Here is a 57,671-nt window from a genome sequence, read left to right on the forward strand (position 1 = left end):
GCCGGTCGCCGAAGGCGTCCAGGTCGAGATCGGCGAGCACCGCGGCGGCGTGATCCGCCTGCTCCGGAAGGGCTCCGAGGCGCAGCTCGGCGGTGACGCTGTCGGTGAAGAGCTGTCGCTCCACGTCCTGCATGACGATCACGGACTCGCGCTGCCGCTGTGAGCGGGACAGCGGTCGACCGTCGTGGAGCACCTGGCCGGCGTGGCGCTGCAGCCCGGCGAGGATGCGGGCCAGAGTGGTCTTGCCGGCGCCGTTCGCGCCGGTGACGGCGGTGATGGCTCCGCCGGGCAGATGGGCTTCCGCGATGTCCAGCACGGGTCGCCCGCGGAACGTGCACCGGATGCCGCGCAGGGTCACGCCGCTGCCCGGTTCGTAGGGTCCGGTCGCCGTCGCGTCGGCGTCGTGGTACCCGCCCGCGCGGTGCCGAGGGGCCACCGGCGTCGCGTCCCGCGGCCGGTTCTGCCCCGCCTCGACGCTCGGTCCGTGCGCGCAGGCCTGAGGCAGGCGGGACCTCGTGGGGGTGTCGAGGCTGCGCAGCCCCTCGTCGCGCAGCATCTCCTCGGTCAGTCCGGGGATTTCGGCTCTGGTCCATTCCCTCCGGACGCGCCCGTCACGGAGGACGACGATCCGGTCGGCGATGTCGCGGAGGTAGTGCAGCCGGTGCTCGGCGATGACGAGGGTCGTACCTCGTTCCCTGAGGTGCCCCAGAATCGTGGTGAGATCCGCGATGCCCTGCGGGGACAGGTTGGAGGTCGGTTCGTCGAGCAGCAGCACCGGCGGGCCGTGGGTGACGGCCGCCGCGCACGCCACCCGCTGCTGCTGACCGCCGGACAGCTCTCGCAGCCTGCCGTCGAGTTCGGCCAGTCCGAAGTCGGCGACGACCTCGGCGACCCGCTCGCCGATCCGTGGGGGCGGCGTGCCGAAGTTCTCCAGCGCGAAGGCCAGTTCGGTGTCGATGGCGTCGGTGAAGAACTGGCGTCGGGGCTGTTGCAGGATAGTGCCCGTCACCCGCCCCACCTGGGCGAGATCGGTGATCGGTTCGCCGTCGACCCGGATCTCGCCCTGAAGAGTGCCGTCGTGGAAGTGCGGGACGAGGCCGTTCATCACCCGCAGCGCCGAACTCTTGCCCGAGCCGCTGGGTCCGCACACCACCACCGTCTCACCGCGCCGGATGTGCAGGTCCAGCCCGTCCAGTACGGCGGTGTCGCCGCCCTTGTACGTCCACCGGACGTTCTTGAGCTCGATCACCGCCCGGACCTCCACCAGAGCGTGGCCGCCGTCAACAGCGCCACGGCGAGGACGGCGACCGCGTCGGCGCGGCCGAACCGCGGCGGGTGCATCGCTGTCGGCCAGGGCTGCGACCCCAGCCCGCGCAGCAGTGCCGACGCCGAGAGGTCCTCCGCCGAGCGCAGGCTCGACGCCATGAGCGGCACCGTGAAGTACTCGATGCTGAGCAGGGGGTGTCGCAGCATGGCCGTCATGCCGCCGAGCCCGCGCAGCCTCATGGCGTCGCGCACGGCGCGCGCCTCGGCGACGATGGTGGGCACGAAGCGCAGCATCACCGCCCCGGACACGGTGAAGGCCTCCGGCACCCGCATGGCCCGCAGAGCGGCGGTGAACCGGGTCGGCGGAATGGTCCGGATCAGGTGGGCGGCGATGCCGCCCACCGCGACCAGGCGCAGCGTGAACTCGCCCATGACGCCGATCAGTCCGAGCAGCGGCCACGGTGCGGCCAGGGGCAGCAGATAGGCCACCGCGGCGGCGGCCGCCGCGGCCGCCGGCAGTCCGAGCGCGCGTGTCCAGGCCCGCTCGGAGACCGCGAGCAGCACACCGGCGGCCAGTGACGCCGGAACGAACCACATGCCGCCGGGGGCCATGATGGTGATGCTCGCGGCCAGCAGGACCGCCACGGCCGTACGCGGGTCGAGCGACCGAGAGCGGGATCCGCTCATGCCAAACCGGCTTTGCGGAAGTGCTTGTCCAGGAGCCGCAGCCCCAGCACCCCGCCCATCAGGCCGAACACCAGCGTGGACACGTCGAAGGCGATCAGCACGGCCGGTGACAGCAGGTCGTCCAGCCGCGCGACGTAGTCGCTGTCCATCGCCTCCATGTACGGGCTGGACAGGAAGTCCTCGCGAGCGTAGAGCATCGGCAGGAACAGCCCGGCGAACCAGGTGCTGAACACGGCGTAGCCGAGCACTCCGAGATACCGCGAGCGGTACCGGCCCGCCCACAGCAGTACCTCGGCGACCAGCGCCGCCACCACGCCGACGAGGAGGGTGACGGGCGGGCTCCCGATCAGCAGCATGAAGCCGGTGACGATGACGGCGAGCACGGTCACCATCCCGGCGTGCCTCACCCGGGTGAGGAACAGCATGAACGGCACTCCGGCCGCGACGATGCTGGCCGCACTCGTGACCAGAGTCATCACCGGGCTGATGAACTCGAGCAGGTTGAACACGCCCACCGTCACGATGTAGAGGGCGCTGAAGACTCCGATGTTGATCAGGTCCTTGGGGCTCATCCGGACATCTATGCGGTGATGATCGGTGACGTCGGCGGTCACGGTGTCCTGTCCTCGTCTCGGTGGCAGAAACAAGAGGGTGAGCCGCCCTCCGGCCATGGGGAAGGCGAACGGCAGCTCAGGTATCAGCCGGTGCGGTCACGGCGCGGAGGGCCACGGGACCGCCGCTTCCTCGGACGCCGCACGTGCCTGCGCCGTCAGGAGTTCGACGACCGCGTCGCGGTGCTCCTCCAGATAGAAGTGGCCGCCTTCGAAGGTGCGCAGCGCACACCCGCCGTCGGTCACCTCGCGCCAGCCCTCGGCCTCCCAGTCGTGGATCTCGGGGTCGGCGTCGCCGTACAGCACCTCGACCGGGCAGCGCAGCGCGAGGCTCGGGACGGGCCGATAGGTCTCGCTCAGCCGGTAGTCGGCCCGGATGACGGGCAGGAACGCCTGGACGAGTTCGGCGTTGTCGAGGATGTCGCGGTGCGTCGCATCGGTGCGGCGCAGCTCCTCGACCAGTTCCTCGTCGGTGCCGAGATGGACCCGGCCACGCCGGGTCAGCGCCGGGGCGGGGTGACCCGACACGATCAGCCGGGTGGGAGGTTCGCCGGCCGCCGCGAGGCGCAGGGCGACCTCGTAGGCGACGACGGCGCCCATGCTGTGCCCGAACAGAACCGTCGGAAGCCGGGGGCCGTCGGCCGTCAGATCGGCCGCGAGGGCCTCGGCGACGCCGTGCAGATCCGCCGGTATCGGATCGGAGTACCGGTCCTCCCGGCCGGCGTACTGCGCGGCGAGGAACTCGACGTCCCAGGGCGCCGCCGCGGCCCACGCGCGGTAGTAGCTCGCGCTGCCGCCGCCGTGCGGGAACAGCAGCACGCGGGCTCGGGCGTACGGCCGCGGCGTGAGCCGGCGGAACGCGCCGAGGTGACGGTCGTGCGTCGCAGGATCGGGCATGTCGGCTCAGTCCCTCGCTACCGGTGCCATGGAGATGTTCCAGAAGTTCGCGTAGCGGCCGCCACGGCTCAGCAGCTCGTCGTGGGTCCCTTCCTCCACGACCTGGCCGCCGTCCAGGAAGACCACCCGGTCGGCTCGTTGGACGGTCCGCATCCGGTGCGCGACCATCACCACCGTTCGCCCCGCCATCAGCCGCTCGATGCCCGCGTGGACGGCGACCTCGTTCACCGGGTCCAGTGCGGAGGTGACCTCGTCGAGGAGGACGACGGGCGCGTTCTTCAGGAGCGCTCGCGCGATCGAGACACGCTGGCGTTCACCGCCGGACAGCAGTGCGCCGCCCTCGCCCACGTTGGCCGCCCAGCCGTCGGGCAGCCGCTCGATCACCTCGTCGAGGCGGGCCGCCGAAGCCGCCGCGCGTACCTCGGCGTCGGTGGCGTCCGGACGCCCGAGGCGTACGTTCTCCTCGATCGTGCCGTCGAAGAGGTACACGTTCTGGAAGACGATGGAGATCTGCGCCATCAGGACCTCGGGGTCGATGTCCCGTACGTCGACCCCACCCATGCGCACCACGCCCGCGTCCACGTCGTAGAACCGCGCGAGCAGCTGGAGCAGCGTGCTCTTGCCCGCTCCCGACGGTCCGACGACGGCGAGGCGTTGGCCCTGCGGGACGGACAGCGAGGCGTGGTCGACGACCGTGCGCTCGCCGCGGCGGAAGACGACGGAGTCGAACTCCAGGTCGTGGCGCTGCGGCAGGATCGGTTCGGCGGCCTCGGGCAGCGGCTCGGTGCGCAGGACGGTGTCGAGCCTGGCCAGGACCGAGCGGGCACCGCGCAGCTTGCCGCCGATGTCCGTCAGCGACAGCAGCGGGTCGGCGCAGCGCGCCGCCAGCACCAGGATCGTGAGGACCTCGGCCACGCCGATGTCGCCGTCGAGGGCGAGGTGGACACCGAGCACCAGGACGGCGGTGAACACGGCCTGGACCGTGAGGGTCAGACCCACCGCACCGGGCAGGGCCGAGAAGGTGGAGCGCCGGGACGCGCGCTCGACGTCCCGCAGCGCGTCGTCGAGCAGCCGGAAACGCTCGGTGGTGCGGCCGCCGGCGCGCAGCACCGGCTGGGCCTGGAGGAACTCGATGACCCGGCCGGTGGCCTCGTGGTCGCGCTCCTCGCGCTCGACGTCCTCGGCGGCCGAGGAACGCCCGGTCCAGATCTGGATCGCCGCCACGACCGGCACACCGACCAGTGCGGCAAGGCCCAGCTGCCAGCTGTGGGCGAGCATCACGGCCACGATCGTCAGCGGCGTCACGGAGGCGGAGATGAACGGTGCCAGCAGGTGGGCGATGACGCTCATCGCGTCCAGGACGCCTCGGCTGGCCAGGACGGAGACCTCGCCGAGACGGCTCCCGTTGTACCAGCCGATGGGCAGCCGGGCCAGATGGTCGCCGAGGCGGTGGTACATGCCGCGGAGCAGGGCGGTGCCGACGTGGAAGCCCGACAGGTCGCTGAGGTAGCGCAGCGCGGCGTAGACCGCGATCGTGACGCCGAAGGCGGTCAGCCAGGGCCAGGCGTCCTCGGGGGTGTCGCCGAAGAGTTCCCGCAGGACGGGGACGACCAGCGCGTAGGACAGGCCCTCGACCACCGCGGTCAGCGTCATCAGCGTCACGGTGCGCCGCAGGGGCTGGGCGTACTCGCGCCCCAGCACGCGCAACAGCATTCGGATCATCGGGACTCGTCTCCTCGCGGTGCGCGACCGTCGGCTTCGGTGTCATCGGCGACCGATGGGTGGGACTGCCAGAACGCGGCGAACTTTCCGCCGGCGGCGAGGAGTTCGGCGGGCCTGCCGCGCTCGACGATCCGCCCCTCCTCCAGCATCACCACCGTGTCGGCGTCGGCGATCGTCTCCAGGCGGTGGGCGATGACCAGGACGGTCCGCTCGCCCTCCAGCGACCCGAGGGCGCCGCGTACGGCCTGTTCGGTCTGCGGGTCGGCGAAGGCGGTCGCCTCGTCGAGCACCAGGACGGGGGTGTCGGCGAGCAGGGCGCGGGCCACGGCGATCCGCTGGCCCTCGCCGCCGGAGAGGCCGGCGTCCTCGCCGATCACCGAGTCGTATCCGCGCGGCAGTTCGAGGATGCGCTCGTGGATGTTGGCCAGCCGGGCGGCGCGCACGACGTCCTCACGGTCGGCGTGCGGGACGGCCAGCGCGATGTTGTCGGCGACCGACGCGCGCAGCAGCCGGACGTCCTGGAAGACGAAGGAGACCGTCTGGTAGAGCTCCCGGCTGCCGAGTTCGCGCAGGTCCACACCGCCGAGGACGACCGAGCCGTGGCTCGGGTCGAAGAACCGCGGCAGCAGCTGGACCAGCGTGGACTTTCCGCTTCCGGACGGTCCGACGACCGCGGTGACCGTCCCCGGTTCCAGTACGAGGTCGATCCCTCGGAGCACCTCGCGGTCCTCCTCGTATCCGAAGCGGACGTCGCGGAGCTCCACCCGGTGCCCCTGGGGCAGGACCGGGTGCGCCGGCTCCGGAAGCGCCTCCACCGTCAGTACGTCCTTGATGCGGCCGATGGCGCGTCCCGCGGCCTGCATCTCGTCGAAGCCGTGACCGAGGGCCGCGACCGGGGCGGTCAGGCCGAGGCCGAGCAGCAGGAAGGGCAGCAGGTCGGCGGGGGCCAGGTCACCGCCGGTGATGCGGATCGTTCCGCCGATCAGGACGACCAGCAGCACGAAGGGCGGCGACAGGACGAGCTGCATCCCGGCGGCGATCCTGGAGATGCCGTGCACCCAGCGGTTGAAGGTGTCGACGAAGGCGTCCGCGGAGGTGAGGAACGTGCGGTGGGCGCGCCGGGACCCGCCGAACGCCTTGACCACGGAGATGCCCTGGACGAACTCGACGACCGAGCTGGAGATGCGTGCCATGGCCCCGTCGAACTCCTCCTGTTCGCGCACCCTGGTCGGCGTCATCATCAGGGGGACCAGCGCGATCGCGAGGACGACGGGGATCAGCGTGATCAGCGTGAGCTGCCAGTCGATGGTGAACAGATAGACCAGTGAGGCCAGCGGGACGACGAAGGCGGACACCAGTTCGCCAGGGGTGTGGGCGATGAACGGGTGCACGGCACCGACGTCCTCCCCGACCACCTTGGCGAGTTCACCGGTCCGGCGCCTGGAGAACCAGCCGATCGGCACGCGTCCCAGCTGCGCGGCCAGCTCCCGGCGGAACGTCAACTGGACCTTGCCGTCGAGGATGTGTCCGATGCCGGACGACGCGGCCGTGAACACGAGCCGGACGAACAGGCCGACCGCCCCCAGGATCACGACCGTCCATACGTGGTCACGGTCGACCGGTCCGGGCGCCAGCAAGGTGCGCCCCAGCTCCACGACCGCGAGCAGCGGCGCCAGACCGGCGAGGGCGCCGACGACCTGCAGGACGACGACGGCCACGAAACTCCAGATATGGGGGCGTACGAGCCGTCCCATACTCTGCTGTGCCCCTGAATCGGTACCCGATAACGGCGCGGACCGCTCGCTCACCGCAGCAGAGTCAATCGCGTTCATTGGACTCCTCATTGTGTTTTGAAACGCGTTCCGATATCACTGTAGCGCGAGCGGACACGGCGAGCAGCAGGGCTGCGACCTAGAGATCGGCAGCCGTCAACGGGCCTCCGGATTCGGGCGTCGCCACCTCCGGATATCCCAGAACCTCCGTCAGTTCCTGCCAGGCCCGGGCGACGGCCAGATGCCGCTGGCCGCCCCGCAACGGGTCCGTGCCGGCGTCGACGCGCTCACGCAGCAGGTCCAGCGCGGTCAGTACGCCCTCGCCCCACACGTCGTGCATCGCCGCCCTCCACGTGGGCGTCTCCGCGGGTCCCACGTACTCCCCGGTGACGGCGAGACCGTCCGGCCACAGCTCCTCCGGGTCGTCCCGGCCGGGGAGCCGCTCCCCCGTCGAGCCGGAGAGCGTCCGCAGCACCGGACTCCAGATCACCGGGCCGTGGGTGTTGGCCAGCATCAGATTGCCCGCGTCGGTGCCGACGGTGATCCGGTGCAGCAGCAGACTGGTGCTGTCGTCCCCGGCCTGCATCCGGTTCTCCACGCGGAGCGTCAGCGGAACCCCGGCGATCTGTCCGTCCAGCGCGACCATCGGGCGCCCGGCGGCCGTTCCCACCGAGGAGATCGACCACGGGCGCGGTCCGTCGAAGATCTCGGCCAGGATGTCGAGCAGGTCGAAGGAGACCTGTACGGCGCACATGGCGTCGACGAACACCGGCCGGCGCAGCCGGACCAGCCGGCGCGCGGAGGCGATGAAGCGGCGGACCGGCTCCACATGGGGATAGAAGGTGTTCACCATGTACTGGACACCGGCCCGGCGCGCCGTTCGCAGACAGTCCGCCAACTCGTCGGGATGCAGCGGGTGTTCCTGGAGCACGTGCACTCCACGGCCGAGCAGGGCCCGGGACAGCTCGACGCCGCGCCCGCCGCCGACCGCGGTCGACACCACGACGCAGGCCGCGTCGATGTCGTCGGGGAGCTCCTCGACCGCCCCGTACAGCGGGACGCCGTACTCCTTGGCGAGGGCCACCGACCGCTCGCTGCCGCGGGCGACGATGCCGGCGAGCTGGAAACGTCCGGGCGCGGCGTGGGCGAGGGCCGAGAGGTACACCTGGCCGAAGCGCGTGCCGCACACCACGACGCGCATCGGCCCCGAGGTCGCGCGCGTCATCGGCGGTCCGCCCCTCGCGCCGCGATCACGTCCGCAGTGCTCGCGACGTGCGGTGGCTGAAGGCAGCCGTGGTGGTCGCCGGGGATGTCGACCACCGTCACATCGCCCAGGCACACCCCGCGCCAGAAGTCGGCCGTGTCGTCCTGAGTGCCGGGGAGGGAGTGCGCGGGCGCGGCCGGGCGGAGAAGGGTGAGGTCTCCGGCGTACAGCTCCGGTGCGTACCGCGCCGCGGCCTCGCGCAGCCGGTCCACCATGAGGTCGTCCTGGGGCAGGGACGGGACGCGGTGGCCGGACACGAGCGTCAGGCGCCGCACCGTCACGTCGGCCTCGCTCAGGGCGCGGGCCAGCTCCAGCGCGATCGGGCCGCCGAGACAGTGACCGATGATCTCGACGTCGTCGTGTCCGGCGTCCCGCACCTCGCGGGCGTAGCCGACGGCCAGCTCCTCGACGAGGTCCGAGGCGTCGACGTCCAGGGCGGGCTCACCGTCGGGCGACACAAGGCCCATCACCGGTCCGTCCGCGGCGAGTTCGGCGACCAGCGCCTCGTACGCGGTCAGTGTTCCCGTTCCGTCGTGCACGAGCAGCCTGACCGGCCCGTCCCCCGAGCCGCCCAGCGGAACCAGGGAGGACGGCGGAATCTCCGACGCCTCCGCCGCCGGCGCCGGCGCTCCGGCGGTCTCCAGCCACTGGGCGAGGCCCGCGACCGTCGGCGTGTCCAGAAGGACGCGCAGCAGTACGTCGAAGGGGGCAGGCGCCGCCTCACGGACGCGCTCGCGGACCCGGCCGACGAACTGCGCCGCCAGCAGCGAGTTGCCGCCCGCGTCGAAGAACCCCAGATCGCGGCCGGGCAGTTCGCCGCCGAGCACCTCCACCCACAGCTGGGCGATCCGGCTTTCGAGGCCCGGCCGCGGCGGCTCGGAGCGCTCGGCGCGCGGCGCGCCGGGCGTGGGCGCGGGCGCGGGCGCCGACTCGAGGAGTCGCCTGCGGTCGACCTTTCCGTTCGGGGTCAGCGGCAGCCCGTCGACCACGCGCACCCGCGCCGGGACCATGTGGCCCGGCAGCCGTTCGGCCACCCAGCCGACGAGCTCCGCGGGGTCCACGGGCCCGGGCCCCTGCCGGGGGATGACGAAGGCCACCAGCGCCCGCTCGAAGGCGTCGCTGCCCGCCGCGATCACCACGCAGGTGCCCACCCTCGGGTGCTCCCCGAGCACCGCCTCGATCTCACCCAGCTCGATCCGGTGACCGCGGATCTTGACCTGGTGGTCCGCGCGGCCGAGGAACTCGATCTCGCCGTTCGGCAGATAACGTCCCAGGTCACCGGTGCGATAGAGCTGCTCCCCCGTCTCCGGGTGCGGGAAGAAGCGCTCCGCGGACCGCTCCGGGTCGCCGAGATAGCCCTGCGCCAGACCGATGCCCGCGATGTACAGCTCGCCGGTGACCAGGTCGGGCCGGTCGCGCAGTGCGGCGTCGAGGACGTGGAAGCGCTGGTTCGCCAGCGGGGTTCCGTACGGAATGCTCCGCCAGTGCGGCTCGACGGTCGTGAGCCGGTGGTGGATCGACCAGATCGCCGCCTCCGTCGCGCCGCCCAGGCTGACCAGTTCGGTGGCGGGCAGATGCCGTCCTGCGTGGCCGGGCAGCGACAGCGGAATCCAGTCGCCGGACAGCAACGCCAGGCGCAGGGAGCCGAGTTCGGTGGGCTCGACATCCAGGTAGTGCATCAGCATCTGGAGCTGCGCGGGGACCGAGTTCCACAGCGTGACGCCGTGCTCGGCGACCGTCCGCGCCCAGTGCGAGGGGTCGCCGCGGCGGGCGGGGTCCGGCAGGACGAGGGTGGCGCCGAGGGCCGTCGGGCCGAACAGGTCGTACACCGAGAGGTCGAAGCTCAGGGCCGCGAGCCCCAGGACCCGGTCGGAGTCGTCGACGCCGAAGCGCCGGTTGATGTCGTGCACGGTGTTGGCGGCGGCGAGGTGACTGATCATCACCCCCTTGGGAAGGCCGGTCGAGCCCGAGGTGTGCATGACGTACGCGAGGTCCCCGGGCGCCACCGTGCGTTCGTCGGGGACGTCGGCCAGGGGGACCTCCCGTACGCCGGTCACGTCCACGCTCTCGACACCGGGCGGCAGCGCTCCGGCCGGGGCGCCCGCGACGACCGCGAACCGGGTACCGCTCGCGGTGATGATCCGGTCACGGCGGCTCGCGGGCTGCCCGAGGTCGACGGGGACGTACACACCGCCCGCGAGCAGCGCGCCGAGCACACCGACGGCCTGGTCCCGGCACTTGTCGATCAGTACGCCGACGAAGTCGCCGGGGCGGCACCCGGCGGCCCGCAGGCGCTCGGCCACTCCGGCGGCGCGCCCCAGCCACTGGCCGTAGGTGAGCGACCCGCCGCCGTCGACGACCGCGACCCGGTCGGGGTGGGCGCGGGCGTAGGCGACGAGCGGTTCGTGGAGCAGGCAGTCGGGTGCCGGTGCCTCCGTGGCGTTCACCGTGCGCCGCAGGGCGCGCTGCCGGTCGGGCAGCGGCTGCGGATCCACCGCCGACCACGGTTCGTCGTGCTCGGCCAGCCGGCGCAGGAGCCCCTCGAAGGCGGCGAACATGTCCTCCACGAGGCCGTCCGGGAAGACGCCTTCCCGCACGTCCCAGTTCATGTCCAGGCGGCCGCCGAAGGGGTCGCCGACCTGGCAGTCGATCCACACCTGCGGGGTCTGGCTGATGCCGTACACCGGGCGCGGGTCGCGGCCGGCCGGCGAGGCGGGCGGGCTCCCGACCCCGATGCTGCCGGTGAACACCACGGGGAGCACCGCCGCCTCACGGCCTCGGCGCCGGGCGAGTTCGCGCAGCACCTCCACACCGCTGTACAGCCGGTGGTCGAGGTCGTCGAAGACGCGCTCGCCCAGTGCGCGGGCCCGCTCGGTCAGGCTCGTCCGGCCCTCGTTCTCGACCGCGAGCAGGCTGAGGGAGGTGAAGTCGCCGAGCAGCCGGTCCACGTGCGGATGCAGCGGCATCCGGTTGAGGACCGGCAGTCCCAGGCAGAAGCGCTCGGTGCTGCTCCAGCGGCCGATGGTCTCGGCGTACGCCGCGAGCACCGCGTTCGCCGGGGTGATGCCGCGCTCGGTGGCGCGCGTCTTCAGGGCCTGCCACACCCGGCTTTCCAGCGTGGCCGTGAGACGGCGGAAGCGGGGCGGTGTCGTCGCCGGGTCGTGGTCGTCGCGCAGCGGCAGCACGGGGGCACCGGGCAGCTCGTCGATCCGCTTCGACCAGTAGGCGCGGTCGCGTGCGTACCGTTCGGTGTCGCGCAGGCGGCGCTCGGACAGTACGTAGTCCCGGAAGGTGGCGTCCACCGGCGGCAGTTCGCAGTCCGGCCGGTCGTACCTGCGGTCCAGCTCGGACAGCACCTGCTGCAGGCTGATCCAGTCCAGGGCCATGAAGTCCACCGACACGTGCAGCACACTGCGCTCGGCCGCCAGGGTCAGGCGCAGCTCGTACATGGGGCGGACGCCCGTGGGATGCACCTTGTGGGAGAGGTCGTCGCGTACTCCGGCGATCGCCTTGTCGACGGTGTCGTCGGGAGCTCCGCGCAGATCGGCGACCTCGACGGCGGTGTCGGGCAGCACGGGCAGGACACGCTGGGTGCCGTCCTCCTGGATGACCGTGCGCAGGGTGTCGTGGCGGCGGACCAGCCCGTCCCACGCCTGCTGGAACCGGTCGGGGTCCAGGCCGGCCGGGTAGGCGAACTCCAGGTAGATGTGGCAGGAGACGCCGCCGTAGTCGAAGGCGGCGCTGCGGCCGAAGAGGTACGCCGACTGGATGTCGGTCAGCGGGAAGGGCTCCCCCCGCTGTTCGGGCCGGGCCTCCCACACCGCGACGTCGGCGTGCCCCGCCCGCGGCGGCTCCGCGCTGTCGGCCACGAGCGCGAGCAGCTCCGCCTTGTGGCGGCGCAGCTCCGCGAGGCGCTGGTCGGTCATGGCGCCGCGGGGGGCGCGGAAGCGCAGCTGGTCCCCGTCCCGCCACAGCCGGATTCCGGCGCCGCGAAACGCGTCGAGCAGGTCGTTGGCGTTCACACCGCACCCTCTTCGCAGTCGTCACCGTCGTCCCAGCCGTCGGCCGGCCGCTCGCCGCCGGCGGGAGCCAGCCGGTCGATGAGCGCGCTCAGTCCCGCGACGGTCGGGGTGCGCATCACTTCGCGCATGGGCAGTTCGACGCCCCGTGCCTCCCGCACCTCGGCGACGAAGCGTGTCGCGAGCAGGCTGTCGCCTCCGAGCAGGAAGAAGTTCTCGTCCCGGCCCACCGAGTCCGCGCCGAGGAGCTTCGTCCACCGTTCGGCGACGAACACCTCGGTGTCGCCCCGCGGTGGGTCGCCCACGTCACGGGCCCGCTCGACGGAGTGCTCCAGGACGGTGTGGATACGGCGCCGGTCGACCTTTCCGTTGGCGCTGAGCGGCAGGTCGGGCAGGACGACGAGCTGGGCGGGCACCATGTGGTCGGGCAGCCGGTCCGCCGCCCAGGCGCGCACCTGCTGCACGTCGATCCCCCGGGCCGACGCGGGCCGGTCCGCGCACAGCAGGATCTCGCCGGTGGCCTCGGTGTGCAGGACACGGACGTCGCCGAGTCCGGCCGCGGCGCAGGCACGCGTCCACCGCTCGGGGCCGTACAGCCAGGCGCGCTCCGGTCGCCCCTCGTCGAACCGTCCGGCGCGGGCCTCCAGCGGCAGCGCGGCGACCAGGGCGAGCGGTGTCGGGTACGCGCGCTCGACGAGGTAGAGGCGTCCGCCGGGCGCGAGGAGCAGGGCCATGGTGGCCACGGCCGTCTCCGGGTCCTCCATCCGGTGCAGCACGTTGTTGGCGACGACGGCGCCGTACGCGTGGACGTGCTGTCCGGCGATCGCGGCGGCGCCCTGCACCGCGGTGTGCACCCGCTGCCCCCGCTCGCCCAGCAGCGCCTCGGCCTTGGCCAGCGCCGGCTTGGAGGAGCCGAGGAGGGTGTACTCGGCCACGTCCGCTCCGAGTCGGTCGAGGAGCCGTACGGCACCCAGGCCGCCGGCCACGTCCCACTCGGCGACGGCGGCCGGTGCCGAATCCCCGGTACGGGCCTGGAGGTCGCGGGCGACGGTGGCGAGGCACTCCGCCGCTCCCGGCATCAGATCGTTGAGGGCCTCCGGAGCCAGTACCGGGTCGTCCAGCAGCGCGACGGCGTCGGCGTCGCCGGAGACGATGGCAGTGAGGAGCGGCCCGGCCCATTCCAGTGCGGTCGCGACGGGTTCGAGACACGTGCCGTGGGTGGCCTCGCGTACCTGCTTGACCCAGAGCGCGTCCGTGACCTCGCTCCACCGGGGGCCCTGCTCGTACGTCGTGCCGGCACGGCGCACGAGGACGGAACGCCGCGTCAGGTAATCCAGCCAGATGTCCACGACCGGACGCTGTTCGGCGCATACGGGCGCGTTCCCGGCCGTGGCGTCGCCGGGGCCGAGCAGCGGTGCGACGACGCCCGCGAGCAGTGCCTCGACGAGCCGGTGCTCGTGGAGCCGCTGGTCGGTCTCCGCCGCGGCGTCGGTCGTGGGCGGCAGGAAGGCGTGGTCCGGTCCCTCGCCGCCTGCTTCCCCGGGGCTCCGCTCCGGCGCCGTCGTCCGCTCGACCACGGCGGCGACGAGTTCGCGCCGCCCTTCGACGAACGGTACGGCCACGGCCTGCGCCACCGCGGGGTGGGCCTGGAGGCAGGCCTCGATCTCCCCCGGCTCGACGCGGAAACCGTTGATCTTCACCTGGTGGTCGAGACGCCCCAGGAACTCCAGGTCGCCGTCCGGCCAGTAGCGGCCGAGGTCACCGGTCCGGTACCAGCGCTCCCCGTCCACGTCGGGGAAGCGGGCCGCGGTCAGTTCCGGATCGCCCCGATAGCCGAGGGCGACACCGCTGCCGCCGATCCACAGTTCTCCGGCCACCCAGTCGGGGCAGTCCCGGCCGCGGCCGTCCACCACGCGGAACTTCTGGTTGCGCAGCGGCTTTCCGTACGGGATCGACCGCCAGCCCTCCGGCACGGTGGTGACCTCGTACGCGTTCGACCAGATCGCGGCCTCCGTGGCGCCGCCGAGGGCGATCAGCCGACACCGGCCGCTCGACGCGCGGGCCAGCCGGTCGGGCAGGTCGAGACCGATCCAGTCACCGGACAGCAGGGCCAGGCGCATGGTCTCCGGCAGCGCGGACCCCTCGGCGGCGGTCAGCAGCATGTCGAGCAGCGCCGGGACGGTGTTCCAGACGGTCACCCCGTGCCGGCGGCAGAGCGCCAGCCACTCGTTGGCGTCGCGCCGGCCGGACTCCGGGACCAGAACGGCGGCGCCGCCCACCCCGAGGAATCCGAAGACGTCCCACACCGAGAGGTCGAAGTCCAGCGCGGACACGGCGAGGACCCGGTCGTCGGACCCGACGTGGAACCGCTCGTCGATGTCCTCGACCGTGTTGACCGCGGCGCGATGGCTGACCTCCACTCCCTTGGGAAGACCCGTCGAGCCGGAGGTGAAGATCACGTACGCGGTGGCGTCGGCGTCGACGCCCACCGGTGCGTCGAGCGGCGTCGCGCGTATCGCCTCGTCGATCGACAGCACCTCGGCACCGTTGCCGGCAGACTCCACGGCGCCGCCGCCGTCGAGGATCACCCGGGCGCCGCTGAGTTCGAGGATGCGGGCGCGCCGCTCGGCCGGCTGATCGACGCCGATGGGCACGTACGCGGCACCGGCGGCGAGGACTCCGAGCACCGCCGCGATCTGCTGCGGGCCCTTCGGGGCGACCACGGCGACGTACGAGCCGGGGCCGACACCACGCCGCTCCAGCGCGCCCGCGACGCCCAGGGCGCGCCGGGCCAGCTCGTCGTGGGCCATCGCGTCCGTCTCGCCCCACAGCAGGGCGGGGCGCCCGGCTCGTTCGGCGGCCCGCTCGAAGAAGGCCGTGTGCAGGAGGTTCTCGCTCAGCGGGCGGGTCGCCGAGTTGACTAGCTCCCGCTGTCGTCGCTGGTCCGCGGGCAGGGGGATCGCCGGGAGTGTGGTGTCCCACCCGCCGTCCAGAAGGCCGCGGACGAGGTCGTCGTAGGCGGACAGCATCGCGTCCAGCACACCGTCCGGGAAGAGTTCCTCGACGGCGTCCCACACCAGCAGCACACCGCCGTCACGGGTGCGGTAGGTCTGGTGGTCGAGCCAGATCTGCGGGGTCTGGGAGATCATCCACGTCGCCTCGCCGAAGCGGGCCTCGAAGGCGTCCGGCACCAGCGGCGCGGACAGGTCGCAGGCGAAGACGACCGGCGCCGTGCGCGGTGCGTCCGGGTCCGTCCGGACGAGGTCGCGCAGCACGTCGACGCCGGAGTAGGCGGCGTGGCCGATGTCCTCGTGCATCCGCTTCTGCAGGGTGCGGGCGCAGTCGGCGAAGCTCTCACCGGTCAGGTCGGCCTCGACGAGCACCAGACCCGTGAAGTCGGCGACGATGCGGTCGATCTGCGGGTGCGCGTCGAGGTCGCGGTGGAACAGCGGCAGATTCATGAGGAAGCGGTCCTCCCCGCTCCACCGCCCCAGGACCATGGCGAAGGCCGTGGCCAGCACCACCGAGGGGGTCAGGCCGGCTTCGCCCGCCCACCGCTCCATGCGGCGCCACTCCTCGGCCGTGAGCGCGCGGGAGCGCCGGACGAACTTCGGTACGGCGACGGCCTCGGCGTCGATCGCCTGGGGCAGCTTCGGGCCGCCCGGCAGCGAGGGCAGCCGCTGCTGCCAGTACGCGCGGGCCCGTTCGCGCTCCGTGGCGCGCAGCCGCTCCTGGTCCGCGAGGTAGTGGCCGAACGTGTACGTGAGGTCGTCGAGGCCCTCGGGGTCGTCGTAGAGGACGGCGAGGTCGTCGAGGAGCACCCGGATGCTGGCCAGGTCGGCGGCCAGGAGGTCCACGTTGAAGTGGAGCCGGTCCACCGCCCCCGGCAGCCGCGTCAGATGGACGTCGATGACCTCGCCCCGATCGACCCGCAGACGCCGGTGCGAAAGACGGTCACGCAGGGCCAGTGCCGCGGCGTCCGCCTCGTCGTCCGTGAGTTCGCGGACGTCCTGGACGGTGAGGCCCGGCCACGGGGACTCCGGCTCGATGCGCTGCGTCGCGTCGTCGGCGAACGAGGCGCGGAGCATGGGGTGCCGCTCGATCAGGGCTCGTACGGCGTTCTCCAGGCGCTCGGCGTCCACCTGCGTCGCGTCGAACTCCAGGTACGCGTGACAGCTGACCCCGCCGAGCGGCTGGTCGTCGGCGCGGCCGATCAGATACGCCTGCTGCACCGCCGTGAGCGCGAAGGGCCGGTCGCCGGGGTCGTCGTGGACCGGGGCGGGCGCCGACGGCGGAGAGGCGGGCGCGGCCTCGGTCCCGGGAGCGAGCAGGTCGAACCAGGCGAGCAACCGGGGGTCGTCGGACAACTGGGTGAACGTGACCTCGGTACCGGCCCGGCTGAGCCGCCCCGCCAGGCGCATCATCTCGAGCGACTGCAGGCCGAGTTCGAAGAGGCTGCTGTCGTCGTCCGCGGGGGTCAGTTCGATGCCGAGCAGTTCGGACACCATCCCGCGCAGGGTGTCGCGATCCATCCCGTTCATCGTGGCGACAGGAGCCCCCGCGCCGAGGTCAGCACTGTCCGATGACATTCCAAGCTCCCTTGCACACTGTCGACTCCGCGGCGTCTTGCTGCACTACTGCTTCCGAGGACGGGGGAACGGACGGCCCGGTGGTGGCCTCAGGACGGCCTGGCCTCGTCGGCTCCCTTGGCCTCGCCCACGATCCGGGCCAGCTCGCCCAGGGTCTTGGCCTCGAAGATGGCCCGCATCGGCACGATCACACCGAGCTCCTTGCGGATCCGGCTGGCCAGCTTCGCGGCGAGCACCGAGTGACCGCCCAGGTCGAAGAAGTTGTCCTGCGGGTTCGCTTCGGCGACCTTGAGCGTCTCCCGCACCATGGCGAAGAGGGCCTCCTCGCCGGAGAGCGCCGTGTCCGTGCCGGAGGTGCCGGAGGCCGGTGCCGCGGCCGTGCCGGCGGTGGAGCGCCGCGCCCGCTCGGCGAGTGCCTTGCGGTCGAGCTTGCCGTTGAGGAGCGTGGGGAAGCGGTCGAGCGTCTCGACCGTCGACGGCACCATGTGCTCGGGAAGCGCGCGGCGTGTGTGCTCGCGCAGTTCCGCGTCGGAGACGTCGTGCCGCGCCGAGGTCTTGACGTAGGCCACGATGTGCTCGGTCGAGACGTCGTCTCCGCCGACGACCGCCACGGCGATCTCCACGGCCGGGTGTGCTTCCAGACGGGCCTCGATCTCGCCGAGTTCGATACGGAAGCCGCGGACCTTGACCTGGTGGTCGACGCGGCCGGTGAAGTAGAACTGGCCGTCCGGCCCGCGCCGTCCGCTGTCTCCCGAGCGGTACATCCTGCTTCCGGGAGGGCCGAACGGATCGGCGACGAACCGGCTCGCGGTCAGGCCCGGACGGTTGAGATAGCCGCGGGCGACTCCGGATCCGGCCAGGAACAGTTCGCCCTCCCGGCCGTCGTGGAGGTCCTGGAGACCGTCGTCGAGGACGTAGACCGCGCCGCCGTCCCACGGTGTTCCGACGGTCACCTCGTCCTGGAGGCCCTCGATCGGCCCGCCGATCGACGCGCCCACGGTCACCTCGGTGGGACCGTACGCGTTGTAGAGGCCCCGGCCCTTGGACCACTCCTCGGCCAGGGCCCTGGTACAGACGTCGCCGGTGGAGGTGATCGTGCCGTCGACCAGCAGCCCTTCGCTGTCGGTGATGCCCAGTGCCACCGGCGGCAGCACCGCGTGGTTCACGTCGTGCCTGAGCATCGTCTCGCGCAGCGACTCGCCCGGCATCAGTTCGTGCTGCTCGGCCATGACGAGTGCGGCGCCTTGCAGCAGCGCCAGCGTGAAGTCCCAGAACCAGGCGTCGAAACTGAACGACGCCCACTGCAGTATCCGGTCGCCGGTGCCGACCCCGTACAGCCTGGCCTGCGTGGTGACCAGGTCGGCCACGCCGGCGTGACTGACCGCGACGCCCTTGGGCACGCCGGTCGACCCGGAGGTGTAGATGACGTACATCAGGTGGGCCGGGGTCAGCGGCGCCGGACGCTCGCCCTCGGCGATGTCGTCGGTCCGCTCCCGCGCGCACTCCGCCTCGAAGGAGGCCTCGTCCAGGACGACTTCGCGCACGCCGAGCTCCAGTGAGCTGACGCTCTCGGTCCGCAGCAGCAGGACCGGCCGGGCGTCCACGACCATGTGCGAAAGGCGCTCGGCCGGATAGGTCGGGTCCAGCGGCAGATATGCTCCGCCGGCCTTCAGCACGGCAAGGACCGCGACGATCAGGCGGGTCGAGCGTGGTACGGCGATCGCGACCAGGGAATCCGGTCCCACGCCCGCCGATATCAGGCGCCTGGCGAGCCGGTTCGCCCTCGCGTTCAACTCCGCGTAGTCGACGACGGAATCTCCGAAAATCACAGCTGGAGCGTCACTCGACCTTGCAACCACGGATTCGAAATGTTCCGAAACAGTATTCAACTCCGCTCCGCCTCCGACAGAGAGTCGAGCACGATCAACAGTCACCACGATGGCACGGCGCCGCACCGGCCGGACAAGCCGTGAAAGAACTCTTTCCTCGGACCTCGCGGGGCCTCGGGCCGCCACATAATGACGTGGTGCCCGGCAACGCCGCCCAGTTGCCCGACCGTGCTGACCGAAGGCGCACACGGTACGAGTTCGTCACGGAGAGAGGGAATCAAGTGACCGATGACGTGACCTATCAGGACTACTTGGAACTGGATACCTTGCTGTCCCTCCAGAAGCCTCGCACCGCCGGCTCCTCGGCCCTGAAGTCCACTGTTCTGTCGGAACAGTTCTTCATCGTCGCCCACCAGGCGAGCGAGCTGTGGCTCCGGCAGACGATCGCGGACCTGGAAGCCGTCATCGATGTGTTCACGACGACCGACGACACCTCCGACGCGGAATGGATCGTCGATCTGCTGCACCGTTCCGCGGACCTCGTCCAGGTGCTGCACACCCAGCTGGTCGCTCTCGACCGTCTGCCGCTGAGCGACTTCGCCCGGTTCAGGGAGGTCCTCGGAACGGCGAGCGGCGCGCAGTCGGAGCAGTTCCACCGTCTGGCGAAGCTCATCGGTCACTCCAAGCAGGACGGTCCGCTCTACGAGTCGTTCACCGCGTGGGTCGCCAGGTCGGGTCACACGGTCGCCGACCTCGCACGGTCCGGCATCGAGGCGGGCGTCCACTACCGGATCATCGAGGCGCTGCTCGAACTGGGCAACGGCTACTTCCGCTGGCAGGTCGGCCATGTCGGCCTGGTCACGAAGATCATGGGCAGCCACGCCGGAACCGGCGGCACCTCGGGCGCCGAGTACCTGCTGAGCCGATGTCATCTCCCTTTCGCGGAACTCCGCGAGCTACGCAGCCAGGCGCACGTCGGCCTCACCGTCGCGACCTCCTGACCCACCCGGGCGGGGCCGGCGTACGGCCCTAGACCGGCTCCAGGACGAACCCGCGCCCCCATACGTTGCGCACCGCGAGCCCCACCAGTTGCAGGCGGCGGCGCAACCGCATCACGTGCAGATCCAGCGCGTTGCTGGACGAGCTGGAACCGGAGTGTTCCAGGATCTCCCGCAGTTCGGTCCGGTAGATGATCTGGCAGTACCGGGCCACCAGCGGCGCCAGCATCTCGCACTGCGTCAGCGAGAGGGTGACGGACAGGTCCTTGAAGTAGAGGATGCCCGCCGGGTCGAGGACCGGCTGTGACTTGAGAACGGCCCGAGCCGCCAGCTGACGCACCCGGGCCTGGAGGTCCTCCTGGACGATCGGGGGGCGCACCCAGTCCTCGTAGAAGCTCAGCTGGTCCGGCGGAGGCGCTCCGTGCTCGACCACGAGCAGACACAGGTGCCCTCTGGACTTGCACTGCTCGCGCATGTCGCGCTCGGCGGGCCATCGGACGAATTTGACCCGGCTTTTCACATCTGTCGTCACAGGTATCCCCCAGAACCCTTTTCCTTCGGTATCCGGACCAGGCGCGCTCTCGTACGACCGATCAGGCCGGCACGTCCTCGTGCCCGGCCTGCGCGTGTCGCAGGCTTTTCGGCCGCATGTCCGTCCACACCCGGTCGATATGGTCGACGACCTTTTCCCGGGACTCAGGGCCGTAGACCACGCGCCAGCCTTCGGGTACGGCGTTTCCGTGCGGCCAGATCGAATACTGCTCCTCGTCGTTGCACAGTGCGAGGTATTCCCGGCTGTCGTCCTCGAAGGCGTTGGGCATTTCCGTACGACTCCTCAGGAGAAGGAAAGTAATTCAGTCGTCCGTCCGCAATTCGGCGGGCGATGGAGACGCTAACAGCGCGAGATCGCGGCGGACCAGGTTCGCACCGCATCGGCCACTGTGCGTTCCTCATGCGGGGGCCGGAGGAATGAATCACCTGACAGACGCCGGGAGCCGGTGGGGTGGGATGCGTCGTGCATCCCACCCCACCGGCTCCGTCCTACGGGGAGGTCGTCCGTCAGGCGCTCGTCGACTTCCGTCGGTGGACGTGGGCGATGTAGTCCGCGTGGCTCGGCAGCGTCTCGACCAGGGACCTGGCCTGGTCGCGGACCAGCTGGAGCTCCTTGACCGCGGCGATGTCGTCCATCAGGGCCAGGCCGGGCAGCGGACGTACGTCGAGCCCGCCGAGTCCCAGGATCATCGCGGTGTAGGAGTAGGGCTCGAAGCCGTGGTAGTACGGGAAGACCGTGTCCTCGTCGGGGAGCTTCGCCTTCCACTGCTCGATGCGGCCGGCCAGCGCGTCCGGCATCGTGCGGGTCTTGGCATCGCGCCAGTACGCGTTGTCGTTCCGCTTGGCGGCGACGTAGTGGAGCACGAGGAACTCCCGTACGCCGTCCATGACGTTGGCCACCTGACGGTTGTACGAGACACGCAGCTGCTCGTCGTTCCGGCCACCGGGGAAGTGCTTGACCAGCTGCTCGATCGCGTTCTGGATGAAGAAGATGCCCGTCGACTCGAGCGGCTCGACGAAGCCGCTGGAGAGACCGATCGCCACGCAGTTGTTCACCCAGGAGTTCTCGCTGCGGCCGATCCGCATCTTGATGTGGTTGGCCTCCAGGGCCTCAGCGGCCGGCCCGACGTAGGCGCGCAGTGTGCGCTCGGCCTCCTCCGGGGTGCAGTAGTCGCTCGCGTAGACGTATCCCGTGCCGGTCCGGCCGTACAGCGGAATGGTCCAGATCCAGCCGGCGGCCTGGGCGCTGGCCCGGGTGTACGGGCCCATGCCCTGGTCGGCCATCTCCATGGGCACGCGCAGCGCGACGGCGCTGTCGTTCGGCAGGGTGTCCTGGTAGGAGAGGAACGGCACGGCGAGCTTCTTGTTGAGCAGCATGCTGCGGAAGCCGGTGCAGTCGATGAAGAGGTCGCCCGAGAGGTCGCCGCTCTCCTTGGTACGGACGTGGCGGATGTCACCGCGCTCGTCCACCGCGACGTCGACGACGTCGTCCAGCACGTGCCGGACGCCGCGATCGGTGCCGTATCCGGTGAGGAGCTTCGCCAGCAGCGTGGCGTCGAACTGGTAGGCGTACGGGAACTGGGTCGTCTGCTGGGCCATGGTGGACCGGCCGACGGCCGCCGGGTCCTGCTCGCCGGCGCCGAGCGCGAGGAGGCTTCCCTCGAACTGCCGGGGCGAGCTCTTCGCCTCGCAGAGCGCGGCGATCACGGAGCAGTCCCTGTCGTAGTCCGCGCTGGGCCGCTTGTGCAGCCACCAGTCGGCGAGCGACACGCCCTCGACCGTCCGCGGCCGCTCGAAGGGGTGGTAGAAGTGATGCCCCTCGGCCCGCCAGTTGTCGTAGCGGATCCCCAGCTTGTAGGTCGCGTGACATTCGGGCATCCAGTCCGACTCTTCGAGGCCGAGGTAGGCGAAGAAGTGGCGGATCGTGCTGAACGACGCCTCTCCCACACCGATCGTGGGCACGTTCCTCGACTCGACGAGGGTGACCGCGAGCCGGTCCCCGAACGCCGCCTTCAGATACGAGGCGGTCATCCAGCCCGCCGTCCCGCCACCCACGATGACAACGCTCTTGCTCATGATGTCCTCACTTCCTTCGCACCGGCCGGCCTGATCGGAATTCACCCTGCTGCGACGTTGTCGCCGCACTCGTCGACGAACTCCAGGAGGCGGGTCACCCCGGTCTCCAGGGATGTCGGGTCCACGCAGAACGCGACCCGGACGAGGTGCCGCGCCCAGGGGGCGTAGTCATGGGAGTGGACCCGGCCCCGGTCGTCCGCGTCGGGCCGCATGGCGAAGCCCTCGCCCGGTACGACCGCGACGCCCTTGCTCTCCAGGAGCCGGGTCGCGAACGTCTCGGCGTCCAGGCCGGTCCGGGCGACGTCGAGCATCGCGTACCAGCCACCGGCCGGCAGTTCCCGCAGGAGCCCGGCCTCGACGAGCGGCGACAGGATGACGTCCCGGTTGTGCTGCACCTTCTTGCGGTTGACCGCAGTCGATTCGGCACGGCTGTTCAGCGCGGCGATCCCGGCGTGCTGCACGGGGGTCGAGGTGCCGATGATGTTCGCCTCCTGGACGACCTTCATCACGTCGGCGGCCCGGTCGTCGGCGAGTGCGACATAGCCCAGCCGGTAGCCGGTCATCGCGAAGCTCTTCGAGAAGCTGAAGACGCTGTGCACGATGCGCTCGGCCGGCGGGAGGTCGCGCTCGAGCGAGGCCACCGAGGTGTGCTCGCTGTCGTAGAGGAAGTGCTCGTACGCCTCGTCGCTGATGACGTGCCAGCCGCGCCCGCGCGCCAGGTCCAGCAGGGTCTGTAGCTCTCCGCGGTCCAGGACGACACCGGTCGGATTGGCCGGGGAGTTGATCAGCAGGACCCGGGTGCGGGGGGTCGCGGCGGCGGCGATCACCTCGGGGTCGGGCCGCAGACCGGGCCCGAGCGGGTACAGCACCGGCCGGAAGCCCGCGAGCAGAGCCTGCTGGAGGTGGACGGGCCAGTGCAGTTCCGGGACGAGGATCTCGGCGCCGGGCTCGGCCAGCGTCTGGAGCAGGGCGGCCAGGCCCTGGCACGACCCCGGGGTGATCAGCAGGCGGGAGACCGCGCTGTCCACCTCGTTGTCGGTGCGGAGCTTGTCGACGACCGCCTCGCGGAGCTCGCCCAGGCCCTCCACGCCGGTGTACTTGGTGTCGCCCCGCCGCACGGCGTCGACGAACGCGTCGGCGACGTCGTCGGAGGGGTTGAAGTAGGGGTCGCCGACGTGCAGCTTCACCACTTCGGCGCCGGATTCCACCTCACGCCGCTCCGCGGCCCGGAAGATTCGGTGCAGACACGACGAAGGAATCGATTCCGCGGCGGACAGGATGTCCCGGCTCACGCTCGTACCACCTTTGCTCCGTTGGGTTCTTCTTTCGAACGCGCACGATCGGTCATGCCGTGCGCCCACCGTCGACCGGGATCAGCGCGCCGGTGACCCAGCCCGATGTCTCCGTGTCGAGCAGGAGGCACACCCACCGGCCGATCTCCGTGTCCTCTCCGAACCGCCCCATCGGGGTCGACGCGAGGAGGTCGACACGCAACCGCTCGGTGCCGGCCTCGTCCAGGCCGGTCTCGCTCCACATCGGGGTGTCCACCGGACCCGGCAGGATGGCGTTCACCCGTACGTCCGGGGCGAGTTCCCTGGCCAGCGACCGTGTGAGGCTGTTGACGGCCGCCTTGGTCGCGCCGTAGAAGGACCGCCCCGGCATGGAGACCACTCCGCCCACGGACGAGATGTTGACGACGCTGCCGCGGTTGGCCCGCAGCTGGGGCAGCGCGTGGCGCGTCAGTTCGGCGGGCGCGCGGACGTTGACCGCGAACATCGCGTCGAACTGCGCGGGGTCGGTCTCGTCGAGCCGGCCGAACCGGGCCAGGCCCGCGTTGTTGACGACCGCGTCGACCCTGCCGAAGCTGTCGGTCGCCGTCGCGACGATCCGCTCGGCGGCGCCGGGCGCGCCGACGTCCTGGGCCACCCACGCGACGGCGGAACCGAACCGGTCCGCCAGGTCCCGCAGCGGTGCCTCGCGGCGCCCCACGACCGTCACGCCGGCGCCCGCCTTCAGCAGGCACTCCGTGATCCCGCGGCCGATGCCCGTGGCCGCTCCGGTGACCACGACCGACTTTCCGGCCAGGGTCATCGGACGACCACGCCCTCCGCGAAGGCCGCGACGAGGTCGGCGATCAGCTCGGAGGGGTCCGAGACGAGGCCGAAGTGTCCACCCGGCCAGGTCCGTGCGCTGAACCGCCCGGTGCCGACCTCGGCCCAGGCCGCCAGCCGTTCACCGTCGACCAGGGGGTCCTCGGTGGTGCGGTAGCAGCGGATCCAGCAGTCCAGCGGCTCGGCGTGCGGGTCCGCGCGGTAGGTCTCGTTGAGCGTGATGTCCGCCCGTACGACCGGCAGCAGCAGCTCCCTCAGCTCGGCGTCCTCGGCGACGACGGGGTCGATCCCGCCGAGATCCCGCAGGCCGGACCACAGGTCGTCGTCGGTCGCCAGATGCGTGGTTCCGCCACCCGCCCGGCCCGGCGCCGGCGCACCCGAGACGAAGAGGTTCCGTACGGGCCTCGCGCGGTCCTGCATCCCGCGGGCGGTCTCGTATGCGACGAGCGCACCCAGGCTGTGTCCGAACAGGGCGCACGGAACCGGTTCCAGGTCCAGCAGCTCCGTGACGACGTGGGCCGCGATCTCGGCCACGCTGCTCGCGGGTTCCTCGGCGATCCGGTCGGCGTGCCCCGGATACTGCACGGCGAGCAGCTCGCAGTCGGCGGGCACGGCCGACGACCAGTCACGAAACGTGGTCGCCGAGCCTCCGGAGTGTGGAAAGCACACCAGCCGTCGGGCCGGGCGCTCCACGCTGTTGAGGGCCCGCACCCAACCTCGGTCACGCGTTCGTATGCGATTCACGCCACCGAGCTTCACCGAAAGGCGTCGGGGGCCCGAGGCAATCTGTCAAAGCTCTGTCGGGATCGACGCGTCCCCGGGAGCCGGTGGCCGAACCTGAGGGCGTCTCAACCCGAGGAGGACACATGCTGGACGGGTTCGTTCCCTGGCCACCCGAGTTCGCCGAACGTTACCGCCACGCCGGCTACTGGGCGGGGGCCTCCCTGCGGCAGTTGATCGACGCCAGTGCCGCGCGCCACCCGGGCAGGACGGCCGCGGTGGACGGGACCCGGCGGACGAGCTACGCCGAGCTGGTCGAAGAGGCCGACCGCGTCGCCTCCGGTCTGCTCGATCTCGGCATCGGCCACCGCGACCGTGTGGTGGTGCACCTGCCGAACCGGATCGGCTTCCTGTCCACCGTCGTGGCGCTGTTCAGCATCGGCGCGATCCCGGTGCTGGCGCTGCCCGGTCACCGTCGCGACGAGATCCTCCATCTGGCGCGCGCCGCCGACGCGGTGGCCTACATCGGTCCCGACCGGTTCCAGGGCTTCGACTACCGGGCGCTTGCCCGCGAGGTGCGCCGTGACGCGCCCGGTCTGCGGCACGTGGTGGTCGACGGCGACGCGGCGGAGTTCACACCGCTGTCCGAACTCGCCCGGTCCGACATACGGGAGCTCGCGCCGGTCGACTCGTCCGAGGTGGCGCTGCTGCTGCTGTCGGGGGGAACCACCGGTGTGCCGAAGCTGATCCCCCGGACCCATGACGACTACGCGTACAACATCGCGGCCTGTGCCCGGGTCGTGGGGTTCGACGACAGCGGCGTCTACCTCGCCGCGAACCCGGTGCCGCACAATGCCGCGCTCGGCTGCCCGGGAGCGCTGGGCGCGGTGATCCTCGGCGGGAAGGCCGTACTCGCCGCGAACCCCAGCCCCGACCATGTGTTTCCGCTGATCGAGCGGGAGGGGGTGACCCTGACGACCCTGGTTCCCGCGCTGGCCCTGCTGTGGGCGGAGGCCGCGCGGACCACCCCGGTCGACATGTCCGGGGTGACCATCCAGGTGGGCAGCTCCAAGTTCGGGCCCGCCGCGGCGGCCCGGGTGAGTGAGAACCTCGGCTGCCGTCTCATGAACGTGTACGGCATCGGTGAAGGGCTGATCACGCATACGCGTCCGGAGGATCCGCCGGAGGTCGTGTTCGGCACCGAGGGCAGGCCCGTGTGCCCGGACGACGAGATCCGGATCGTCGACTCCGAGGACCGCGAGGTCGCCACCGGCGAGATCGGCGAGCTGCTCACCCGAGGCCCGTACACGATCCGGGGCTACTTCGCCGCGCCGGACCACAACCGCCGGTCGTTCACCGCGGACGGGTTCTACCGCTCGGGGGACCTGGCCCGGATGACCGAGGACGGGAACGTCGTCATCGAGGGCCGACTGAAGGACATCATCCATCACCTGGGCGAGAAGGTCTCGGCCGAGGAGGTGGAGGGCCATGTCCTGACACATCCGCTGGTCCGGGACACCGCGGTGGTCGGCGTCCCGGACGACGAACTCGACGAACGCCTCTGTGTGTTCGTCGTCCTCAACGGTGACGCGGACGACGCAGCGGACCAGGTCACGCTGCGCGCGATCCGGGACCACATCCGCGGCCGCGGACTCGCGTCGTACAAGCTGCCGGACGAGCTGATCATCGTGTCCGACCTCCCCCACACCCCGGTGGGCAAGATCGACAAGAAGGCCCTGAAGGCCTCTCAGTACTCGTGACGGACCGGTGTCCCCGACACCGCTCAGGAGCGGTCCTGCCGTCGCCGCCACCCGTGTCCGGGCTCGCGGCCGCGGCGGGACCGCCGTCCGGTGACGGGGTCCGCCCGCGCACCGGGCGCACGAAGCCGAGGTCATGACGGCTCCGACGGAAAGGCATGATGGGACCGTGCCCCGTACCAATCCCACGCACGGCCGCGTCGGCCGCCCACCCGTGACCTCCCGAACGCAGATCATCACCGTGGCCCGCCGGCTCATCGACGAGAGCGGCTGGGACAAGCTGACGATCCGCGGACTGGCCGCCGAGATCGGCATCGGGGCGACCACGCTGTACCACCACGTGCGGGACAAGGAGGATCTGCTGCTGCTCCTGATCCACGAGTACGCGCAGCAGATTCCCCACCCCGAGCAGGCCGGTGAGCCGCGGGACCGTATCGTCGCGGCCGCCACCGCGATCCACGACGCCCTCACCGAGTGGCCGTTGTCCGCCGAGGTCCTCACCAGCGACCGGTTCATCTCCCGGCTCAGCACCCCGGCCCTGCGGCTGATCGAGGACATCCTGGCCGGTTCCGTCGACCACGGATGCACGCCCGAACAGGCCGTACAGGTCTTCCGCAACATCTGGTACTTCACGGTCGGCGAGGTCCTCATCCGCGACCACTCCGCCGACGCACAGACGCGGGACGAGCAGACGCGGGACGAGCCGGCCGCCGGCCCCGGTGCGTTCGTCAACGAACTCGACGAGGACCAACTGCCCCACCTGACCGCCCTCAACGACCGATGGACGGCGCTGGCGGCGCTGGACACCTTTCCCTCCACACTCGACGTCCTCGTCGACGGACTGCTCTCCCGGGCGACGTCGTCGTCGACACGAAGCCCCAACCGCTGATCAGGGGCGCTCCCGCGCCGTATCGCCCGGCCCTGGAGACCCGACCGGGTCTTGCCGTTTTCTTTCCGGTCGTCCTTCCCGGACCCGGCGACACCACAGGCTGGGCACCAGACGTTTCCGATCGCCCATGGGAGCTGACGGTGAGTGGCGAACTCTTGAGCGGCACGGACGGCGGGCGTGCGGAGTCCTCGCGGCAGGCCGGTCCGAAGGCGCGGATCCCCGACTGCCCGCTGGCCCGTACCGTCGGGGTCATCGGCCCGTGGTGGACCCTGGAGATCCTGCACGAGGTCCTCGACGGCCATGACGGGTTCGAGGCGATCCGCCGCAATCTGGAGACGCCCGCCGAGGTCCTCCGGGACCGGCTCGCCCAGCTCGTCACGAGAGGTCTGCTCGAAGCCCGGGACGGGACGGCGGCGCCGGAGGACCGGACGTACCGGCCGACCGACAGCGGCCGCGCCCTGCGTCCGCTGATCCTTGCCATGGCCGCGTACGGCAATCGCCGGCTGTGCCCGGCGGACCGCAGCCTCGTCGTGGTGGACGCCGCGACGGGTGCGGAGGCGGACCCGGTCGTGGTGGACCGGGTGACCGGCCGGCGGCTCGACACGGGCGGCTTCCTCTTCGCCCGTGGCCCCAAGGCCAGCGAGGCGATCATCGCCCGCTATCCGCAGGTACCGGAACAGCGCTGACGCGCCGCCTCGACGCGTCCGGCCACGACGCCGAGAACCACGGCTCCTCGACGTACCGCGCGCCGGAACCCCGGCGCGGGCCGACGACCGCCGCGCGCCCTTGTCAGGACCGACCGCACCGGAACAGCCACGAAAGGCTCCCCCGACATCATGGATCCCTCGGAGTTCTTCTCGAGAGCCGCGCACGTGATCGTCGCGCTCGCCGCCCTCCTGCTCCTGGCACGCGCCGGCCGGGCCGCCGCCCGGTGGCTGGGTCAGCCGGAGGTGGTCGGCGAGGTCACGGTCGGCCTGCTGGTCGGCCCCGTCGTGCTCGCCCTGTCCGACCGCGCCCTGTTCGACGCCCTGCTGCCGGCCGCCGTCATCGACGTGCTCAAGCTGGTCGGTCAGGTGGGGCTCGTGCTCTATCTGGTCGGTCTCGCCCACAAGTTGCGGCCGGGGCCCGGCGGCCCGCCGCGGCAGGCGCTCACCTCGCTGACCGCCGGTGCCTTCGTGGTGCCCCTCACCACGGGCCTGCTGCTGGTCGGCCTGATCGCGCTCACCGACGACGAGGCGGCCCGCGGCGACGTGCCGCTGCCCGCCTTCCTCCTGATGGTCGCGGTGACGATGTCGATCACCGCGGTCCCCGTGCTGTCCCGGATCCTCGGCGACCGGGGCCTGAGCGACTCGGCCGAGGGCCGGCTCTCGCTGGCCTCCGCCATCGTCATGGACAGCATGGGCTGGATCCTGCTCACTCTCGCCATCGGACTCGGCGCGGGCAACCTCGGAGGCCTGTGGGAATCCCTCGGCGCGCTCCTCGCGGGCGGCAGCTGCGCCCTCCTGCTGCGGTTCGGGCTGCGCACCGACACGGCACGCCGGCTGTGCCGCCGGATGCCGAGGAGCACCGCGGTCCTTCTGGGCGGTGCCGCGCTGGGTACCGCGATGCTGACCGAGCACTTCGGCATGACCGCCATCGTCGGCGCCGCGATGGTCGGACTGGCGATCCCCGGCGAGGACCTCGCCCCCTGGGCGAAGCCGGTGGACGCCGTGTCGCGCACCGGACGGATGCTGACACCGATCTTCTTCGTGGTCACCGGCGTCACCGTGCTCATCAAGGCCTTCACCGCCGCGTCCTGGACACTCGTCGCCGGCACGCTGGTGCTGGGCTGTGTGGGCAAGCTGCTGGGCGGCTACCTCGGCGCGCGGTTCGCCGGCTCGGGCCGCCGGCCGGCGGCCCGGATCGCCGTCCTGATGAACACCAGGGGTCTGACCGAACTGATCGTGATCCAGGCGGGGTACAGCGCCGGCATCCTGCCCGCTCCGCTGGTCCTCGCCCTGGTGGTGATGGCTCTGGCGACCACGGCCATGACCGGGCCGCTGCTCCAGGTCATCGACCGGGCCGAGCGACGCGGCGCCGTGCCGGAGCCTGCCGTGGCCGCCCGTACCGTGGCCACGGAAGGCAGCACCCGATGAGCGAGCACTCGACCACGGCCGACTCCCCCCAGGTCACGGTGGCCGGGGCGACGCCTGCGGAGTTCCGCACCATGATGAGCGGCTTCCCCACCGGGGTGTGCGTGGTCACCAGCGTCGACGCGGCGGGAGCGCCGTGGGGAATGACCTGCTCGTCGGTGTGCAGCGTCGCCCTCGCGCCGCCGACGCTGCTGGTGTGCCTGCGCTCGGGCAGCCCGACCCTGGCCGCCGCCCTGGACCGTGGCGCGTTCACGGTGAACCTGCTGCACGAGGGCGCCCAGGACGCCGCCGAGTTGTTCGCCTCGGGCAATCCGCACCGGTTCGATCTTCTCCCGTGGGAGCAGGACGCGGACGCCTCCGGGCCCCATCTGGTGCGTGACGCGCACACGGTGGCCGATTGCGTCGTCTCCCTGACCCAGACCATCGGTGACCATGTGATCGTCTTCGGTGAGGCGCACCGGATCGTACGGCACCGTCAGCGGCCGCCCCTGCTGTACGGGCTGCGACAGTTCCGGGCGTGGTCGAGCACCTGATCCCTCACCGGTGAACGGTCCGGGAGCCGTCAGGCGACGCCCTGGCGCAGGAGGCCGTCGACGACGGCCTCAAGTCCGCGCTGGTAGCGGGGTCAGGGCGTCCACCGCCCAGGGGCAGTTCGCGAGCATCTCGTGGAGGCTGCGGGCGCCCGCGAGGAGCCGCTCGCGCGGTTCGCGCGGCAGTTCGGCCCGGGGCAGGCGCTCGGTGCGTGCCTCCAGCAGGAGGAGGAGCAGTTCGTCCTTGTCCTTGACGTGGTGGTACAGCGCCATGGGCGTGCTGGACATGTCCTTCGCCAGGCGGCGCACGGACAGGTGCTCCGCCCCTTCCTCCATGAGGATCCGCTCGGCGCTGCGGAGGATCGCCTCCCGTGAGAGTCGGCGTGGCCGGCCGACTCGTCGGCTGCGGGATTCCATGGGATCAGCTCTCCGAACCGTGAGGAAATGGCGTGTCGACGGGTGCCGTTCCCGGAGCCGGCGCAGGCCGTCGGCTCAGATCCAGTGGGCGTCCCGCGCGACGCGCAGCGCGTCGATCCGGTTACGTACTCCCAGTTTCGTCACCACATCGGAAAGGTAATTGCGCACGGTGCCTTCGGACAGGCACAGCTTTCCCGCGATCTCCACCACCGTGTCCCCACGGGAGAGCAGTTCGAGCACGGACAGCTGACGCACGCTCAGGGGGCAGTCCTCGTTGGCCACCGCCGCGACGGTCAGTGCCGCGTCGAAGACCCGCTCGCCCTGATGCACCATGCGAATGGCCTCGAGAAAGCGGCCGGGGGAGACATTGCGCCGGACCATACCGGCGATCTCCCCCGTGAAAGCCCTCCGGACGACCGACCGGGTACACGCGGTGGCCAGCAGCAGGGTGCGGCAGTCCGGCAGGCTCGAAATCTTCTCGGCTATTTCGATGGTTTCGTCGTCCCGGCCTTCGTAGCTCATGATCGTCACATCCGGCCGGCACAATTCCGCGAACTCCAGCGCGGCGCGATTGGTGTCCACCGATCCGGCCACCCTGATTTCGCCACGCTGATCCAGTAATGCCGTGAGTGAAGCCCGGGACAAATGCAGTTCATCGAATACCAGGACATCAATACTCACCCGGCTCCCCCTTCGCCACCGCAAGGACGCATGACCGCAGCATACGCGTACGAAAAATCGGCTCGCCCTCATTCTGGCCTCAGATGTGGCCTGGTCAAGCTCGACTTAGGAGAGGCTAAGTGGCCGCTATAACGGAACTATAGATTCCGCCCGGCCCCGGGTCAGCGGGTGTTCTGGGCGAGCAGCCCGTCGATCACGGCTTCGAGGCCCCGCCGCCCGTCGCCGGCCGCCCCGGCGGAGGCCGCGAGCCGGGGGCGGCCCGCCCCCTCGGCGGACGCCATGACCCGTTCCCCGAGGGGCCGCGCGGGCCGGCTCGCGGCGCGCTCGCGCTGCGAACGCACCGTCAGTTCACCGACGATGTACGACCAGATGACGCGATAGGCGTAGACGGCGTCGGCCGGGCTCAGCCCGCAGACCACCAGGGCGTCGACGATGCTCTCCACGATCCACGTCGCCGAGGCACTCACGAACCTGCTGGACGCGAGGACCTCCACCCCCCAGGGGCAGCCCTCGAGGATGTCGTGGAGCGCCTGAGCCCCGGCGATGAGGCGTTCCCGCGGGTGCTCGGGGAATTCGGGCCGGGGGATCCGCTGGACGTACGCGTCGAGCAGGAGCAGCAACAGCTCGTCCTTGTCCCGTACATGGTGGTACAGGGCCATGGGGGTGCTGGACAGCTCCTTGGCCAGGCGCCGCATGGACAGGCGCTCCGCCCCTTCCTCGTCGAGCACGCGCTGCGCGGCGACGAGGATCGCGTCTCGGGACAGGCGAGGCGGCCGCCCGATCCTGCCGGGCCTCGGGTTGGGGGACTGCACAGGTTCGGTTTCCTTCACTGGTCCGGACCGCCGGCGCCGCGGTGCGGGCGGCTCCGAGGTCGCAGAGTCTAGGGCTGACGTGCCGTCGGAGATTCAGGAAACACCACGCAACCGGATGCGCCTTTTCGTCACTTCTCACCGGGAGGCCGGAATACGAGGGTGCGGTGCCGCGTGGCCCCAGGTGGGGCGCCATGGCCCCCTCCTCCGGCCCCGATTCGTGGCGGAAAGGAACCGGCAAGAATCCGGGTGGCACACGGGGCCGGCTGTCAATCTGAGGCAATGAGTCAGCCCGCTCTCCATGTTCGTTCCCTGGACCTGACCGATCCGGCGACCTTCGCCGAGAACGACGTCCACGAGTTCTGGCGCGAAGTGCGTGCGCGGCGCCCCGTCCACTGGCACGAACCCACGGACCGGAATCCCGGTTTCTGGGTGGTGTCCCGTTACGCGGACATCCAGGCGCTCTTCCATCATTCGGCGCTGAGTTCCGCCCGCGGAAACGTCCTCGACGTCGTGCTGCGCGGCGACGACTCCGCCGGCGGAAGCATGCTGGCGGTCACCGACGGCGCACGTCACCGCAGTCTGCGGAATCTGATGTTCACCGCGTTCACCCCGCGGGTCCTCGGCGAGGTCGTCGAGAAGGTCCGGCAGCGTACCGACGAACTCATGTCGGCCGTGGTCGAGGAGGGAACGTGCGACTTCGCGGCCGAGGTCGCCGAGAAGATCCCGATGAACACGATCTGCGATCTGCTGTCCATTCCGGCCGCGGACCGCGCGCAGCTGTTGCAGTGGAACAAGATGGCACTGTCGTCGGATCGCGCGGACAGCAGTCAGCTCGACGCGATCGGCGCCCGCAACGAGATCGTGCTGTACTTCATGGAACTGGCCGAGGAACGGCGCGACCACCCCGGCAGCGACGTCATCAGCATGCTCGCGACCGCGGAGTTCGAGGGCCGCCGGCTGACCGTCGAGGAAATGGCCGTCAACTGCTACAGCCTGATTCTCGGCGGCGACGAGACATCCCGCCTGTCGGCGATCTGCGCGGTGCTCTCGCTCATCGAGAACCCCGACCAGTGGCAGGCGCTGCGGGCGGGCGAGGTCTCGTTGGACACGGCGGTGGAGGAGATCATCCGCTGGGCAACGCCCGGGATCCATCTCGCACGGACCGCCGTCGAGGACTTCGAGGTCGGCGGGCAGCGGATCCGCGACGGCGACATCGTCACGCTGTGGAACATCTCGGCCAACAACGACGAGTCGGTCTTCGACCAGCCGCGGCGGCTCGACCTGTCCCGTACGCCCAACCGGCACCTGTCGTTCGGCCACGGCCCGCACTACTGCCTGGGCGCCTTCCTCGGCCGGGCCGAACTGCGGGCGCTGCTGGGCGCGCTGGTGGACAAGGTCGCGCGGATGGAGCTGAACGGGACACCCCGGCCTCTCTACTCGAACTTCCTCACCGGCTACGAGAGCCTGCCGGTCCGTTTCGAGAGCCGCTGACCGACCGGCGCGCGTCGGCCCCAGCGCAACCACGTCACATCAGAGGAACACTCCAAGGCGAAGAGGTAAGAATGAGGAAGAGAGTCTGCGTCATCGGCGCTGGTCCGTCGGGTCTGGTCGCGATGAAGGAGCTTCTGGACGAAGGTCATGAGGTGACCTGCTTCGACCGCAACGCCGAGCTGGGCGGGGTGTTCCGGGCAGGAGTCGGCGCCGACGAGGCGGGCGCCTACGACTCGACGATGCTCACCATCTCCAACTACATGATGACCTTCTCCAGCTTCCCTCCGCCGCTCGGCCAGGAGAGGCTGTACTGGTCGGCGGGCGAGTACCGGCAGTATCTGCGCGACTTCGCCGAGAAGTTCGAGCTGCTGCCCGCCATCCGGTACGGGACCGATGTGCTGAGCGTGGCCAGGAACGACAGCGGCGGGTACGACGTCGAGGTCGCCCCGGCCGACGCGCCCGAGAACAGGACCGTGCACCGGTTCGACTCGGTCGCCATCACCACCGGCACGCACCGGGTCCCGAACTACATCGATCTGCCCGGCCAGGAGGACTTCGCGGGTGAGATCGTCCACTCGGCCCACTACCGGAACGCCGAACCCTTCCGCGGAAAGCGGGTCCTCTGTGTGGGGATCGGCGAGACGGCCGCGGACGTCGTCAACGAGATCGCCCAGGTGACGGAGAGCTGCACCCTGTCCGTGCGCCGTCACCAGCCGATCGTCGAGAGGTACCCGGCAGGGAGGCCGTTCACCAACGACGCCTACACCTCGCAGCTGCTGCACTCGGTCCCCCTGGCCGCCGCCGGTACCTTCATGCGGCTCGGGATGAACCGGAACAAGAGCCGGGGCAGGACGGCCGCCGCCCGGGCCGTGGCCGAGTGGAACTCGAAGAACCCGCACTTCTTCAACCACTTCCTGACGAAGAACGACGCGTTCATCCACCGGATCGTCGACAACACCCTGACGGTCAACGCATCGGGGATCGAGCGGCTCGGCAAGGACTACGTCCTCTTCAAGGACGGCCGGCGCGAGCAGATCGACACGATCATGCTCAACACCGGGTACATCGAGGACTTCAGCATCCTGAAGGATGTGAACGTCACCGATGTGCGCAGGCTGTACAAGCACATGATCCACCCGGATCTCGGCCTCGGCGTCGTCTTCATCGGCTGGGCCCGGCCGGCCGCCGGCGGAGTTCCGGCGTGCTCCGAGATGCAGAGCCGCTACTTCGCCCTGCTGTGCAGCGGCAAGAAGGCGCTCCCGGACCGGGTGCGGTTCCAGAACCTGATCGAGCGGCAGGCCTCGTACGAGAACGAGGTCTTCCACGGCAACCCTGACCTGCGGACCCTGGTCCACTACAACCACTACATGCTCGACTTCGCCAAGGTGATCGGCTGCCTCCCGTGGCACCCGGCCCTGATCCTGGATCCGCGACTGGCTCTGCGGCTGTGGATCGGCTCCCAGACGCCCCACGTCTTCCGGCTGTTCGGCCCGCACAGCAGTCACCGGGCCGCACGGAAGACGATCATGAGCCTGCCGCCGGCCTTCAGGACGTCGCAGGTTCTGGGGATCACGGCCGTGAGCCTCGTCTCGCGGGTGCTCATCGCCGCGGGTCTGATGAAGGCCGACCCCCAGTACTGAGCGACCCGCCCGAACTCCGTGGCGGTCGGCGACGCAAGAGCGCCGGCCGCCACGGTCATGTCCGGGGAAAGCTACGCGGCCTCCCCGGCGGCCGAGTGGCTGCCGGGGAGGCCTTGTGCGTGCTGGGTCACGGGCGGCTCAGGCGGCCGGGACCGGCTGCCGCTCGGCGTCGTCCGCCGGATCGCCCTCGCTGAGGCCGACGCGGTCGTGCAGCTTGCGCAGACTCCGCGGGGCGTACCAGGCGGCGCCGCCGAGGATCCGCATCGCAGCGGGAACGAGGACGCCACGCACGAGGAGCGCGTCGATGACGACGGCGAGCCCGCTGCCGATGCCGAACATCATCAGGAAGCTGATGTCGCTGGTGCCGAAGGCGAAGAAGCTGACCGAGAGCAGACCGGCGGCGACGGTGACGATCCGTCCCGTCCTGGCGAGACCCTGCGTCACGACGGTGTCGCGGTCGTGACCCGCGTCGTGGAGCTCCTTCATCCGGCTGGTCACGAACACCTCGTAGTCCATCGAGAGTCCGAAGGCCACACAGAAGAACAGCACGGTCATCGAGGTGTCCAGCGGCTGCGGCGTGAAGCCGAGCCAGGAGGCGAGATGACCGTCCTCGAAGATCCAGACCATCACGCCGACCGAGGCCGCGAGGCTGACCGCGTTCAGCAGGAGCGCGCGCAGGGGCTGGACGACGCTGCCGGTGAAGAGGAAGAGCAGGATGAAGGTGGTGACGACGATCAGCCCGGCGGCGATGGGCAGACGGACGCCGATGGAGTGCTTGGAGTCGACCAGTCGGGCGTCCTGGCCACCGACGAGCACCTCGGTGTCGGCAGGCGGTGCGACCGCGCGGATCTCCTTGGCGAGGCTCTGGGCCTCCTCCGACTTGGTCTCGTGGCCGATGGTGACGACGAGCCGCTGGGCGTCGTCGCGGCCGAGGGCCGCGGCGGCGGGGCCGGGCCTGCCCGGGGTGCCGTCGCGGTACGAGCCGGTGCTGGTGGCCACCTGCTCGACGCCGTCGAGGCGCGACACCTCCTTCGCGTAGTCCTGGAAGGCGGCTCCCGTGGCACCGTTCAGCGCGACGATCTGTACGGCGTTGTTGTCGTCGCCGGGGAAGTCCTCCTGGAGCTGGGTGGCCACCTGGCGGCTGCCCGCGCTCTCGGGCAGGACGCGCTCGTCCGGCGTACCGAACGTGACGGAGAGCAGGGGGCTCGCGGCCAGCAGCATGATGGCGAGGACCGGGAGCGCGGTCAGCGCGGGCCTGCGCATGACGACGGCGGCGAGCTTGCCCCAGAACGGCGTGTCGGTGCGCTGCACGCGTGCGGCCCAGGGCAGGCGGCCCTTGTTCACGCGGGCCCCGAGGGCGGCGAGCAGCGGCGGGATGACGAAGAGGGCGCTGAGCGCCGAGATGAGGACGACGCCGATGCCCGCGTAGGCGAAGGAGCGGAGGAAGAAGGGCGGGAAGATGAGCAGGGCGGCGAGCGCGGCGATGACCGTGGCCGCCGAGAACACGATCGTCCGGCCCGCGGTCTGGACGGTGCGGCGCAGGGCGTCGTCGACCTCCGCGCCGGCGGCCAGCTGCTCGCGGAAACGGCTGACGAGCAGTAGCGCGTAGTCGATGCCCAGACCGAGACCGAGGGCGGTCGTCAGGTTGATCGCGAAGACGGACACCTCGGTGGCGCTGCCGATGACGAAGAGCTCGGCGAAGGTCCCCATGACCGCGAACAACCCGATGACCAGCGGAAGAAGCGCCGCGACGACGCTTCCGAAGGCGAGGACGAGCAGGATGAGGGTGATGGGTACGGCGATGGCCTCGGCCACCGCGAGGTCCTTGCCGACCTGGGTGGTGACGTCGTTCATGATCGCGGAGAGGCCGCCGGCCTGGACTTCGACGCCGTTCTTGACGCCGCCGTACTCCTCGATCAGCTCCTTGGCGAGGTCGGCGCGTTCGTTCTCGTCGCCGTTCACATGGGCGAGGACGAGCGCCTTCTTTCCGTCGTGCGAGGTCAGGGCCTCGGCCCCGGTGTCCCAGTACGAGATGACGTTGCCGACCGTCGTGTCCTTCTTGAGTCCCTCGGTGAGGGTACGGCCCCGCTCCTCGACGGCCGGCGAGTCGAGCGGGCTTCCGTCCACGGCGCGGACGAGCAGGACGAGGTCCGTCTCGCCGCCGAACTTGTCGTCGATGACGCTCTGGGCGCGTGCGGAGGGTGCGTCGGGGTCGTCGAAGCCGCCGCTGAGCAGCTTGCCGAAGGCCCCGACACCCAACGCGCCCATGAGCACGACGGCGGCGGCGGCGATCACAAGAAGTAACCGGGTTCTGCGCAGTGCGAGTTCGGCGATCCTGGTGAGCACGGTGGGCACTTCCCTTGGGTGAGTCGAGGGTGGAGACGCGGTGGGCCGCGGGAGGACGTGAGGGCGGTGTGGGCCCGGTCGCACGTGCGGGGCCACACCACGAGCCGGTAGAAACGGCGACGAACCCGCTCCGCACGGAGAGGGTGGAATCAGAATAGACAGCAGCACTAGCCGTTGTCTACTGGAAGGCTATACGCGGTACGGCATGTCACCCCGCGCCCGCTCCCCCTTGCACTCCCGACCCAACTCCCCCTATGGACACGCCCTTTCCCTCTCCGGACGGCGAAGCCCGGCCCCGCTCGTGCGGGGCCGGGCTTCGTGTGTGCGCGGGGTTTCTCGGTCAGCCGATGACGGTCCAACTGTCATTGCCGGTGAGCAGTTGGCGGAGGTCGCCCTTGCCGTGCTGTTCGATGGCCGTGTCGAGTTGGTCGGCCATGAGTGTGTCGTAGACCGGGCGTTTCACGGAGCGGAAGACGCCGATGGGGGTCTGGTGGAGGGTGTCGGGGTCGGCGAGGCGCGAGAGCGCGAACGCGGTGGTGGGCGAAGGCGCGTGGGCGTCGTGGACGAGGATCGTGCTCTCGTTCTCGGGGGTCACCTGGACGACTTTCAGATCGCCCGTGGCCGGGTCGCGGATGACTCCCTTGTCCTGGCCGGTGCCGAAGCGGATCGGCTGTCCGTGCTCCAGCCGGATCACGGCTTCTTGTGCCTGGTCCCGGTCTTTGAGGGCTTCGAAGGCGCCGTCGTTGAAGATGTTGCAGTTCTGGTAGATCTCCACGAGGGCGGTGCCGGGGTGGTCGGCGGCCTGGCGGAGGACTTCGGTGAGGTGTTTGCGGTCGGAGTCGACGGTGCGGGCGACGAAGGAGGCTTCGGCGCCGAGGGCGAGGGAGACGGGGTTGAAGGGGGCGTCGAGGGAGCCCATCGGGGTCGATTTGGTGATCTTGCCGACCTCGGAGGTGGGGCTGTACTGGCCCTTGGTGAGTCCGTAGATCCGGTTGTTGAAGAGCAGGATCTTGAGGTTGACGTTACGGCGCAGGGCGTGGATGAGGTGGTTGCCGCCGATGGACAGGGCGTCGCCGTCGCCGGTGACGACCCAGACGGACAGGTCGCGGCGGCTGGTGGCCAGGCCGGTGGCGATGGCGGGGGCGCGGCCGTGGATGGAGTGCATCCCGTAGGTGTTCATGTAGTACGGGAAGCGGGAGGAGCAGCCGATGCCGGAGACGAAGACGATGTTCTCGCGGGCGAGGCCGAGTTCGGGCATGAAGCCCTGGACGGCGGCGAGGACGGCGTAATCACCGCAGCCGGGGCACCACCGCACTTCCTGGTCGGACTTGAAGTCCTTCATCGACTGGGCGGCTTCGGCTTTGGGCACGAGGTTCAGGAGCGTCTCACTCATCGATGGCCTCCTTGAGCGCCGAAGCGAGCTGCTCGGCCTTGAACGGCATGCCGTTGACCTGGGTGTGCGAGCGGGCGTCGATGAGATATCTGGCGCGGATGAGGGTGGCGAGCTGGCCGAGGTTCATCTCGGGGATGATCACCTTGTCGTAGCGGTGCAGGATTTCGCCGAGGTTCTTCGGGAAGGGGTTGAGGTGGCGCAGGTGGGCCTGCGCGATCGCGCCCTGCTCCCGGCGGATCCGCCGCACGGCGGCGGTGATGGGCCCGTATGTGGAGCCCCAGCCGAGGACCAGCGTCTTCGCGCCGTCGGGGTCGTCGACGGTGAGGTCGGGGACGGTGATGCCGTCGGTCTTGGCCTGGCGGGTGCGGACCATGAGGTCGTGGTTGGCCGGGTCGTAGGAGATGTTCCCGGTGCCGTCCTGCTTCTCGATCCCGCCGATGCGGTGTTCCAGGCCCGGGGTGCCGGGCACGGCCCAGGGGCGGGCCAGGGTCTGCGGGTCGCGTTTGTAGGGCCAGAACACGTCGGTGCCGTCGGCCAGCTGATGGTTGGGGCCGGTGGCGAACTGGACCCGCAGGTCGGGCAGTTCGTCGATGTCGGGGATCCGCCAGGGTTCGGAGCCGTTGGCGAGGTAGCCGTCGGAGAGCAGGAAGACCGGGGTGCGGTAGGCGAGCGCGATCCGGGCCGCCTCGATCGCCGCGTCGAAACAGTCCGCCGGCGTCCGCGGCGCGACCACCGGCACCGGTGCCTCACCGTTACGCCCGTACATCGCCTGCAGCAGATCGGCCTGCTCGGTCTTGGTCGGCAGACCGGTCGACGGCCCGCCGCGCTGGATGTCCACGATCAGCAGCGGCAGCTCCAACGACACCGCCAGACCGATCGTCTCCGACTTCAGCGCCACACCCGGCCCGGACGTGGTCGTCACCGCGAGCGAACCGCCGAACGCCGCCCCCAGGGCGGCGCCGATGCCGGCGATCTCGTCCTCCGCCTGGAAGGTACGGACACCGAAATTCTTGTGCCGCGACAGATCGTGCAGGATGTCCGACGCCGGAGTGATCGGATACGAACCCAGATAGAGCGGCAGATCCGCCTGACGGGAGGCGGCGATCAGACCGTAGGACAGGGCCAGGTTCCCGGAAATGTTGCGGTACGTGCCGGCGGGGAAAGCCTGGGTTGCCGGGGCGACCTCGTAGGAGACGGCGAAGTCCTCCGTCGTCTCGCCGAAGTTCCAGCCCGCCCGGAACGCGGCCACGTTCGCCTCGGCGATCTGCGGCCTCGATGCGAACTTCTGCCGCAGGAAGCTCTCGGTACCCTCCGTCGGCCGGTGATACATCCACGACAGCAGCCCGAGCGCGAACATGTTCTTCGAACGCTCGGCCTCCTTGCGCGACAGGCCGAAATCCTTCAGCGCCTCGATCGTCAGCGTCGTCAACGGCACCGGATGCACCCGGTAGCCGTCCAGCGAGCCGTCCTCGAGGGGCGAGGTGTCGTAGCCGACCTTCGCCATCGCCCGCTTCGCGAACTCGTCCGTGTTCACGATGACCTCGCCGCCACGCGGCACATCCCCGATGTTCGCCTTCAGCGCGGCAGGGTTCATCGCGACCAGCACGTTCGGCGCATCGCCCGGCGTCAGGATGTCGTGATCGGCGAAATGCAGCTGGAACGAGGAGACACCCGGCAGCGTGCCCGCGGGCGCCCGGATCTCGGCGGGAAAGTTCGGCAGCGTCGACAGATCGTTCCCGAACGACGCCGTCTCCGAGGTGAACCTGTCACCCGTGAGCTGCATACCGTCACCGGAATCACCCGCGAACCGGATGATCACCCGATCGAGCCGGCGGACCTCTTTCCCCGGCTCCTCCGGACGCGTGCGCGTGCTCGTCCCTGTCTCGGACTTCATCTCCGCACCCTCAATCCCATGCCCTCGTCGGCGCCTTGTGCGGCCGATCGTGACAGGTGCCGCTTACCGTGCGCTGACGGACGCCTGAGCGTCGCCACACCGCACCCGTCCCGTCCCACCGGGCCAAGACCCGTGCCGCTCCCGGGTCAGCGCCTCGTCAGCGTCGTGTACGGCGGCCCCGTTAGCCTGCGCCTGCCGTTCAGCAATCAGGTGGGTGCGACGCGCTCTTTCCCTGTCATTTCTCGGCGCTCACGCGAAGAGACATCGAGAGGCTTCGGATGAACGAACTCAAGGAACTCGCCACCCGGGCCGGGCGGGAGCTGGAAGAGGCCCCGGCGCTGGACATCCTGCGCTGGGCCGCCGACACCTTCGGCTCCGGCATGTGCGTCACCTCCTCGATGGAGGACGCCGTCGTGGCCCATCTCGCCGCGCGCGTACTGCCCGGAGTGGACGTCGTGTTCCTCGACACCGGCTACCACTTCCCCGAGACCATCGGGACGCGGGACGCGGTGGCGGCGGTCGGCGGCGTCAGGATGATCACCCTGCTCCCCCGCCGGACGGTGGCCGAGCAGGACGCGGAGTACGGTCCCGAACTGCACCGCCGTGACCCCGACCTGTGCTGCCGGCTGCGCAAGACGGAGCCGCTGGAGGAGGGGCTCGCCCCGTACAGCGCCTGGGTGACGGGGCTGCGCCGGTTCGACTCGCCGGAGCGCGCCGAGACACCGGTCGTCGCCTGGGACGAGGCGCGCGGCAAGGTGAAGATCTCCCCGATCGCACGGTGGTCGCGCGAGGACGTGGACACGTACATCGCCGAGCACGGGGTGCTGGTCAACCCGTTGCTCTCGGACGGCTACGGCTCAGTGGGCTGCGCCCCCTGCACCCGGCGCCTGCTTCCGGGCGAAGACGCCCGGGCGGGCCGGTGGGCGGGGAGCGCCAAGACGGAATGCGGGATCCACACATGACGACCGAGACAGACATACCGCTGCGGCATCTGGAGGCGCTCGAATCCGAGGCGGTGCACATCTTCCGGGAGGTGGCCGGCGAGTTCGAGCGCCCCGTCATCCTCTTCTCGGGCGGCAAGGACTCCATCGTCATGCTCCATCTGGCGCTGAAGGCCTTCGCCCCCGCTTCGGTGCCGTTCTCGCTCCTGCACGTCGACACGGGGCACAACTTCCCCGAGGTGCTCGACTACCGCGACCGCACCGTCGCCCGGTACGGGCTGCGCCTGCACGTGGCGTCCGTACAGGAACTCATCGACAGCGGGGAACTGCGCGAGCGGCCGGACGGCACGCGCAACCCGCTGCAGACCGTGCCGCTCGTCGAGGCCATACGCACGCACCGCTACGACGCGGTGTTCGGCGGCGGGCGCCGGGACGAGGAGAAGGCCCGCGCCAAGGAGCGGGTGTTCAGTCTGCGCGACGAGTTCGGCGGCTGGGACCCTCGCCGACAGCGTCCCGAGCTGTGGCAGCTGTACAACGGCCGGCACGCCGCCGGCGAGCACGTGCGGGTCTTCCCGCTCTCCAACTGGACCGAGCTGGACGTGTGGCAGTACATCGCCCGCCACGACATCGAGGTGCCGTCGATCTACTACGCGCATCGGCGCGAGGTCTTCCTGCGGGACAACATGTGGCTGACCCCGGGCGACTGGGGCGGTCCGAAGGACGGCGAGCCGCTGGAGATCCGCACGGTGCGCTACCGCACCGTCGGCGACATGTCCTGCACCGGCGCCGTCGACTCGTCCGCCGCCGACCCCGAGGCCGTCATCGAGGAGATCTCCGCCTCCCGGCTGACCGAGCGGGGCGCCACCCGGGCCGACGACCGCATGTCGGAGGCCGCCATGGAAGACCGCAAGCGCGAGGGGTACTTCTGATGCCGATCATGCCGACGAGGCCGAGCGGAACCGAGCCCCACTCCACGCTGCTGCGTTTCGCCACGGCCGGTTCCGTCGACGACGGCAAGTCCACGCTGGTCGGCAGGATGCTGCACGACTCGAAGTCGCTGCTCGCCGACCAGCTGGAGGCCGTGGAGCGGGCGTCCCTGGCCCGGGGCCAGGAGACGCCGGACCTGGCGCTGCTCACGGACGGCCTGCGGGCCGAACGTGAGCAGGGCATCACCATCGACGTGGCCTACCGGTACTTCACCACGGGGAACCGCAGCTTCATCCTGGCCGACACCCCCGGGCACGTGCAGTACACCCGGAACATGGTCACCGGGGCCTCCACCGCCGAGCTGGTGATCATCCTGGTGGACGCGCGGCAGGGGGTCGTGGAGCAGACCCGCCGGCACGCGGCGGTGGCAGCGCTGCTGCGCGTGCCGCACGTGGTCCTTGCCGTGAACAAGATGGACCTGGTGGGCCACGCCGAGTCCGTCTTCGCGGGCATCGCGGACGACTTCATCGCGTACGCCAGGGGGCTCGGCGTCCCCGAGGTGACGGCGATCCCGGTGTCGGCGCTCAACGGCGACAACGTGGTCGGCCCGTCGGCGAGCATGGACTGGTACGGCGGGCCGACGGTCCTGGAGCACCTGGAGACCGTGCAGGTGAGCTCGGAGCCCGCCGGGGCGCCCGCCCGTCTGCCCGTGCAGTACGTCATCCGGCCGCAGACCGCCGAGGATCCCGACTACCGCGGTTACGCGGGCATGATCTCGTCCGGCTCGCTGCACGTCGGCCAGGAGGTCACGACGCTGCCCTCCGGCCGTACGTCGGTGATCAGCGCCATCGATCTGCTGGGGCAGCCGGTGCGGACGGCCCGCGCGCCGCAGTCCGTGACCGTGCTGCTCGCGGACGATGTCGACATGTCGCGCGGGGACCTGTTGGTCCCCTCCGACCAGGCCCCCACGCCCTCGCAGGACATCGAGGCCACGGTCTGCCACCTCGCCGACCGGCCGCTCGTCCCCGGCCGGCGGGTGCTGCTCAAGCACACCACCCGTACCGTGCAGGCGGTCGTGACGGAACTCGTCAGCCGGGTGACGCTCGATCCGCTGTCCCAGCACGGCTCCCCGGAGCGGCTGACGGCCAACGACATCGGCCGCGTCCGGATCCGTACGGCCGCTCCGCTCGCCCTCGACCCGTACGCGGTCTCCCGCCGCACCGGATCGTTTCTGCTGATCGATCCGGCCGACGGCACCACGCTGACGGCGGGCATGGCGGGCGACTCGTTCGTCACCCGGGCCCCCTGGGAGTCCGGCACATGAGGCAGGTCCGGCGGTTCGGCGCCGTCCTCGCGGGGCTCGCGCTGTGCGCCACGCTCAGCGCGTGCGGCTACGGTTCGCAGCGCGTCGGCACCACCGCGAAGGTGGTGCCGACGGGCGCCTCGCTCTCCGCCTCGGAGGTGCGGATCGGCTACTTCCCCAACCTCACGCACGCCACCGCCCTGGTCGGCGTGCGTGAGGGCCTGATCCAGAAGGAACTCGGCGGCACGAAGCTGTCGACGGCGACCTTCAGCGCCGGGCCCACCGCGATCGAGGCGCTCAACGCCGGTTCGATCGACCTCGCGTGGGTCGGCCCGTCACCGGCGATCAACGGCTACACCAAGCTCGGCGGCAAGGGCCTGCGCATCGTCGCGGGGGCCGCGTCGGGCGGCGTCAAACTGGTCGTGGACCCGAAGAAGATCCGTACGGCGGCCGATGTGAAGGGCAAGCGGATCGCGAGCCCCCAGCTCGGCAACACCCAGGACGTGGCCCTGCTGCACTGGATCGGTGAGCAGGGCTGGCAGGTGGACCCGATGTCGGGGCGCGGCGATGTGTCCGTCATCCGTACCGACACCAAGATGACGCCCAACGCCTACAAGTCCGGTTCCATCGACGGCGCGTGGGTGCCCGAGCCGACCGCCTCGCTGCTGGTCGCCCAGGGAGCGCGCGTCCTGGTCGACGAGGCGCGGCTCTGGCCCGACCGCCGGTTCGTGACCACCCACCTCATCGTGTCGCAGCGCTTCCTCGACCAGCACTCGGACGTCGTCGAGGCGGTCATCGAGGGAGCGACGGCCGCCAACGCGTGGATCGCCGCGGAGCCCGGGAAGGCCAGACGGTCCGTCAACGAGGCCCTGCGCGAACTGACGGGGAAGCCGCTGCCCGCCGAGATCATCGAGTCGGCCTGGCCCTCCCTCACGTTCACCGACGACCCGCTGGCCGCCACGCTCGGCACCCAGGCCGCCCACGCCACCGAGGCGGGCCTCCTCGACCGTCCCGTGCTGCGCGGCATCTACGACCTCGGCCCCCTGAACAGGGTCCGCAAGGCCGCGGGCCGGCCCCCGGTCGGCGACGCCGGGCTCGGTACGCCATGAGGGACGGCGCCATCGCCGCCGTCCGCCCGTCCTGCACTGCACCCAGGAGTTGACTCGAGTGCATCCGACAATGACCACGGAACAGGCCGCCGTGCCCGGTGCGGCCTCCCTCGCGCCCCGTGTGCCCGCTGTGCGCGTGGCGGGGGTCCACAAGACGTTCCGCCGTGCCGAGGGCGTGCAGACGGTGCTTCAGGACATCAACATCGACGTCCTGCCGGGCGAGTTCGTCTGTCTGCTCGGGTCCTCCGGGTGCGGCAAGTCCACCCTGCTCAACGTGATCGCGGGTCTCGACGAGCCGTCCTCGGGAGAGATCGAGGTGCCCTCCGGACGGCCCGCGCTGATGTTCCAGGAGCACGCCCTCTTCCCGTGGCTGACGGCCGGCCGGAACATCGAACTCGTCCTCAGACTGCGCGGTGTCCCCAAGACCGAACGCCGGAACCGGGCCGAGGAACTCCTCAGCCTGGTACGGCTCCAGGACGCGTACGGCAAGCGGCCCCACGAGCTGTCCGGCGGTATGCGGCAGCGCGTCGCGCTGGCCCGCGCCCTGGCGCAGGACTCCCAGGTCCTGCTGATGGACGAGCCGTTCGCCGCGCTCGACGCCATCACCCGCGACGTCCTGCACGAGGAGCTGACCCGGATCTGGGAGACCACAGGGGTCTCCGTCGTCTTCGTCACCCACAACGTCCGCGAGGCGGTCCGGCTCGCGCAGCGCATCCTGCTGATGTCCTGCCGGCCCGGCCGGGTGGCCCACGAATGGAAGATCGACCTCCCGCAGCCGCGCCGCCCCGAAGACCCGGACGTGGCCACGCTGTCCGTGGAGATCACCGACCAGCTGCGCGAGGAGATCCGGCGTCATGCCCGAGACTGAGGCCCGCGCGGCGGAGGCCAAGGGGCGCGCCGACGCCGATCTCGCCCGGCTGGAGGCGGGCCTGGACTCCCTGGAGACCAAGCCCGAACGCCGGGACTCCGTCGGACGGAAACTGAGAAGGACGGTGGCGCCGCCGCTGCTCGGCATCGTCCTCGTCCTGACGGTCTGGCAGACCCTGCACATGAGCGGTCTGGTGTCCGAGGACCGGCTGCCGAGCCCCGCGGCGATCTGGGAGAGTCTGCGCACGCTCTGGCTGCGCGGCACCCTGTTCGACATCGTCTGGACCAGTCTGGAGCGCGGTCTCCTCGGCTTCCTCGCCTCCGTGGCCATCGGTACGCCGCTGGGGCTGCTCGTCGCCCGGGTGCCGCTGGTCCGGGCGGCGGTCCGGCCCGTCCTGTCCGGACTCCAGTCGCTGCCGTCGGTGGCGTGGGTACCGGCGGCCGTCATCTGGTTCGGCCTCACCGACGGCGCCATGTACACGGTCATCCTGCTCGGCGCGGTCCCGTCGATCGCCATCGGTCTCGTCTCCGGCATCGACCAGGTGCCCCCGCTGTATCTCCGCGCCGGGCGTGTCATCGGCGCCACCGGTCTGCGCGGCGCCCGCCACATCCTGTTGCCGGCGTCCCTGCCGGGCTACACGGCGGGGCTCAAGCAGGGGTGGGCCTTCTCCTGGCGTTCCCTCATGGCGACCGAACTCATCGCGTCCTCCCCGGAGCTGGGCATCGGCCTCGGCCGCTACCTGGAGAACTCCCGCGAGAACATCGACATGCCGGGCGTCTTCCTCGGCATCCTGCTCATCCTGACCGTGGGCGTGCTGATCGACCTCCTGGTCTTCAGCCCCCTGGAGCGCCGCGTGCTCCGCAACCGCGGCCTGACCTGACGGGCCGGGGCCGCCCTTGAGCCCGGAGGCGGGCTCGGTGCCTCATACACGGCGCGGGAGCCGCGGTGCACTCGATGCACCGTGCGGCCCGCGTCCGCCTCCGGCCCACCTGTGTGGGACGCCGAGACCCCCGTACCGCCTCGTGAAGAGGGAGTACGGGGGTCTCGGCGTCCCTCATGGGCCAACGGTGCCTGCCGGCGCTCTCCTCCCCCGTACGACAAAGGTGCCCGCGGTCCACCTGGGCGGGTGGGCCGCGGGCACCTGGGAGAGGCGGGGAGTGGCGTCAGTCCTGGCCCGTGTGGGTGCGGACCGCCCACTGGGCGAAGGTCTCCGACTCGTCCTTACGGCCGTCCTGGTAGCCGCGGGCGAGGTTCTCGACGAAGTCGGGAAGGTCGGTCGCCGTCACCTTCAGGCCCCGGGGCTTGTGGCCGAGGGCCGCTTCGTCGTCCTTGGCGAGGGAGAGGCCGCCGCCCAGGTGGACCTGGAAGCCCTCCACCTGGGTGCCGTCGGGGCCGACGACGATCTGGCCCTTGAGCCCGATGTCGGCGACCTGGGTGCGGGCGCAGGCGTTGGGGCAGCCGTTGAGGTTGACCGTGATGTCCGTGCTCTGGCCCGCGAGCCGTCGCTCGAGCTCGGCGACGAGCTCGGCGGCCCGGTCCTTCGTCTCGACGATGGCGAGCTTGCAGTACTCCAGGCCGGTGCATGCCATCGTGGAGCGGCGCCACCGGGAGGGGCGGACGATCAGGTCGATCGTCTCCAGGTCGCGGACGAGCGGCTCGGGGTCCACCACGTCCAGGACCAGCAGCTTCTGATAGGGCGTCAGGCGAATTCGGTGGGAGCCGTGTGCCTCGACGATGTCGGCGAGCCGGGCCAGCCGGGTGCCGGACACGCGTCCGACGACGGGCGCGGCACCGACGTAGTACCGCCCGTCCCGCTGCTCGTGGACGCCGACGTGGTCGACCGGGGCCGCCGGAAGCACCGGCTCGGGGCCGTCGACGAGCGGCCGGCCGAGGTACTCGGTCTCCAGGACCTCGCGGAACCTCTCCACGCCCCAGTCGGCGATGAGGTACTTCAGCCGGGCCCGGTTGCGCAGCCGCCGGTAGCCGTGGTCGCGGAAGAGTCCGGCGACGGCCGCCCAGACCTCGGGCACCTCGGCGAGCGGCACCCACGCTCCGGGGCGTTCGGCGAGCCGGGGGGAGGTGGAGAGTCCGCCGCCCACCCAGAGGTCGAAACCGGGTCCGTGCAGGGGGTGCTCGACCCCGAGGAAGGCGATGTCGTGGATCTGGAAGGGCACGTCCGGCAGCCAGCTGACCGCGGACTTGAACTTGCGGGGCAGGTTGGACAGCGAGGGGTCTCCGACGTGCCGTTCGACGATCTCGCGGATCGCGGACGTGCCGTCCAGGACCTCGTCGGGGCTGATCCCCGCGACGGGGCTCCCCAGTACGACGCGAGGGCAGTCGCCGCAGGCCTCGGTGGTGGAGAGCCCGACGGCCTCCAGGCGGCGCCAGATCTCGGGGACGTCCTCGATCCGGATCCAGTGGAACTGGATGTTCTGCCGGTCGGTGATGTCGGCGGTGTCCCGTGCGAACTCGGTGGACAGCGCGGCGATCTCCCGCAGCTGCGCCACGGAGAGTTCGCCGCCGTCGACCCGTACGCGCAGCATGAAGTGCTCGTCCTCGAGCTCCTCGGGTGCCAGGGTCGCGGTGCGGCCGCCGTCGATGCCGGGGCGCCGCTGGGTGTAGAGGCCCCACCAGCGGAACCGGCCGCGCAGGTCCTCGGAGGGGATGGAGGCGAAGCCCTCGCGCGCGTATGTCCGCTCGATGCGCTCGCGCACCAGCAGGGGATCCTCGACCGCCTTGAAACGTTCGTTGTCGTTCAGAGGCTCCCGCGACCCGAGCGCCCACTGGCCCTCGTCGCGTTTACGCTCCCGGGTCATCGTTGGTCCTCTCCTTCAGGGGGCCGCTGATCGGCGAGATCATTCCCGAGGGCAGCCAGTCCGCCGTCTCTCCACCGCCGTGGTGGTGCCCGGCGCTCTGGCCCTTGCCGTCGGCGGAGACCATGCCGCCGGGTACGTAGGCGACGGAGACCGCGAAGAGCCGCGGTGCCGGCTCGGGCTCCTCCTCCCGTACGCGCTGCCAGGCCTCGTAACCGCCGCCCGTCGGGTAGGCGCCGGGCATCCGGGCCGTGAGCGCCTTGACGTACTCCATGGCATCGGCCCGTCTCGGTGTGTACCGCAGGGGGATCAACTGTCCGGCGCCGGGCGTGATGACGGACCGGGCGAGGAGCCAGGGGGCGAGGAAGACGCCCTGGGCGGCGGTCCGGCCGCTCTCGACCGCGAGGGTCGCGTCCGTCGCGCCGGGCCAGCCGGTGGTGACGATCAGGGGCTGCGTGGTGCGGCCGGGCGCGGTGACGTGGATGCCCTCGCGGGCGGCGGCCGCACGGACCGTGGCGGCCGCGGACCTGCCGCGTTCCGAGTCGTCGGAGACGAGGCCCACGGAGCGCGTGCCGCGAGCGGCGAGGAAGTGGACGGTGGCGCGCAGCGCGGCGGCGTCCCTTTCCGCGAGCCGGTCGGACGGACAGGCGGTGACCGGCGCCCGCTCGCCTGCCACGAGGGCGCCGAGGGCGACCTCCGCGCACTCCGGTCCGTCGGCGGTGGCCAGGGCGGCGAGCGGGGCCTGGGCGGCGCTGCCGGTGTCGACGGCGAGCTCGCCGGCGGCGCCACCCGCGGAGATCCGCAGGGTGCTGCGGCCCTCGGGGAGGTCCACCGGAATCCAGGACTGGGCGCTGCCCGGCCGCCGTTCACCCGGCCGCAGGGTGGCGGCGGCGGTGCCGGCCCGCGCGTTCTCGGCTCCGACGGCGACCAGGTTGGGACCGGGCCGTCCGGGGACGACGAGGACGCCGACCTGCTTCCCGCCCAGGGCGAGGGTCCGCAGGACGGGCGTGCCCGGCGGTGTCCGCTCCTGCGCGGCGAGGGTGTCGTCGGCGGCGAGGCTTCCCCTGTCCGTGTCCCCCGAACCGAGCGCGGCGACCGCGACGAGGCCGAGCGCCACGGCGAAGACGGTGAACGAGACGCCGAGGTATCTGCGGGGCAGCAGGTTCCGCCGCGCCATGATCAGCACCACGACGATGCCGATGACGGACGCGACGGCGATCGGCACCAGGGTCTCCCCCGGCGCCGCCCCGTCCAGCGCGGCCAGGTGACCGCGGCCCGGGGTAAGGGCCGCGGTCACCTGGGTACCGATGGATCCGGTCACTTCAGGACGCTGTCACTGACGGTGAACAGGATGCCGTGCGGACGGGCCGGACCGGTCTCGCCGTGCGGCCAGGAGGTCCGGTCGAAGTCGACGCAGGGCTTGCCGCTCCGCTCGTCGCGGAACGACCGGTCCTGCTTCAGCTTGCCCTTGCGGTCGAGGTCGTACATGCAGACCTCGTGGTTGCCGTCGCCGCTGAAGGAGCCGGCGATGAAGTAGTTCGAGGTGGCGAGACGGCGGATCTGCTTGGTCTCACGGAACTTTCCGCCGTACGTCTGCTCGAAGTTGTCCATCGCGCCCCAGTGCGGCCCGCCGTCCGTGGTGTCACGGATCGGCATGGCGGAGGTGACGGCCGGGCAGTCGCGCTCCAGGCCGCCCTGGTAGACCTCCTTCAGCTTGTCGATGTTGCACGTGGGGTTGTCACCCGCGGCCAGCAGCTTCTGGATGTCGAGCACGTAGAGCATGCCGGTGGTCTTGTCGAGCGGCTTGCCGTACGCGGTCGACTGGCCCATCACCGTGTGGAACAGGTAGCGGTCGTCGGGGCTGACCATCAGCCAGCTTCCGGCGTCGCCACCGCCCGTGACGTCCTTCGGCGCGCCCGCGGCGCGGTACGCCGTGGTGTCGTCGAAGACCTCGCGCCACTTCGGCTCGGGCACGGTGACGTCGGGGGCGTAGAAGATCGCGCCACCGAGCATGGAGGAGGCGAACGCTCCCTTGTGCTTCTTCTTGTTGGGGAGCGCCGGCTCCATGACGACCCGGGACTCGTGCCACATCTCGGACTTCTCCAGGCCGGCGCGCGGACCGTCGGGCATCTTGCTGACGGAGAGCAGCTTCGGGTTCTGGCGGTTCTCGATGTCCCAGACACGCACCGTCTGGCGCGCGAGGCTGGCCTGGTCGGGCAGCTTCGGGCTCAGGAAGTGGCGGGCCTCGACGAAGTCGCTCGCCACCATGATGTTCTTCTCTTCGTTGACCATGATCCCGTGCGGGTTGGCACAGGTGGCCTTCTTGAGCGCGGGCACGTTGCCGCACTGCTTCGGGTCCTCGCCCTCGGCCAGCGCGGCCGGGATCTCGGCGAGAGTGTTGCCGTCCTTGTCCATCCGCACGATCTGGCCGGGCGAGCCGGCCGCGCCGTTGCCCTCGCGGACCTCGCCGTTGGTGTACGTGCAGGGGCCGGGGACGTCCGGTCCGCCGAGGTAGCTGGCGTACGCGGTGCCGTCGCGGAGCACCTGGAAAGCGTCCGGAGCGGTGCCGCACGGCGTGTCGACGGTCGAGTTGACACCGGCCAGGCTCAGGGCGGGCAGCTTGCTCGTGTCGAAGACGAAGACCGTGTCCTGGAGCAGCGCGCCGGCGAAGAGCCGGTCGCCCTTGTGCCACACGTACTGCATGTGGTGGGCCTCGTTGGCGACATTCGGGCCGAGGGTGACGGTGTTGACCACTTCGCCGTACGTCGGCGAGTTGCGGGTCGCGTCGACCACCGCGAGGAAGTCCGGCTTGGCGGGGTCGGCGGAGCCCGCCCAGGTCAGGAGCCATTCCCGGCCGCGGCCCTGGGCTGCGGGGAGCATGTGGTTGGTGGCCGTGTAGGTCACACCGTCGGTGGCGGTGAACTTCGTGGTCACCCGCTCGGGCTCGGGGGACGCTGCGGCGCCTCCCGAGGTCGTCAGCAGGGCGGCGACCACGCCGACCGCGGTGAGGCACGCGGCCAGGCGGGATGTTCCGCCCGGCCGTCGGAGACTGATGCGTCGCACGTCGCGAACGCTCCTCTCACGGAGCTGTCTGTTGGGTCCAACTGGGCGCCGGTACCTTCGCAGAACTCGCTGACGTGCCACTGACGCCCCGGTCGCGCGCGCCTTCCGGCCGTTTCTCCGGTGGGGCGGGGGCTCTCGGGGCGTCCGGTTTCAGCTGTTGAGGAGCCACCCCGCGTCGCGGGCGATGCGCACGGCGTCGGTGCGGTTACGCGCGTCCAGCTTGGCGACGACGGCCGTGATGTAGTTACGAACGGTGCCGGGCGACAGATGGAGCAGCTCGGCGATCTCGGCCGATTCCGCACCGGCGGCGACCAGTCGGAGGACATCGGCCTCGCGGGCGGTGAGGGGGCTCGGTTCTCCCTCCCAGGCCGCGAGGGCCAGCTCCGGGGTGATCACCCGCTCGCCGGCCATGACCCGTCGGACGGCCAGGACGAGCTGCTCGGCCGGAGCGTTCTTGACCATGTATCCGTCCACGCGGATGTCCTGCGCGCGGCGTACGACGTTCGGCGCGTCGAGCACGGTCAGGACGAGGATCCGGCAGCCGGAGAGCTGCTCGCGCAGCCGCTCCGCTCCGGTGAGCCCGTCGAGACCGGGCATGTTGACGTCCAGGATCGCGATGTCGGGCTGGGTCTTCTCGGCGACGGCAAGGAGGTCCTCCCCGTTGCCGACCTCCCCGACGACCTGAACGTCGTCCTCCAGTTCGAGGAGAGAGGCCAAGGCCTCTCGCACCATCTGTACGTCCTCTGCCAAGAGCACACGTATCACGCACACACCCCCGCGATGTCCCCGACCCGGCCATACCAGGGGGCGAGTTTCGCACATTCGTGTGCGTCATGGCGTGAACGGCGCGGGTCGGTGCGGTGGGCCCCGCGGGATCACTTTCCGGCGGCGACGGGAACCGCGATCCGTGCCGCCCATCGACGGATGTCGGAACCGCGGGTGGCAGGGGCGTGAACGGCGGGCGCGCCGACGGCGCAGCTGTGCGGGGCGGGCACCGCCGGGGCAGGGACCTCGGCCACCACCCGGAAGACGCCGCCGGGACGGATCTCGCTGTGGAAGGAGCCGCCGAGCGCGCTGACCCGCTGGCCGAGATTGTCCAGCCCGGCGCCGCTGGTGTCCGGAGCGGTGCCGACGAGCCGGGAGACGGACACGGAGGCCCCGTCGTTGGAGACCTCCAGGCGTACGGACCTGGGCCCGCCCGTCAGCGCGATCGTGCAGTGCGTCGCCTTGCTGTGGCGCAGCACGTTGGTGACGGATTCGCGCAGGACGGCCGCGAGGGCGAGGGAGGCGTCGTCCCCCTCGGGCAGCGCGTCGATGCGAAGGGTGACCCGGATGTTCATGGCGCGCAGCAGGGAGGCCGCCGTCGGCACCTCGCACGCGAGGGACACACCCTGGTATCCGCGTACCGCCATCCGGAACTCGGCCATGGCCTGCCGGGAGGTCCGTACGAGCTCCTCGGCCTCGGTGGCCGCCCGTTCGGGGCAGACCTTGAAGGTACGGTTCACCAGTTCGGCGCGCATCGCGACCGCCGAGAAGGTGTGCCCGAGGAGATCGTGCAGGTCGCGCGCGAGGCGGTTCTGCTCGCTCTCGACGACGGCCTTGGCGATGCTGTGGCGGGAGCAGCGGGTGCGGTGGATGAGCAGGACGGCCTGGGTGAGGGTGTACGACATGAGGCCGACCACGACGATGGCGCCGGCCATGAGCAGCAGGTGCGGCAGCGCCTGGGGCAGCGATTCGGACGCCCTGGTGCAGAGCATCGACACCAGGGCGATGACGAGGCCGAAGAGCGGCCAGGCGTAGCGGGCGCGGAGAATGAGCGGCAGGGAGCCGGAGAGGGTGCCCGCCAGGATGCCGCAGGCCTCGTGGACGAGTTCGGTGGCCAGCAGCACGATGGCGAACTGGGCAGCGAGGGCGAGGAGCGCCCCCCGGGTCGGGCCGACGCCGCGCTCCATGGGCCGCGCCACGATGACACAGGCCTGGAGGGCCAGTTGCGCGACCACGAGGAGGAGGACGAGGCCCGAGGGGCCTAACCCGGCGCGACCTCCCACGGCGCTGTAGACGATCACCTCCCAGGCGACGAAACTCGCGCCCAGCAATGCCATGACCTGGATGAAGCCGTTCCGTGCGGCTCTGTCGCGGTGTTCCGCCCACATACCCATCACAGGTCCTCTTTCCTCTGGCTCATGGTCACGGTCCACAGATCCCGCAGGGATTCCAGCACCGAACCGCCGTTCCCAGTGGGAACGGCGGCTGAAATTTCAGGGAGTTACCGAGGTGCGCTCTCGTTCGGCGACGGGGTCGTCCTCCTCACCGGAGGGTGTGGCGACATGCCGTGGGATGGCGAGGGCGCAGAGCGCTCCCAGCAGGACGACGGCGACGCCGATCCAGATCGCGGGGCGCATGCCGTCGACGAATTCCTCGGCGGTGCGGTCGCTCCCGTAGTGGATGAAGACACTGCTGAGGATGGCGGTGCCGAGGGCGCCGCCGATCTCGCGGACGGTGTTGTTGGCCCCGGACGCCTTGCCACGGTTCTGCGGTCCCACCGAGGCCAGCACGACCGCGGCGGTCGGGGCGAAGACGAGACCCATGCCGATACCTGCGACGATCATGGCGCCCACCATGCGGGAGTACGGGGTGTCCGAGGTGGCGACCAGGTCGATCCAGGCGAGGCCGATTCCCTGGAGGAGGAGGCCCGCTGCCATCAGGCGGCCGCCGCCCAGACGGTCGGTCAGCGCGCCGGCCACCGGTGCCACGAACATCGGCATCAGGGTCCAGGCCAGGGTGAGGACGCCGGCCTCCAGAGGGGTCCGGACGGGCGCCATCTGGAAGAACTGGGCCAGCAGGAAGATTGACCCGAAAACGCCGAAGTACATGCTGGCGGAGACCAGGTTGGAGAAGACGAAGGCCCGCTTGCGGTAGAAGGACAGCGGCAGCAGGGGCTGCCGGGCGCGTCGCTCCCAGAGGACGAAGAGGACCAGCAGGACGGCGCCGGCCGCGAAGGCCGTGATGATGAGGCCGGAACTCCAGCCCTCCGACTCGCCGTTGACGATCGCCCAGACGACGGAGACGAGTCCGGCCGTCACGAGGAACATGCCGGGCAGGTCGAGCCGGGACGCGGGCACGGAGCTCTCGCCGAGGACGGCGAAGACCAGCGGAATGGCGACGACACAGACCGGGACGTTGATCCAGAAGATCCACTGCCAGTCGAGTCCGTCCACGACCGCGCCGCCGACGACCGGGCCGAGGGCCACGGCCATCCCGCTGACGGCCGACCACAGGCCGAGGGCGAGGTTGCGCTTCCGGTCGGGCACTGCCTCGGCGAGCAGGGTCAGGGAGAGCGGCATGACGGCCGCGGCGCCGAGACCCTGGAGCGCGCGCATCAGGATGAGCTGACCGCTGCTGTCGGCGAGGCCGCAGCCGATGGACGCGAGGGTGAAGAGGGCGATGCCGAGGACGAAGACCCGGCGCCGGCCGAACCGGTCCCCCAGGGCCGCGCCGGTCAGCAGCAGACAGGCGAAGCTGAGCACGTACGCGTTGACGAACCACTGCAGGTCCGTGGTGGAGGCCTGGAGGTCCTCGGCCATGGAGCGCAGCGCCGTGGACACGACGAGGTTGTCCAGCGCCACCATGAACATGGGCAGGCTGCACGCGAGGATCGTCACCCACAGGGGGAACCGGCCCTGCCGTGCGTCGGGGGCGGGGGGCCGGGCCGTCCCGCCACCCTCGCCGCTTCTGATTGTGCTCATGACAAATGCCTCCATCCGGCGGACACCGGGATCGAACACGCAGGGGGTCGAACGAAGAAAGGGCGAACAGTGGGGCGCGCTCCGCCGGGAGCACCGACGGGGGACGAACAGCGTCCCGGCGGAGCGCGGCTCGGGGTGGGGGGAGGGAGGGCCGGGGACTCCGGGGGTGGTGAGCCCCCGGCCGGACAAGGGGGCGGCGAGTCCGGCCGGACAGGGGGCGGCGGCCCGGCCGTCAGGCCCGGTGGCCGCCGCCGCGTGCGGCGTCCTGGCGCGCCTTCTCGGCGAGGCGGCGCTTGGCGTCGTCCCAGTCGATCGGCAGTGACGCGGTCTCCACCTCCCAGAAGATGAAGGTCGACGACTTCATCTTGGGCGCCATGGCACGCATCGCCGCACCGTGCGGGTCGGACTTGGCGTAGGCGTACAGGGCGTTGCGGTCCTCCCAGGCGGACAGCGTCCAGAACGTCCGCTTGAGGGGCTGCGCGATCAGCGAGGCACCGAAGGCCCCGGGAGCGGTCTTGACCTGGCTCCAGGAGCTCAGCGACTTGAGGAGGAACGTCGGAACATCGGCCAGGCTCTTCACCTCGAAGCGGGAAGCCATGACGTACGCGTTCGTGCGGGGCGGTGCAGGGTTCGGGGTGATCCAGCCGAGAGTCGGCATGACGGCGCCCACCTTCCTGAAGAGGCCAACGACTACAATAATAGACAGTAGCGCCATCCGTTATCCAGTGAGTGGGAGCACGATGAAGATTTCGGAACTCAGCCGTCGCAGCGGGGTCTCCATCCCCGCGATCAAGTACTACCTGCGCGACGGACTGCTTCCCCCCGGGCGCGCTACTGCGGCCAACCAGGCTTCCTACGGCGAGGACCACCTCCACCGGCTCCGGTTGATCCGCGTGCTGATCGGGGTGCGCAAGCTGCCGGTCAACTCGGTCCGCGAGATCCTGGGCGCCATCACGGAGGAGGGCGACCTGCACCAGATCCTCGGGATCGTGACCGAGGCCCGCCCGGCCGCCCTGAAGAAGAAGCAGGAGCAGGAGGCGGAGGCGGCGGAGCGGGAGACCGAGGGAGTCGTGGACGCGCGCAGACTCGTCTCCGAGATGGGGTGGGACGTCGCGAACCACACGGCCGCCATCCATACGCTCGGCGAGGTGCTGGACGCGCTGAGCGGCCTCGGCTCCGACATCGACTGGCAGACCCTACTGCCGTACGCCGAACTGGCCGACCGAACCTCCGAGTTGGACATCAAACAGATGCACGGCACGGTCGGTCTGCTGGAGCAGGCCGAACGTGCCGTGCTGGTGTCGGTTCTCCTGGAGCCGGCGCTCCTCGCGCTCCGCCGGCTCGCCCAGGAGGACAAGTCCGCCCGCGTGTTCAGCGGCCACGCCGACGAGGCGGGCGGTGCTGACGAGAGGGACGGGGCCGACGAGGCGAAGGAGGCGCGCAAGGCGCCGGCGGCGCGCGGCGGCACTCCGCGGAGCGCACCGAGGGGAAAGCCGAAAGGGAAGCCGCAGGGGGACTGACCCGACGGGCCGTCAGGACAGTTCGTCCAGGATCCTGGCCGCCGCCTCCGCCCCGGCCGAGAAGGCCGCCTCGTGCGAGCCGATCAGGTCGGGGCCCAGCTCCTTGGAGTGGAAGTAGGACCCGCACAGCTTCACGCGCGCGCCCTCGTTCGCTGCGTGGATGACGGACTGCCGCTCGCGCAGCGCCATGTCGATCACCGGGTGGGTGTAGTCGAACGAGGCGATGACGAGGTCCTCGGCCGGCGGACGCGGCGGGTCGAGGGTGACGAAGTAGTCCTGGCTCGCG

The 57,671-nt window shown here is 70.8% G+C and carries 45 protein-coding genes (2 of these 45 running past the window's edge); 15 read left to right on the top strand and 30 right to left on the bottom strand.

The window, feature by feature from the left end:
* From ACFY8U_RS26975 to ACFY8U_RS27020, 10 genes are all read right to left on the bottom strand, one after another.
* Positions 1-1,249, bottom strand: partial view of an ABC transporter ATP-binding protein gene (locus ACFY8U_RS26975; RefSeq protein ID WP_389574591.1) — the 5' portion only. Its footprint begins 245 nt before the window's first position; the window shows 1,249 of its 1,494 coding nt (coding positions 1-1,249); its start codon is at positions 1,247-1,249; its stop codon lies beyond the left edge, outside the window.
* On the bottom strand, positions 1,246-1,953 hold the full coding sequence (locus ACFY8U_RS26980) for an energy-coupling factor transporter transmembrane component T family protein (RefSeq protein WP_389574594.1): 708 nt from the start codon (positions 1,951-1,953) through the stop codon (positions 1,246-1,248). The genes ACFY8U_RS26975 and ACFY8U_RS26980 overlap by 4 nt, the downstream gene beginning before the upstream one ends.
* Entirely contained in the window at positions 1,950-2,567 is a 618-nt protein-coding gene (locus ACFY8U_RS26985) for an MptD family putative ECF transporter S component (RefSeq protein ID WP_389574597.1), read from the bottom strand. Before ACFY8U_RS26985 ends, ACFY8U_RS26980 begins: the two co-directional genes overlap by 4 nt.
* A 96-nt stretch (positions 2,568-2,663) precedes the next feature.
* On the bottom strand, positions 2,664-3,461 hold the full coding sequence (locus ACFY8U_RS26990) for a thioesterase II family protein (RefSeq protein WP_389574600.1): 798 nt from the start codon (positions 3,459-3,461) through the stop codon (positions 2,664-2,666).
* A gap of 6 nt (positions 3,462-3,467) precedes the next feature.
* Positions 3,468-5,183 carry an ABC transporter ATP-binding protein gene (locus tag ACFY8U_RS26995; RefSeq protein ID WP_389574603.1) on the bottom strand — a complete coding sequence of 572 codons (1,716 nt, stop codon included), beginning with the start codon at positions 5,181-5,183 and terminating at the stop codon, positions 3,468-3,470.
* On the bottom strand, positions 5,180-7,015 hold the full coding sequence (locus ACFY8U_RS27000; RefSeq protein ID WP_389574606.1) for an ABC transporter ATP-binding protein: 1,836 nt from the start codon (positions 7,013-7,015) through the stop codon (positions 5,180-5,182). Before ACFY8U_RS27000 ends, ACFY8U_RS26995 begins: the two co-directional genes overlap by 4 nt.
* 79 nt (positions 7,016-7,094) lie before the next feature.
* On the bottom strand, positions 7,095-8,180 hold the full coding sequence (locus ACFY8U_RS27005) for a Gfo/Idh/MocA family oxidoreductase (RefSeq protein ID WP_389574608.1): 1,086 nt from the start codon (positions 8,178-8,180) through the stop codon (positions 7,095-7,097).
* A complete protein-coding gene (locus ACFY8U_RS27010; RefSeq protein WP_389574611.1) occupies positions 8,177-12,241 on the bottom strand; it encodes an amino acid adenylation domain-containing protein in 4,065 nt (1,354 codons plus the stop codon). The genes ACFY8U_RS27005 and ACFY8U_RS27010 overlap by 4 nt, the downstream gene beginning before the upstream one ends.
* Complete coding sequence (locus ACFY8U_RS27015; RefSeq protein ID WP_389574614.1) at positions 12,238-16,770, bottom strand: amino acid adenylation domain-containing protein; 4,533 nt, start codon at positions 16,768-16,770, stop codon at positions 12,238-12,240. Before ACFY8U_RS27015 ends, ACFY8U_RS27010 begins: the two co-directional genes overlap by 4 nt.
* A 146-nt stretch (positions 16,771-16,916) precedes the next feature.
* A complete protein-coding gene (locus tag ACFY8U_RS27020; RefSeq protein ID WP_389574617.1) occupies positions 16,917-18,764 on the bottom strand; it encodes a non-ribosomal peptide synthetase in 1,848 nt (615 codons plus the stop codon).
* Positions 18,765-18,937: 173 nt separating this feature from the next.
* Between ACFY8U_RS27020 and ACFY8U_RS27025 the strand changes: the two genes are divergently transcribed.
* Positions 18,938-19,657, top strand: a complete 720-nt coding sequence (locus ACFY8U_RS27025) for a tryptophan 2,3-dioxygenase family protein (protein WP_389574620.1) — start codon at positions 18,938-18,940, stop codon at positions 19,655-19,657.
* Positions 19,658-19,685: 28 nt separating this feature from the next.
* Here the strand turns inward: ACFY8U_RS27025 and ACFY8U_RS27030 are convergent, their stop codons facing one another.
* From ACFY8U_RS27030 to ACFY8U_RS27055, 6 genes are all read right to left on the bottom strand, one after another.
* Positions 19,686-20,129, bottom strand: coding sequence for a helix-turn-helix domain-containing protein (locus ACFY8U_RS27030; RefSeq protein ID WP_361440789.1), 444 nt, complete (start codon positions 20,127-20,129; stop codon positions 19,686-19,688).
* A gap of 118 nt (positions 20,130-20,247) precedes the next feature.
* The gene (locus ACFY8U_RS27035; RefSeq protein WP_361601918.1) at positions 20,248-20,475 is read right to left on the bottom strand and encodes an MbtH family NRPS accessory protein; all 228 of its coding nucleotides are present in this window, start codon (positions 20,473-20,475) and stop codon (positions 20,248-20,250) included.
* A gap of 238 nt (positions 20,476-20,713) precedes the next feature.
* The gene (locus tag ACFY8U_RS27040) at positions 20,714-22,282 is read right to left on the bottom strand and encodes a tryptophan halogenase family protein (protein ID WP_389574624.1); all 1,569 of its coding nucleotides are present in this window, start codon (positions 22,280-22,282) and stop codon (positions 20,714-20,716) included.
* Positions 22,283-22,323: 41 nt separating this feature from the next.
* Positions 22,324-23,574 carry a pyridoxal phosphate-dependent aminotransferase gene (locus tag ACFY8U_RS27045; protein ID WP_389574626.1) on the bottom strand — a complete coding sequence of 417 codons (1,251 nt, stop codon included), beginning with the start codon at positions 23,572-23,574 and terminating at the stop codon, positions 22,324-22,326.
* A gap of 52 nt (positions 23,575-23,626) precedes the next feature.
* Positions 23,627-24,373, bottom strand: coding sequence for an SDR family NAD(P)-dependent oxidoreductase (locus ACFY8U_RS27050; protein WP_389574630.1), 747 nt, complete (start codon positions 24,371-24,373; stop codon positions 23,627-23,629).
* Positions 24,370-25,152: a thioesterase II family protein gene (locus ACFY8U_RS27055; RefSeq protein ID WP_389574633.1), complete on the bottom strand. Its 783-nt coding sequence runs from the start codon at positions 25,150-25,152 to the stop codon at positions 24,370-24,372. Before ACFY8U_RS27055 ends, ACFY8U_RS27050 begins: the two co-directional genes overlap by 4 nt.
* Before the next feature lie 107 nt (positions 25,153-25,259).
* On the opposite strand from ACFY8U_RS27055, the gene ACFY8U_RS27060 reads away from it, so the two are divergent.
* From ACFY8U_RS27060 to ACFY8U_RS27080, 5 genes are all read left to right on the top strand, one after another.
* Positions 25,260-26,873 carry a (2,3-dihydroxybenzoyl)adenylate synthase gene (locus ACFY8U_RS27060; protein ID WP_389574636.1) on the top strand — a complete coding sequence of 538 codons (1,614 nt, stop codon included), beginning with the start codon at positions 25,260-25,262 and terminating at the stop codon, positions 26,871-26,873.
* Positions 26,874-27,039: 166 nt separating this feature from the next.
* Complete coding sequence (locus tag ACFY8U_RS27065; protein WP_389574639.1) at positions 27,040-27,759, top strand: TetR/AcrR family transcriptional regulator; 720 nt, start codon at positions 27,040-27,042, stop codon at positions 27,757-27,759.
* Positions 27,760-27,899: 140 nt separating this feature from the next.
* On the top strand, positions 27,900-28,445 hold the full coding sequence (locus tag ACFY8U_RS27070) for a winged helix-turn-helix transcriptional regulator (protein WP_389574642.1): 546 nt from the start codon (positions 27,900-27,902) through the stop codon (positions 28,443-28,445).
* Between the two features lie 150 nt (positions 28,446-28,595).
* Positions 28,596-29,894 (top strand): cation:proton antiporter, encoded by a 1,299-nt coding sequence (locus ACFY8U_RS27075; protein ID WP_389574645.1) that lies wholly within the window; start codon positions 28,596-28,598, stop codon positions 29,892-29,894.
* Positions 29,891-30,424: a flavin reductase family protein gene (locus ACFY8U_RS27080; RefSeq protein ID WP_389574647.1), complete on the top strand. Its 534-nt coding sequence runs from the start codon at positions 29,891-29,893 to the stop codon at positions 30,422-30,424. Before ACFY8U_RS27075 ends, ACFY8U_RS27080 begins: the two co-directional genes overlap by 4 nt.
* Before the next feature lie 69 nt (positions 30,425-30,493).
* Here ACFY8U_RS27080 and ACFY8U_RS27085 read toward each other — a convergent pair whose 3' ends face one another.
* The 3 genes from ACFY8U_RS27085 to ACFY8U_RS27095 form a co-directional block, all read right to left on the bottom strand.
* A complete protein-coding gene (locus tag ACFY8U_RS27085) occupies positions 30,494-30,838 on the bottom strand; it encodes a TetR/AcrR family transcriptional regulator (RefSeq protein WP_389574650.1) in 345 nt (114 codons plus the stop codon).
* A gap of 75 nt (positions 30,839-30,913) precedes the next feature.
* A complete protein-coding gene (locus ACFY8U_RS27090; protein WP_361440754.1) occupies positions 30,914-31,519 on the bottom strand; it encodes a response regulator transcription factor in 606 nt (201 codons plus the stop codon).
* 161 nt (positions 31,520-31,680) lie between these two features.
* The gene (locus ACFY8U_RS27095) at positions 31,681-32,331 is read right to left on the bottom strand and encodes a TetR/AcrR family transcriptional regulator (RefSeq protein ID WP_389574653.1); all 651 of its coding nucleotides are present in this window, start codon (positions 32,329-32,331) and stop codon (positions 31,681-31,683) included.
* Positions 32,332-32,610: 279 nt separating this feature from the next.
* Between ACFY8U_RS27095 and ACFY8U_RS27100 the strand changes: the two genes are divergently transcribed.
* Together ACFY8U_RS27100 and ACFY8U_RS27105 are read left to right on the top strand one after the other, a co-directional pair.
* The gene (locus ACFY8U_RS27100) at positions 32,611-33,822 is read left to right on the top strand and encodes a cytochrome P450 (RefSeq protein WP_389574656.1); all 1,212 of its coding nucleotides are present in this window, start codon (positions 32,611-32,613) and stop codon (positions 33,820-33,822) included.
* 71 nt (positions 33,823-33,893) lie between these two features.
* Positions 33,894-35,462 carry a flavin-containing monooxygenase gene (locus ACFY8U_RS27105; RefSeq protein WP_389574658.1) on the top strand — a complete coding sequence of 523 codons (1,569 nt, stop codon included), beginning with the start codon at positions 33,894-33,896 and terminating at the stop codon, positions 35,460-35,462.
* Between the two features lie 138 nt (positions 35,463-35,600).
* Here ACFY8U_RS27105 and ACFY8U_RS27110 read toward each other — a convergent pair whose 3' ends face one another.
* The 3 genes from ACFY8U_RS27110 to ACFY8U_RS27120 form a co-directional block, all read right to left on the bottom strand.
* Positions 35,601-37,808 (bottom strand): MMPL family transporter, encoded by a 2,208-nt coding sequence (locus ACFY8U_RS27110; RefSeq protein ID WP_389574661.1) that lies wholly within the window; start codon positions 37,806-37,808, stop codon positions 35,601-35,603.
* A 340-nt stretch (positions 37,809-38,148) separates the two neighbouring features.
* Positions 38,149-39,201 carry a 2-oxoacid:ferredoxin oxidoreductase subunit beta gene (locus ACFY8U_RS27115; protein ID WP_389574663.1) on the bottom strand — a complete coding sequence of 351 codons (1,053 nt, stop codon included), beginning with the start codon at positions 39,199-39,201 and terminating at the stop codon, positions 38,149-38,151.
* A complete protein-coding gene (locus ACFY8U_RS27120; protein ID WP_389574666.1) occupies positions 39,194-41,095 on the bottom strand; it encodes a 2-oxoacid:acceptor oxidoreductase subunit alpha in 1,902 nt (633 codons plus the stop codon). The genes ACFY8U_RS27115 and ACFY8U_RS27120 overlap by 8 nt, the downstream gene beginning before the upstream one ends.
* Before the next feature lie 278 nt (positions 41,096-41,373).
* On the opposite strand from ACFY8U_RS27120, the gene ACFY8U_RS27125 reads away from it, so the two are divergent.
* From ACFY8U_RS27125 to ACFY8U_RS27150, 6 genes are all read left to right on the top strand, one after another.
* On the top strand, positions 41,374-42,057 hold the full coding sequence (locus ACFY8U_RS27125) for a phosphoadenylyl-sulfate reductase (protein ID WP_361443995.1): 684 nt from the start codon (positions 41,374-41,376) through the stop codon (positions 42,055-42,057).
* The gene (cysD, locus tag ACFY8U_RS27130) at positions 42,054-42,965 is read left to right on the top strand and encodes a sulfate adenylyltransferase subunit CysD (RefSeq protein WP_361607861.1); all 912 of its coding nucleotides are present in this window, start codon (positions 42,054-42,056) and stop codon (positions 42,963-42,965) included. Before ACFY8U_RS27125 ends, cysD begins: the two co-directional genes overlap by 4 nt.
* A gap of 8 nt (positions 42,966-42,973) precedes the next feature.
* A complete protein-coding gene (locus ACFY8U_RS27135) occupies positions 42,974-44,287 on the top strand; it encodes a sulfate adenylyltransferase subunit 1 (RefSeq protein ID WP_389574671.1) in 1,314 nt (437 codons plus the stop codon).
* Positions 44,284-45,375, top strand: a complete 1,092-nt coding sequence (locus ACFY8U_RS27140; RefSeq protein WP_389574674.1) for an ABC transporter substrate-binding protein — start codon at positions 44,284-44,286, stop codon at positions 45,373-45,375. The genes ACFY8U_RS27135 and ACFY8U_RS27140 overlap by 4 nt, the downstream gene beginning before the upstream one ends.
* Before the next feature lie 70 nt (positions 45,376-45,445).
* Positions 45,446-46,243 carry an ABC transporter ATP-binding protein gene (locus ACFY8U_RS27145; protein ID WP_389574677.1) on the top strand — a complete coding sequence of 266 codons (798 nt, stop codon included), beginning with the start codon at positions 45,446-45,448 and terminating at the stop codon, positions 46,241-46,243.
* Positions 46,230-47,123: an ABC transporter permease gene (locus ACFY8U_RS27150; protein ID WP_389574680.1), complete on the top strand. Its 894-nt coding sequence runs from the start codon at positions 46,230-46,232 to the stop codon at positions 47,121-47,123. The genes ACFY8U_RS27145 and ACFY8U_RS27150 overlap by 14 nt, the downstream gene beginning before the upstream one ends.
* Positions 47,124-47,406: 283 nt before the next feature.
* Here the strand turns inward: ACFY8U_RS27150 and ACFY8U_RS27155 are convergent, their stop codons facing one another.
* The 7 genes from ACFY8U_RS27155 to ACFY8U_RS27185 all read right to left on the bottom strand — a co-directional run bounded on the left by ACFY8U_RS27155 (position 47,407) and on the right by ACFY8U_RS27185 (position 56,523).
* Positions 47,407-49,059, bottom strand: a complete 1,653-nt coding sequence (locus ACFY8U_RS27155) for a nitrite/sulfite reductase (protein WP_389574682.1) — start codon at positions 49,057-49,059, stop codon at positions 47,407-47,409.
* Positions 49,043-50,377, bottom strand: coding sequence for a hypothetical protein (locus tag ACFY8U_RS27160; protein WP_389574685.1), 1,335 nt, complete (start codon positions 50,375-50,377; stop codon positions 49,043-49,045). Before ACFY8U_RS27160 ends, ACFY8U_RS27155 begins: the two co-directional genes overlap by 17 nt.
* Positions 50,374-52,119 carry a hypothetical protein gene (locus ACFY8U_RS27165; RefSeq protein WP_389574688.1) on the bottom strand — a complete coding sequence of 582 codons (1,746 nt, stop codon included), beginning with the start codon at positions 52,117-52,119 and terminating at the stop codon, positions 50,374-50,376. The genes ACFY8U_RS27160 and ACFY8U_RS27165 overlap by 4 nt, the downstream gene beginning before the upstream one ends.
* A 150-nt stretch (positions 52,120-52,269) precedes the next feature.
* The gene (locus ACFY8U_RS27170) at positions 52,270-52,941 is read right to left on the bottom strand and encodes a response regulator transcription factor (protein WP_361444022.1); all 672 of its coding nucleotides are present in this window, start codon (positions 52,939-52,941) and stop codon (positions 52,270-52,272) included.
* 53 nt (positions 52,942-52,994) lie between these two features.
* Positions 52,995-54,278, bottom strand: coding sequence for a sensor histidine kinase (locus ACFY8U_RS27175; RefSeq protein ID WP_389574690.1), 1,284 nt, complete (start codon positions 54,276-54,278; stop codon positions 52,995-52,997).
* Positions 54,279-54,377: 99 nt separating this feature from the next.
* Positions 54,378-55,865: an MFS transporter gene (locus ACFY8U_RS27180; RefSeq protein WP_361607835.1), complete on the bottom strand. Its 1,488-nt coding sequence runs from the start codon at positions 55,863-55,865 to the stop codon at positions 54,378-54,380.
* Positions 55,866-56,097: 232 nt separating this feature from the next.
* A complete protein-coding gene (locus ACFY8U_RS27185; RefSeq protein ID WP_389574693.1) occupies positions 56,098-56,523 on the bottom strand; it encodes a DUF3291 domain-containing protein in 426 nt (141 codons plus the stop codon).
* Positions 56,524-56,605: 82 nt separating this feature from the next.
* Between ACFY8U_RS27185 and ACFY8U_RS27190 the strand changes: the two genes are divergently transcribed.
* Entirely contained in the window at positions 56,606-57,385 is a 780-nt protein-coding gene (locus ACFY8U_RS27190) for a MerR family transcriptional regulator (RefSeq protein WP_389574696.1), read from the top strand.
* A gap of 12 nt (positions 57,386-57,397) precedes the next feature.
* On the opposite strand, the gene ACFY8U_RS27195 is transcribed toward ACFY8U_RS27190, so the two are convergent.
* On the bottom strand, positions 57,398-57,671 hold the final stretch of the coding sequence (locus ACFY8U_RS27195) for an NAD(P)/FAD-dependent oxidoreductase (protein ID WP_389574699.1). 1,028 nt of this gene lie beyond the right edge of the window; the window shows 274 of its 1,302 coding nt (coding positions 1,029-1,302); its start codon lies beyond the right edge, outside the window — the gene reads right to left on this strand; it ends in the stop codon at positions 57,398-57,400.

Source organism: Streptomyces sp. NPDC012508, from assembly GCF_042902595.1.
Lineage (GTDB): Bacteria > Actinomycetota > Actinomycetes > Streptomycetales > Streptomycetaceae > Streptomyces.

Coding starts and splice junctions, on each gene's coding strand:
- ACFY8U_RS27120 (WP_389574666.1), bottom strand. CDS start 41,095: ATGAAGTCCGAGACAGGGACGAGCACGCGCACGCGTCCGGAGGAGCCG.
- ACFY8U_RS26990 (WP_389574600.1), bottom strand. CDS start 3,461: ATGCCCGATCCTGCGACGCACGACCGTCACCTCGGCGCGTTCCGCCGG.
- ACFY8U_RS27060 (WP_389574636.1), top strand. CDS start 25,260: ATGCTGGACGGGTTCGTTCCCTGGCCACCCGAGTTCGCCGAACGTTAC.
- ACFY8U_RS27030 (WP_361440789.1), bottom strand. CDS start 20,129: ATGCGCGAGCAGTGCAAGTCCAGAGGGCACCTGTGTCTGCTCGTGGTC.
- ACFY8U_RS27145 (WP_389574677.1), top strand. CDS start 45,446: ATGACCACGGAACAGGCCGCCGTGCCCGGTGCGGCCTCCCTCGCGCCC.
- ACFY8U_RS27015 (WP_389574614.1), bottom strand. CDS start 16,770: ATGGATCGCGACACCCTGCGCGGGATGGTGTCCGAACTGCTCGGCATC.
- ACFY8U_RS27115 (WP_389574663.1), bottom strand. CDS start 39,201: ATGAGTGAGACGCTCCTGAACCTCGTGCCCAAAGCCGAAGCCGCCCAG.
- ACFY8U_RS27080 (WP_389574647.1), top strand. CDS start 29,891: ATGAGCGAGCACTCGACCACGGCCGACTCCCCCCAGGTCACGGTGGCC.
- ACFY8U_RS27175 (WP_389574690.1), bottom strand. CDS start 54,278: ATGGGTATGTGGGCGGAACACCGCGACAGAGCCGCACGGAACGGCTTC.
- ACFY8U_RS27155 (WP_389574682.1), bottom strand. CDS start 49,059: ATGACCCGGGAGCGTAAACGCGACGAGGGCCAGTGGGCGCTCGGGTCG.
- ACFY8U_RS27180 (WP_361607835.1), bottom strand. CDS start 55,865: ATGAGCACAATCAGAAGCGGCGAGGGTGGCGGGACGGCCCGGCCCCCC.
- ACFY8U_RS27185 (WP_389574693.1), bottom strand. CDS start 56,523: ATGCCGACTCTCGGCTGGATCACCCCGAACCCTGCACCGCCCCGCACG.
- ACFY8U_RS27040 (WP_389574624.1), bottom strand. CDS start 22,282: ATGAGCAAGAGCGTTGTCATCGTGGGTGGCGGGACGGCGGGCTGGATG.
- ACFY8U_RS26980 (WP_389574594.1), bottom strand. CDS start 1,953: ATGAGCGGATCCCGCTCTCGGTCGCTCGACCCGCGTACGGCCGTGGCG.
- ACFY8U_RS27075 (WP_389574645.1), top strand. CDS start 28,596: ATGGATCCCTCGGAGTTCTTCTCGAGAGCCGCGCACGTGATCGTCGCG.
- ACFY8U_RS27105 (WP_389574658.1), top strand. CDS start 33,894: ATGAGGAAGAGAGTCTGCGTCATCGGCGCTGGTCCGTCGGGTCTGGTC.
- ACFY8U_RS27125 (WP_361443995.1), top strand. CDS start 41,374: ATGAACGAACTCAAGGAACTCGCCACCCGGGCCGGGCGGGAGCTGGAA.
- ACFY8U_RS27135 (WP_389574671.1), top strand. CDS start 42,974: ATGCCGACGAGGCCGAGCGGAACCGAGCCCCACTCCACGCTGCTGCGT.
- ACFY8U_RS27170 (WP_361444022.1), bottom strand. CDS start 52,941: ATGTGCGAAACTCGCCCCCTGGTATGGCCGGGTCGGGGACATCGCGGG.
- ACFY8U_RS27085 (WP_389574650.1), bottom strand. CDS start 30,838: ATGGAATCCCGCAGCCGACGAGTCGGCCGGCCACGCCGACTCTCACGG.
- ACFY8U_RS27100 (WP_389574656.1), top strand. CDS start 32,611: ATGAGTCAGCCCGCTCTCCATGTTCGTTCCCTGGACCTGACCGATCCG.
- ACFY8U_RS27150 (WP_389574680.1), top strand. CDS start 46,230: ATGCCCGAGACTGAGGCCCGCGCGGCGGAGGCCAAGGGGCGCGCCGAC.
- ACFY8U_RS27050 (WP_389574630.1), bottom strand. CDS start 24,373: ATGACCCTGGCCGGAAAGTCGGTCGTGGTCACCGGAGCGGCCACGGGC.
- ACFY8U_RS26995 (WP_389574603.1), bottom strand. CDS start 5,183: ATGATCCGAATGCTGTTGCGCGTGCTGGGGCGCGAGTACGCCCAGCCC.
- ACFY8U_RS27005 (WP_389574608.1), bottom strand. CDS start 8,180: ATGACGCGCGCGACCTCGGGGCCGATGCGCGTCGTGGTGTGCGGCACG.
- ACFY8U_RS27035 (WP_361601918.1), bottom strand. CDS start 20,475: ATGCCCAACGCCTTCGAGGACGACAGCCGGGAATACCTCGCACTGTGC.
- ACFY8U_RS27140 (WP_389574674.1), top strand. CDS start 44,284: ATGAGGCAGGTCCGGCGGTTCGGCGCCGTCCTCGCGGGGCTCGCGCTG.
- cysD (WP_361607861.1), top strand. CDS start 42,054: ATGACGACCGAGACAGACATACCGCTGCGGCATCTGGAGGCGCTCGAA.
- ACFY8U_RS27190 (WP_389574696.1), top strand. CDS start 56,606: ATGAAGATTTCGGAACTCAGCCGTCGCAGCGGGGTCTCCATCCCCGCG.
- ACFY8U_RS27000 (WP_389574606.1), bottom strand. CDS start 7,015: ATGAACGCGATTGACTCTGCTGCGGTGAGCGAGCGGTCCGCGCCGTTA.